Raw genomic sequence first — 55,994 nt, forward strand, 5'->3', positions numbered from 1 at the left:
CCGGAATGCCTATGCACATTGTTGCGTCTCCAGCCAGCTAAGCCACTGGTCCATGCCTTCGCCGCTGGTGGCGGAAAGCAGGATGATGTCAATATCCGGGTTCACCTCGCGGGCGCAGGCCAGACACTTTTCTACGTCAAAGTTGAGATACGGCAGCAGGTCGACCTTGTTAAGCAGCATCAGGCTGGCGGCGGCGAACATATGCGGATACTTCAGCGGCTTGTCTTCGCCTTCGGTTACCGACAGCACCGCCACTTTATGACGTTCGCCGAGGTCAAAGCTCGCCGGACACACCAGGTTACCGACGTTTTCGATAAACAGAATGCCGTGGTCCGCCAGCGGCAGGCGCGGCGCGGCGTCGGCGATCATCTGCGCGTCGAGATGGCAGCCTTTGCCGGTGTTGACCTGAATCGCCGGGGTGCCGGTGGCGCGGATGCGCGCGGCGTCGTTCACCGTTTGCTGATCGCCTTCAATCACCGCGCAGGCGGTTTTCTCTTTCAGCCGCAGCAGGGTTTCCGTCAGCAGGGTGGTTTTGCCGGAGCCGGGGCTGGAGACCAGATTCAGCACCAGCTGGTTTTTAGCGGCGAAGCGCGTGCGGTTGCGGGCGGCCAGACGGTTGTTTTTATCCAGCACGTCGATTTCCACTTCCAGCATCCGCCGCTGGCTCTGGCCCGGCGCATGGGTACCCGCCTCGCCGTGACCGTAGTGCAGGTCGCCAGCCTCCGAGCGGGTGGGGGAAAAGTTATCGGTTTTCACGCCGGTAATGTTCATCATCTGGCGCGGGGCGGGCGCGAAGGGTGCGCTGCGAAACGCCGAATGCGGGTTATGCTCGTCGCCTTCTATATAAAGGTTGCCTTCACCGCAGCCGCAGGTTGTACACATAATCTTATTACTCCACTTCTAGTCGCTGAATCTGTAAGCCGTCATCCGCCACGATTTGCAGCCGGTCGCTCTGACACTGCGGGCAGCGGCGCACGTGCTGGGAGATGAGATGCACGTACTGCTGGCAGGATTCACACCAGCATTCAGCCTGTTGTTCGGCGATATGCAGCTCGCAGCCCTCCGCCAGCGTGCCGCGGCACACCAGCTCAAAGCAGAAGGTCAGCGCGCTGGCCTCCACGCAGGAAAACGCCCCGACCTTCAGCCACACGCCGGTCACCCGACGCGCGCCGGCCTGCAGCGCCTGCTGTTCGATAATTTCCAGCGCCCGCTGGCTAAGAGTGATTTCGTGCATGGTGCCTCCGTATCGCGATGGCCCTTTAATGCAATAACGATGCCAGGTCATAGGTAATGTCACGAAAATGTCGATGACACGCTGCAGACGTCGTCATCGACATGTCTTTCCGCCCCCCGGAATTTTATAAAGATGTTTAAAATCAATTAATTAAATTTTGGCATGAAAAGTGCTTAACCGGTGCATCTCATACAACGGGGGATCCGGGATGACTATTTGGGAATTAAGTGAAAAGGCGGACTACATCGCCGATCGTCACCGTCAGCATCAGGAGCAGTGGCACACCTACTGCAACTCCTTGGTACAGGGGATAACCCTGTCGAAAGCGCGTCTGCATCACGCCATGAGCTGCGCGCCGGATAAAGAACTGTGCTTCGTACTGTTTGGCCATTTTCAGGTCTACGTTGCGCTGGCGGAGGGCTTTAACAGCCACACCATCGAGTACTACGTGGAAACCAAAAACGGCGACGACAGACGTCTGATTGCCCAGGCCACGCTGGGTTCAGACGGCACCATTGATGGCCGGATTAGCAACCGCGATCGCGAGCAGGTTCTGGAGCACTATCTGGCGACTATCGCCAGCGTTTACGACCGTCTCTACGAGGCTATCGAACAAGACCAGCCGGTGGATTTAAGCCACCTGACGCTGGCCCGTTAATCGTCAGGTGTCGACAAGTGTCGAAGCTGACACCTGCGCAACCTGTTTTCGTCAAAAATGACTTTCACCTGAGGATGACCCGGTGAACCGTTTTGTAATTGCTGACTCCACCGTCTGTATCGGCTGTCGCACCTGCGAAGCCGCCTGCGCTGAGACTCACCGCCAGCAGGGCCTGCAGGCCATGCCCCGGCTGCATTTAATGCGCAATGAAAAAGAATCTGCGCCGCAGATGTGCCACCACTGTGAAGATGCGCCCTGCGCCGCCGTCTGCCCGGTTAACGCCATTAATCGCGTCGATGGCGCGGTGCAGCTCAATGAGAGCCTGTGCGTAAGCTGCAAGCTGTGCGGCATCGCCTGTCCGTTCGGCGCCATTGAGTTTTCCGGCAGCCGTCCGCTGGATATGCCGGCTAACGCCAATACGCCCCTGGCCCCCGCCGCGCCGCCGGCGCCGGCCCGCGTCAGCTCGCTGCTCGACTGGGTGCCGGGCGTGCGCGCCATCGCCGTCAAATGCGACCTGTGCCACTTCGATGAGGAAGGCCCGGCGTGCGTACGCACCTGCCCGACCAAAGCGCTGCTGCTGGTGGATATCCGCGATATCGCCCAGGCCAGCAAGCGTAAGCGGCAGCTGACTTTTAATACCGATCTCGGCGATCTGTCGCTGTTCCAGGCGCAACAAGGGGACGTGAAATGAGTGTGATTTCCTTAGTGAATCAGGCGGTGGCCTGGTACGCCGCCAGCGCGGTGCTGGCGTTTCTGTTCGCCCTGCGCAAACCGCTGAGCGGGGCGATCGCCGGGATTGGCGGCGCGGTCGCCAGCGCGATGCTGGTGCTGGCGGGCGGAACGGCGCTGCTGATGCCGGAGCGCGTTAGCGGCGGCATGCTGCAGATGCTGCATTTGACCCTGCGCGTGGGCGGCGTCAACGCGCTGTGGCTGCTGGCGATCGGCCTGTCGGCGCTGCCGATTTCACTGTTCAATATCGCCTGGCATCGTCACCCGCAGGTGAAAGCCAACGGCCTGCTGGTGAATCTGCTGCTGGCCGCCGCCGTCTGCGCCGTGGTGGTGACAAACTTCGGCGCGCTGGTGGTGATGGCGGAGATTATGGCCCTTTGCGCCGCGTTTCTTACCGGCTGCGCGCAGTCCGGCAAGCTGTGGTTTGCGCTGGGTCGCCTCGGTACGCTGCTGATGGCGTGGAGCTGCTGGCTGGTCTGGTCGTCCTACGGCACCCTTGAGCTGGCGCAGATTACCCAGCTGGCGATGGCGGCGCCGCAGAACGCGCTGCTGTGGCTGCCGGGCCTGGTCGGCTTTGCGCTGCTGGCCGGAGTTATTCCGCTGCACGGCTGGGCGCCGCAGGCCCACGCCGGCGCCAGCGCGCCGGCCGCCGCGCTGTTTTCCACGGTGGTGATGAAGGTCGGTCTCTACGGCATCCTGACGGTCTCGCTGGCCGGCAGCGTACCGCCGCTGTGGTGGGGCGTGATGCTGCTGGTGTTGGGCATGATCACCGCCTTCGTCGGCGGGCTGTACGCCCTGATGGAGCACAATATTCAGCGCCTGCTGGCGTACCACACCCTGGAAAACATCGGCATTATCCTGCTCGGCCTCGGGGCGTTCGTCACCGGCGTGGCGACCCATAACCCGACCCTGATGGTGCTGGGCTTTATTGGCGGCATGTATCACCTGATCAACCATAGCCTGTTTAAAACCACCCTGTTCCTCGGCGCGGGGGCGGTGTGGTTCCGCACCGGCCATCGCGATATCGAAAAGCTCGGCGGGATCGGCAAGAAAATGCCGCTGATTTCGCTCGCGATGCTGGTGGGCCTGATGGCGATGGCCGCGCTGCCGCCGCTGAACGGCTTTGCCGGGGAGTGGGTTATCTATCAGTCCTTCTTTAAGCTGAGCACCGGCGACGCGTTTGTTGGCCGCCTGCTCGGGCCGCTGCTGGCGGTAGGCCTGGCGATTACCGGCGCGCTGGCGGTGATGTGTATGGCGAAAGTCTACGGCGTCACCTTCCTCGGCGCGCCGCGAAGTAAAGAGGCGGAAAACGCCACCTGCGCGCCGGGGCTGATGACCTTTAGCGTGGTGCTGGCCGCCGTCTGCTGCGTGATTGGCGGGGTTGCCGCGCCGTGGCTGCTGCCGCTGGTGAGCGGGGCGTTTCCGGTGCAGGCGGAGGTCTCCAGCGCGGTGTCCCAGCCGATGATCGCCATTCTGCTGATTGCCTGCCCGCTGCTGCCGCTGCTGCTGATGATCTTCTTCAAGGGCGATCGCCTGCCGGCGCGCTCCCGCTGGGCGGCCTGGGTCTGCGGCTACGACCATGAAAAATCCATGGTGGTGACCGCCCACGGTTTCGCCATGCCGGTGAAAGAAGCCTTTGCGCCGATTCTGAAACTGCGCCACTGGCTGAACCCGGTGCGCCTGGTGCCCGGCTGGCAGAACGCTTCCGCGCCTGCGCTATTTCGCGGCGTGGCGCTGGTGGAGCTGGCGGTACTGGTGGTGATTGTGATTTCCCGAGGAGCCTGAGAATGAGCGTATTAATTGCATTGTTGCAGGCGCTGGTGCTGTTCGCCGTCGCGCCGCTGTTGTCCGGGGTGACCCGCGTCGCCCGCGCGCGTCTGCATAATCGCCGCGGTCCGGGCGTGCTGCAGGAGTACCGGGACATTCTGAAACTGCTGGGCCGCCAGAGCGTTGGCCCGGATGCCTCCGGCTGGGTCTTCCGCCTGACGCCGTACGTGATGGTCGGCGTGATGCTGACCATCGCCACCGCGCTGCCGGTGGTGACCGTTGATTCGCCGATGGCGGGGCTGGGCGACCTGATTACCCTGATCTACCTGTTCGCTATCGCCCGCTTCTTCTTTGCTATTTCCGGCCTTGATACCGGCAGCCCGTTTACCGCTATCGGGGCGAGCCGCGAAGCGATGCTCGGCGTGCTGGTGGAGCCCATCCTGCTGCTCGGCCTGTGGGTCGCGGCGCAGGTCGCGGGGTCCACCCATATCAGCAGTATCACCGACACCATTTATCACTGGCCTGTCGCCCGCACTCTTCCGCTGATTCTGGCGCTGTGCGCCTGCGCCTTCGCCACCTTTATCGAAATGGGCAAGCTGCCGTTCGACCTGGCGGAAGCGGAGCAGGAGCTGCAGGAAGGCCCGCTCTCGGAATACAGCGGCAGCGGCTTCGGCGTGCTGAAGTGGGGCATCAGCCTCAAGCAACTGGTGGTCCTGCAGATGTTCGTCGGCGTATTTATCCCGTGGGGACAGATGACCAGCTTTAGCGTCGGCGGTCTGCTGCTGGCGCTGGTGGTTGCCGTCGTCAAGCTGGTGCTCGGCGTGCTGGTGATTGCGCTGTTCGAAAACAGCATGGCGCGTCTGCGCTTTTGCGCCACCTCCCGCGTCACCTGGGCCGGGTTTGGTTTTGCCTTTTTAGCCTTCGTCTCCTTGCTGGTGGCGTGATTTAAGAGAGTTTGAGCATGTCTGAAGAAAAAATCGGTCAACACTATCTCGCCGCGCTGCATCAGGCCTTTCCGGGCGTGGTGCTGGATGAAGCCTGGCAGACCAAAGACCAGTTGACGGTCACGGTGAAGGTCAACTATCTGCCGGAAGTGGTCGAGTTCCTGTACTACAAGCAGGGCGGCTGGCTGTCGGTGCTGTTCGGCAACGATGAACGCAAGCTGAACGGCCACTACGCCGTCTACTACGTGCTGTCGATGGAGCAGGGCACGAAGTGCTGGATCACCGTGCGCGTGGAAGTGGACGCCAATAAACCCGAGTATCCGTCGGTGACGCCGCGCGTGCCGGCGGCGGTATGGGGCGAGCGCGAAGTGCGCGACATGTACGGCCTGGTGCCGGTGGGGCTGCCGGACGAGCGCCGGCTGGTGCTGCCGGACGACTGGCCGGATGAACTCTATCCGCTGCGTAAAGACAGCATGGACTACCGCCAGCGTCCGGCGCCGACCACCGACGCCGAAACCTACGAGTTTATCAACGAGCTGGGCAGTAAGAAAAACAACGTGGTGCCGATTGGCCCGCTGCACGTCACCTCCGACGAACCGGGCCACTTCCGCCTGTTCGTTGACGGCGAGAATATTATCGACGCCGACTACCGCCTGTTCTACGTCCATCGCGGGATGGAAAAGCTGGCGGAAACCCGGATGGGCTACAACGAAGTCACCTTCCTGTCGGACCGGGTGTGCGGTATCTGCGGTTTCGCCCACAGCACCGCCTACACCACTTCGGTGGAGAACGCGATGGGGATCGTGGTGCCGGAGCGCGCGCAGATGATCCGCGCCATTCTGCTGGAGGTGGAGCGCCTGCACTCGCACCTGCTGAACCTCGGCCTCGCCTGCCACTTTACCGGCTTCGACTCCGGGTTTATGCAGTTCTTCCGCGTGCGCGAAACCTCGATGAAGATGGCGGAAATTCTTACCGGGGCGCGTAAAACCTACGGTCTGAACCTGATTGGCGGCATTCGTCGCGATCTGCTGAAAGAGGACATGATCCAGACCCGCCAGCTGGCGCAGCAGATGCGCCGCGACGTGCAGGAGCTGGTGGATATGCTGCTCAGCACGCCGAATATGGAGCAGCGTACCGTGGGCATCGGTCGTCTCGACCCGCAAATCGCCCGCGACTTCAGCAACGTTGGTCCGATGGTGCGCGCCAGCGGCCACGCCCGCGATACCCGCGCCGATCACCCGTTTGTCGGCTACGGCCTGCTGCCGATGGAAGTGCACAGCGAACAGGGCTGCGACGTCATCTCGCGCCTGAAGGTGCGCATCAACGAGGTCTACACCGCGCTGAACATGATCGACTTCGGCCTCGATAACCTGCCGGGCGGCCCGCTGATGGTCGAAGGGTTCACCTATATTCCGCACCGCTTCGCGCTGGGCTTCTCGGAAGCGCCGCGCGGAGATGATATCCACTGGAGCATGACCGGCGACAACCAGAAGCTGTACCGCTGGCGCTGCCGGGCGGCGACCTACGCCAACTGGCCGACCCTGCGCTATATGCTGCGCGGCAATACCGTCTCCGACGCGCCGCTGATTATCGGCAGCCTCGACCCGTGCTACTCCTGCACCGACCGCATGACCGTAGTCGACGTGCGCAAGAAGAAAAGCAAAGTGGTGCCGTACAAAGAGCTGGAGCGCTACAGCATCGAGCGTAAGAGCTCGCCGCTGAAATAAGGAATCGCCATGTTTACCTTTATTAAAAAAGTCATCAAAACCGGCACCGCGACGCACTCATACCCGCTGGAGCCGATGCCGGTGGATAAAAACTTCCGCGGCAAACCGGAGCATAACCCGCAGCAGTGCATCGGCTGCGCCGCCTGCGTTAACGCCTGTCCGTCGAACGCCCTGACGGTGGAGACCGATCTGGCCACCAACCAGCTGGCGTGGCAGTTCAACCTCGGACGCTGCATTTTCTGTGGACGCTGCGAAGAGGTTTGCCCGACGGCGGCGATTAGGCTCTCTCAGGAGTACGAGCTGGCGGTGTGGAAAAAAGAGGATTTCCTCCAGCAGTCGCGTTTTGCCATCTGCCACTGTCGGGTATGCGCACGGCCGTTCGCCGTACAGAAAGAGATCGACTACGCCATCGCGCTGCTCAAACACAACGGCGACAGCCGCGCCGAGCTGCATCGCGAAAGCTTTGAGACCTGCCCGGAGTGTAAACGCCAGAAGTGCCTGGTGCCGTCCGACCGTATTGAACTGACTCGCCATATGAGAGAGGCCAGCTGATGAGCAACTTATTAGGCCCGCGCGATGAAAACGGCATTCCGGTGCCGATGACGGTGGATGAGTCCATCGCCAGCATGAAGGCATCGCTGCTGAAGAAAATTAAGCGTTCCGCCTACGTCTACAGGGTGGACTGCGGCGGCTGCAACGGCTGCGAGATCGAGATTTTCGCTACCCTGTCGCCGCTGTTCGACGCCGAGCGTTTTGGGATCAAAGTGGTGCCGTCGCCGCGTCACGCCGATATTCTGCTGTTTACCGGGGCGGTAACCCGGGCGATGCGTTCTCCCGCGCTGCGCGCGTGGCAGTCCGCGCCGGACCCGAAAATCTGTATCTCCTACGGCGCCTGCGGCAACAGCGGCGGCATCTTCCACGACCTCTACTGCGTATGGGGCGGCACCGATAAAATCGTGCCGGTGGATGTCTATATTCCCGGCTGCCCGCCGACCCCCGCCGCGACGCTGTACGGCTTCGCGATGGCGCTGGGCCTGCTGGAACAGAAAATCCACGCTCGTCTGCCGGGCGAACAGGACGAACGGCCGACCGAGCTTCTGCACCCGGATATGGTACAGCCGCTGCGGGTGCGCATCGACCGCGAAGCGCGCCGGCTGGCGGGCTATCGCTACGGTCGCCAGATAGCCGACGACTATATGCGCCTGCTGGGGCAGGGCGATAGCCAGGTGGTGCGCTGGCTGGAGGCGGAAAAAGATCCGCGCCTGACCGAGATCGTCACCCATCTGAACCAGGTGGTCGAGGGAGCGCGTATCCGATGAGCGAGACGGTGGTGTTCAGTCAGCTGAGCCGTAAATTTATTGATGAGAACGATGCGACGCCCGACCAGGCGCAGCAGGTGGTCTATTACAGCCTGGCGATTGGCCACCACCTCGGCGTCATCGACTGCCTTGAGGCGGCGTTGAGCTGCCCGTGGCAGGCGTATCTGGCGTGGATTGCGACCCTCGAAGAGGGCAGCACCGCGCGGCGCAAAATGGAAGGCGTGCCGAAGTACGGCGAGATTGTTATCGACAGCAATCATGTGACGATGCTGGCCAACGCTTTTGATAAAGCGCAGGCCCGGCAGACCCCCGAGCAGCAGGCGTGGAGCAAAACGCTGCTCAGCATGCTGCATGATATTCACCAGGAAAGCGCCATCTATCTGATGGTGAGGAGACTCCGTGACTGACGTTTTACTCTGTGTCGGCAATAGTATGATGGGCGACGACGGCGCAGGTCCGCTGCTGGCGGAGATGTGCGCGGCTAACCCCGTCGGCGAATGGGTGGTGATTGACGGCGGCAGCGCGCCGGAGAACGATATCGTCGCCATTCGCGAGCTGCGCCCCGAGCGCCTGCTGATCGTCGATGCCACCGATATGGGCCTGAATCCCGGCGAGATCCGCATCGTCGATCCGGACGATATCGCCGAGATGTTTATGATGACCACCCACAATATGCCGCTCAACTATCTGATCGATCAGCTAAAAGAGGATATCGGCGAGGTGATTTTCTTAGGCATTCAGCCGGATATCGTCGGCTTTTATTACCCGATGACCCAGCCGATTAAGGACGCGGTCGAGGTGGTGTACGCGCGGCTTGATGGCTGGCAGGGGAATGGCGGTTTTGCGGCACTTGAAGCCGCAGAGGAGCCGGCGTTCCCCGGCTAAGCGCAGCGCGAGCCGGAAGTTCGGCCAGGGGGAGCAAGCGTACTTTTTTCCCGGGTCGCGGCGTAAACGCCTTACCCGGGCTACGACGACTTTTGTCACCCGTAGCGTTTGCCAGTCCCGGAGGCGATGCTGCGCATCTGTCCGGGCTACCGGTTCGCGGGCGTTGATGAACCTGTAGCCGGAAGTTCGGCCAGGGGGGAGCAAGCGTACTTTTTCCCGGGTCGCGGCGTAAACGCCTTACCCGGGCTACCGGTCTGCGGGCGTTGATGAACCTGTAGCCCGGCTAAGCGTAGCGCAAGCCGGGAAAATTTCCGTGTTGCAGGTGTTTGTTAGGCTGAGGAGCCCTCAGTCCGCGGGGCACACTACGCCAAATCTTCCCCATTGCTGGCAATCACCTTCTTATACCACCAGAACGACTTTTTGCGTTTTCGCGCCAGCGTGCCGCGTCCGGCATCGTCGCGGTCGACGTAGACAAAGCCGTAGCGCTTGCTCATCTCGCCGGTAGAGGCGGACACCAGATCGATACAGCCCCAGCTGGTGTAGCCCATCACCGGAATGCCGTCCTCGATGGCGTCACCCATCGCCTTAATATGCTCGCGCAGATAGCTGATGCGATAGTCGTCATTAATCTCGCCGTTAGCGTCAATCTCATCCCGCGCGCCGAGACCGTTTTCCACGAGGAACAGCGGTTTCTGGTAGCGGTCATACATCATATTCATGGTGATGCGCAGGCCGAGCGGGTCGATGCCCCAGCCCCATTCGCTGGCCTGAATATGCGGGTTCTTCAGCGATTTAACAATATTGGCGGCGCTGGTGTTGCCGGCGTTCATCTCCGCCGACGCGCAGCGCGAAGCGTAGTAGCTGAAGGAGACGAAATCGACGGTATGGCGCAGGGTCTCATCATCGCCCGCTTCTTTGGCGATGGTCACGCCTTTCTCGCGGAATACCCGCGCCGCCCACACCGGATACGCGCCGCGCGCCTGGACATCGATAAAGAACAGGTTCTCGCGATCTTTCTCCAGCGCCATCCACACGTCTTCCGGCTTACAGGAGTAGGGGTAGAAGTTGCCGCCCGCCAGCATACAGCCGACCTGATTTTGCGGATTCACCTCGTGGGCGATTTTGGTCGCTAAGGCGCTGGCGACCAGTTCGTGATGGGCGGCCTGGTATTTCACCTGCTCCTGATTTTCCCCCTCTTCAAACACCAGACCGGCGCCGGAGAACGGGCTATGCAGCATGATGTTGATTTCATTGAAGGTAAGCCAGTATTTCACCAAGCCATCAAAGGCTTCAAAGCAGGTGCGGGCGTAGCGGGTGAAGAACTCCACCATTTTTCGATTGCGCCAGGAGCCGTACTCGGTGACCAGGTGCATCGGCACGTCGAAATGGCACAGCGTCACCAGCGGCTCGATGCGGTGCTTTTTGCACTCCTCGAACAGCGAGCGATAAAAGGCGATCCCTTCCGGGTTCGGTTCCAGCTCATCGCCCTTAGGAAACAGACGGCTCCAGGCGATAGAGGTGCGGAAGACGCTAAAGCCCATCTCCGCCATCAGGGCGATATCTTCTTTATAACGATGATAAAAATCGATCGCCTCGTGGCTCGGGTAGAACTCATCGTCGCGCAGCGCGAAGCGTTTCTCCTGCCCCAGCTTGACCGCCAGGCGGTGCGCGCCGTGGGGAATCATATCGACGGTGGTCAGCCCTTTGCCGCCCTCCAGATATGCCCCTTCGGACTGGTTGGCGGCCAGTGCGCCGCCCCATAAAAATCCCTGTGGAAAAGTCGCCATGCGTTACCTCGTTAACAAAATGGTGTTCAGGCGTGAGAAGCCTGGGTGCCGGCCTGGCGCTGTCTGGCGTCGGCGGCGGCTTCTTCTTGCGGAATATCTTCAAAGCCAAGCATCAGCGTCAGGACAAACGACAGCACTACCGCCAGCGCCATGACGCCGAAGACCCAGACGATGGTCATCGGATTGGCCGGGTCGAAAAACTGGACGCTGGTAAACAGCCCCGGCGCCGCCATTGAGTGGCTGGCGAGCCCGGCAATACCGGCCACCGCGCCGCAGATAAAGCCGCTGATCAGGCTGGCGATCAGCGGTCGCTTCAGCCGCACCGCCACGCCGTACAGCGCCGGTTCGGAAATCCCCGCCAGAATCGCGGAAGCCGCGGCCGCCAGCGCCGTCTGGCGCAGCTCCGGGTTTTTGGTTTTCCACGCCACCGCCAGCGACGAACCGCCCAGCGACAGATTAGCGCCGATTTCCGACGGCATTACCATGCCCTCTTTGCCGGTTTCGGCGATGGTCTGAATGATAGTCGGGGTAAAGACCCGGTGCATCCCGGTCATCACCAGCAGCGGCCACAGGGCGCCCATAATCGCCACCGACAGCCAGCCGAGATAGCTGTGGATTGTATAGACCAGTGCGGAAATGGCGCTACCGATCCAGATGCCGAGCGGGCCAATCAGCAGAATCGACAGCGGAGCGGCGATCAGCACGATCAGCATCGGTTTAAGGAAGTTTTTTGTCACCGCCGGGGTGATACGGTCGACCCAGCGTTCGATATAGGAGAGGCACCAGGTCATCACCAGCGCCGGGATCACGGTATAGGTGTATTTCACCGCCGTCACCGGAATAAAGGCGAACTCCACGTGCTCGCCCTGGGCGGCTTTGGCCATCAGCTCGATAAAGCTCGGGTGTACCAGCACCCCGGCAATCGCAATCGCCAGCGACATATTGGTTTTGAACTTCACCGCCGCGGAGGCCGCGACCATCAGCGGCAGGAAGAAGAACGCGCCGTCGCCGATCACCGTCAGAATAGTCAGCGTTGGCGCGCCTTTGGGCAGCACGCCGGTCATCTCGAGGATCATTGCCAGCAGCTTAACCATCGATCCGCCGATAATCGCCGGGATCAGCGGCGACATGGTGCCGATCAGCGCGTCGAGGATCCCGGCGCCGATGCGTTTCAGAGTAATGGGTGGTTTCCCCTGCGGTTCGGCGGGGCGCAGATCCCCCGGCAGCAGCGCAACCACTTCACGATACGCCTGGGAGACGGTATTGCCCACGATCACCTGGCACTGGTTATCGCTACGCACGACGCCGAGCACGCCTTTCAGCCCTTTGAGGGTGGCGCTGTCGACCCGCTCGTTGTCTTTGACCACGAAACGCAGGCGGGTCATGCAGTGGGTGACGGCGGCAACGTTATCTGCGCCGCCAATTGCCGCGATAATTTGCTGCGCCAGAGCTGCATAATTTTTAGACATCGGATTTTATCCTGTTTATCAATGGGGTACTGGCTTGTCGCCGCGCCGGAAAGCGGAGCGGCATCATGCATACATAGGAAACCGGTTCCACAAAATCATGATTAGTTTCATTAATTCATACAAGAAATAAAAAAATAAGATCTCGATTTTGTGATTTTGATCGCTGTGTGCGCATCAGCGCGGGCGACGCGCAAATGCTGAAAAAGCGCAGCGCGTGCAGTACACTGCGGGCAACATTGGCAACAGGAATAACCACATGGCAACGATGCTGGAGGTAGCGAAGCGCGCGGGGGTGTCAAAGGCCACCGTTTCGCGGGTGCTGTCGGGGAACGGCTATGTCAGCCAGGAGACCAAAGATCGCGTCTTCCAGGCGGTGGCCGAAAGCGGCTACCGGCCGAATCTGCTGGCGCGCAACCTGGCGACGAAAAAGACCCAGACCCTCGGGCTGGTGGTGACCAACACCCTTTATCACGGCGTCTATTTCAGCGAACTGCTTTACCACGTGGCGCGGATGACCGAAGACAAAGGGCGGCAGCTGATCCTCGCCGACGGCAAGCACAGCGCGGAGGAGGAGCGCGAGGCGATTCAGTATCTGCTCGATCTGCGCTGCGATGCGATTATTATCTATCCGCGCTTTCTCAGCGTTGATGAGATGGATGAGATTATCGAAAATCATGAGCGGCCGATCATGGTGCTCAACCGCCGCCTGCGCCGCAACGCCAGCCACTGCGTCTGGTCCGATCAAAAGGCCTCGGCGATGATGGCGGTGGAAAAGCTTATCGCGCTGGGCCATCGGGAAATCGCGTTTATTACCGGTTCGCTGGATTCGCCAACGGGCGTAGAGCGTCTCTCGGGCTATAAAGACGCGCTGGCCCGCGGCGGCATTGCCCTGAATGACTCTCTGATCGTCGAAGGCCGCTGGACGCCGGAAACCGGCGCGGCGGGAGTCGAGACGCTGCGCCAGCGCCGCGTCGGCTACAGCGCGCTGGTGGCGAGCAACGACGATATGGCGGTTGGCGCGATGAAGCAGCTGCATCAGCTCGGCGTCAAGGTCCCGGAGCAGGTTTCGGTGGTGGGCTTTGACGATATCGCGCTGGCGCCGTTTATGGTGCCGGCGCTCTCCAGCGTCAAAGTCCCGGTGACGGAGATGATCAAAGAGAGCATTAACCGGCTGATCTTTATGCTCGACGGCGGCGATTTTAAATTTCAGCAAACCTTTTCCGGCGAGCTGATTGAACGCGACTCGATGGTTCCCGGCCCGCACGCCTGACGTCGTCAGCTGTCATCGTCACAACTGACGATGACAGTATCTCCCGTATTTATCTTCTTTAATATCAGTTAGATAAAAGTTGGAACGCATTATGCATACTCCGGCGCGTAACCTTCTTACAGCTGGAGAAATGGATGAACCGTTTCATTATCGCCGACGCGAGCAAATGCATCGGCTGCCGCACCTGTGAAGTGGCCTGCGTGGTCTCTCATCAGGAAAATCAGGACTGCGCCGCGCTGACGCCAAAAAGCTTTTTACCGCGTATTCACGTGATCAAAGGCGTTAACGTGTCGACGGCCACCGCCTGCCGTCAGTGCGAGGACGCCCCGTGCGCCAACGTCTGTCCGAACGGCGCGATCAGCCGCGATCGGGGCTTCGTCCACGTGATGCAGGAGCGCTGCATCGGCTGCAAAACCTGCGTGGTGGCCTGTCCCTACGGCGCCATGGAAGTGGTGGTGCGCCCGGTTATCCGCCACAGCGGCGCGGGGCTGAACGTGATGGCGGAAAAAGCCGAAGCCAACAAATGCGACCTTTGCCACCACCGTGAGGAAGGCCCGGCCTGTATGGATGCCTGTCCGACCCACGCGCTGATTTGCGTCGACCGCAACAAGCTCGAACAGATGAATATCGAAAAACGCCGCCGCACCGCGCTGGCCTGGTAAGCCGGTCGCGCAATGAACGGGGTGCAAATCCGCATTCGCGGTAAAGTGCAGGGGGTGGGATTCCGCCCCTTCGTCTGGCAGCTGGCGCAGCAGCTGGAGCTGCGCGGCGACGTGTGCAACGACGGCGACGGCGTGCTGGTGCGCCTTGTCGGCGATGATGCGCCATTTCTCGCCGCGTTAACCCGGCGCTGCCCGCCGCTGGCGCGTATCGACAGCGCGGCAGCGGCGCCTTTTGTCTGGGCCGCGCCGCCGCCGGGCTTTACCATCCGCCAAAGCGGGGCCGGAAGCATGCGCACGCAGGTTGTGCCCGATGCCGCTACCTGCCCGGCATGCCTGGCGGAGATGAACAACCCGCGGGAGCGCCGCTACCGCTATCCGTTTATCAACTGCACCCACTGCGGGCCGCGCTTTACCATTATTCGCGCTATGCCCTACGACCGCCCGCTGACCTCTATGTCGCCGTTTCCTCTTTGCCCCGCCTGCGCGACGGAATATGGCGATCCCGCCGATCGCCGCTTTCACGCGCAGCCGGTAGCCTGCGCCGAGTGCGGGCCGCAGCTGGAGTGGCGCGGCCCGCAGGAGCATTTATTTGGCGAGGCCGCCTTAGATGCGACGATTGCTCGCCTGCTGGCGGGCGATATTGTGGCGGTGAAGGGGCTGGGCGGTTTCCATCTGCTGTGCGACGCCGGAAACCGCGAGGCCGTGGCGAAGCTGCGGGCGCGTAAGCATCGCCCGGCGAAACCGCTGGCGGTGATGCTGGCGACAACGGCGGGGCTCGATGAACCGGCGCTGACGCTGCTGACCTCTCCCGCCGCGCCGATCGTGCTGCTGGAGAAAACGCAGGTGGCCGGCCTGTGCGACCAGATTGCGCCAGGGCTTGCGGAAGTAGGGGGGATGCTGCCGTCTAATCCACTGCAGCATTTACTTTCGCAGGCGCTGGCGCGCCCATTAGTGATGACCTCCGGCAACCTCAGCGGCCGCCCGCCGGCGTTAACCAACGCCGAGGCGCTGGCGGATTTAGCCGGAATTGCCGACGGATTTCTGCTGCATAATCGCGAGATTGTGCAGCGGATGGATGATTCCGTGGTGCGGCAAAGCGGCGAGATGCTGCGCCGTGCCCGTGGCTACGTGCCTGACGCGCTGGCGCTGCCGCCGGGTTTCCACGACGTACCGCCGCTGCTGGCTCTCGGCGCGGATATGAAAAATACGTTCTGCCTGCTGCGCGGCGATGAAGCGGTGCTCAGCCAGCATTTTGGCGATCTCGATGAGGAGGGCGTCGAGGCGCAGTGGCGGCAGGCGCTGCGTCTGATGCAGGAGATTTACGCTTTTACCCCGCAGCGGGTGGTTGCCGACGCCCATCCCGGCTACCGCGCTTCGCGGTGGGCGGCGTCGCTTATGCTGCCGGTGGACCGCGTGTTGCATCATCATGCCCACGCGGCCGCCTGCCTGGCCGAGCACCGCTGGCCGCGGGAGGGAGGCGACGTGATTGCCCTTATCCTCGACGGTATCGGGATGGGGGAAAACGGCGAGCTGTGGGGCGGCGAGTGCCTGCGGGTCAACTATCGCGAGTGCGAGCATCTCGGCGGTCTGCCGGCGGTGGCGCTGCCCGGCGGCGACCTCGCGGCGCGTCAGCCGTGGCGCAATCTGCTCGCCCACTGCCTGGCCTTCGTCCCCGAGTGGCAGAATTATGCCGACACCGCCGCGCTGCGCCAGCAAAGCTGGCCGCTGCTGGCGCGGGCAATCGAGCGCGGTATTAATGCGCCGCAGGCATCGTCGTGCGGCCGTCTGTTTGACGCCGTCGCCTGCGCGCTGGAGTGCGCGCCGCTAACCCTGAGCTATGAGGGGGAAGCGGCGTGCCGTCTGGAGGCGCTGGCGGCGACCTGCGAAGGAGTTGAGCATCCGGTGACCCTGCCGTGGCGCGATGGAAAACTGGATCTGGCGACGTTCTGGCAGCAGTGGCTGAGCTGGCAGGCGAGCCCGGCGCAAAAAGCGTGGGCCTTTCATGATGCGCTGGCCCGCGGGCTGGCGGCCATGATGCGCGATTGCGCGAACGCGCGGAATATTCACACGCTGGCCTTCGGCGGCGGGGTACTGCACAACCGCCTGCTGACGGCGCGATTGACCTTTTATCTGGCCGATTTTACTCTGCTCTTTCCGCAGCAGCTGCCCGCAGGCGATGGCGCGATTGCCTTCGGCCAGGCGGTTATCGCTGCGGCCCGCCTGCAGGCTTAAAGGACACCGATATGATAGTGACGATTTTGCGTCAGCAGCCGCGCGCAGCGGCGCTGGTGCTGGCATTGATTGCTGCCAATTTGCTGGCCTGGGGCTGGGCGTTTACGGCGTTCGGCGGCAGCGGCGCGCTGATGGCCGCCAGCCTGCTGGCCTGGGGTTATGGTCTGCGCCACGCGGTGGACGCCGACCATATCGCGGCGATCGACAACGTGACCCGCAAAATGATGCAGCAGGGGAAGCGGCCTTTTGCCGTTGGCGCGTGGTTCTCGCTGGGGCATTCGTCGATTGTGGTGCTGGCTTCGGCGGCGATTGCCGCGACCGCCACCGCGTTTGGCCAGCAGATGAGCTGGTTTCACGAGACCGGCAGCGTTATCGGCACCGCCGTGTCGGCGCTGTTCCTGCTGGTGATGGCCTTTATCAACCTGGTTATTTTGCGCAGCGTCTGGCGCAGCTTTCGGGCGTGGAAGCAGGGCGAAAAGGTGAGCGATGAGGTCATGACCGGCGGCGGCATGATGAGCTGGTTGTTCGGTAAAACCTTCCGCCTGATTAGCCGCAGCTGGCAGATGTATCTGGTGGGCTTTCTGTTTGGCCTCGGCTTTGATACGGCGACGGAAATCGGCGTGCTGGGGATCTCCGCCGCCAGCGCGTCGAGCGGGGTGTCAATTTGGTCGATTATGGTTTTTCCGGCGCTGTTCGCCAGCGGGATGGCGCTGGTGGATACGCTCGATAACGTGCTGATGGTCGGCGCCTACGGCTGGGCGTTCAGCAAGCCGCAGCGCAAGCTCTATTACAATATGACCATTACCGGCACCTCGGTGGTGGTGGCGCTGTTTATCGGCGGTCTGGAAGCGCTGGGGCTGTTGATGGATAAGTTCTCTCTGAGCGGCGGCCTCTGGCGCTGGGTTGGCGCATTGAACGACCATCTCGGCGACGCCGGTTTTGTGGTGGTCGGGCTGTTCGTGGCCTGCTGGGTGCTGTCGGTGCTCAACTACCGCTGGCGCGGGTACGATAACCTGGCGCGGTAGGTTGGGCATTTCCCCGGCTCGCGCTGCGCTTAGCCGGGCTACAGGTTAATGGCCGTCTGCTGGCGGTAGCCCGGACAGATGCGCAAGCATCGCCTCCGGGAAATTATGCCACTCTGCGCGCTGCTCCCGGGGGCGGCGCAAGGCGCCTGCCCGGGCTACTGCCGTCTGAGATCCGGTAGCCCGGGTAAGGCGTTTACGCCGCGACCCGGGAATAACCTCATTTCATCGAGGTTAACTCACCAGCTGCTTGAGCAGGGCAAAAGCATCTTTCATGCGATCCTCGCTGACCACAAAAGCGCGCAGCTGGTTCTCGGCGTCAACGCCTTTCGCGACCAGGCCGTCTTTGGCGGCAACGATATTCCACGTCAGATCCTCGCGCCGGGTATCGCCCGCCAGGTGCAGCGGTAAATCCGGCGTTTTGACCTTCACCAGCATCGGCGGCAGCTTCAGTTCTCCCTGCTGGGCCAGCAGATTTTTACTCAGGCACATGGCGCTTAGCAGAATCGGCTGCAGAAAAGGCAGGACCATGCCGTTGATTTCCGCGCAGTCGCCGAGGGCGTAAATCGCCGGATGGCTGGTTTGCAGCTGGCTGTTCACCACCACGCCGCGGTGAGTTTTCAACCCCGCATGCCGCGCCAGCGCCGTTTCCGGGCGTAAACCGGCGGCGGCCACCACCGCATCCACCGTCACCGTACGCTGGCGGTCCAGGGTGACGCGAATCCCGTCGGCGCTCTGCGTCAGGCTTTCCAGCTGGGACTTCAGCATTAGATGCACGCCCATGTCGGTCAGACGATGCTGCAGTCGGCTGCTGGCCTCGGGCGGCATCAGGGCCGACAGTACGCTGGCGGAGTTATCCACCACCGTCACCGCTTTGCCGGCGCGGCAGAAATCCATCGCCAGCTCGCAGCCAATCAGCCCGCCGCCGACGATCAGCACCCTTTTTGCATCGCGCAGATGGCTTTGCGCCGCACCGTATTCCCGCTGGCTGTTCAGGGTCAGCATCAGCTCGCGGCCCGGCACCGGTGGGATAAACGGCGTCGCGCCGGTGGCCAGCACCAGTTTGTCATAGCGCCACTCGCGGTCCTGGCTCTTCACCAGGTGCTGCTCGGCGTCGATATCGCTGACCCAGGTATGCGGAAACAGGCGCAGATTGTACTGCTCGGCAAACTCGCCCGCCGTTTGCAGGGTCAGGTCGTCGGCGTTCTGCCCGCGGCTGACCACATGGCTGAGATCCGGTTTGTTGTACTCATCCATGCTGTCGGCGGCGAGCAGGGTCAGCGGGATATTCGGGTCCTGCTTGCGAATATTTTTCACCAGCTGACGGGCCGCGAAGCCCGAGCCGATGATGACGATGCCATCACTCATTTTGCCTCCGATGCCAGAACGTCAAACACATCTTTACCCAGCGAACACTCAGGGCAGAGGAAGTTATCCGGGACTTCGCTCCACGGCGTACCCGGCTGGACGTCCTGGTTCGGTTCGCCCTGTTCGGGGTCGTAAATCCACTGGCAAACGCTGCACTGCATTTTCGGGCCGAGATCGGCTGCCGCTGGCGCTGCGCAGGGCGTTGCCTCAGGCGCGGCGTGTTTGGCCTGGCTCGCCGGCAGCGGGGAGAGGGCCCACTGGCGGGCGATTTCGCGGCCGTGCTCGCGGCACACTTCCAGCGCGTCGAGATCCGGGCGCCATTTGGCCTTCAGGCTCAGGGACATTTCAAAGCCCGCATCCTGTAAACGCGTGGACAGGCGGTCAACCGCGCCGCCGCTCCAGCCGTGGGAGCCGAAGGCGCTGGCGCGCTTGTTACGGAAACGCAGGCCGGTCATCTCCTCCACCAGCCCGGCGATTTTCGGCATCATCACGTTATTCATGGTTGAGGTGCCGACCAGCACGCCCTTCGAGCGGAACACGTTGGTCAGAATGTCGTTTTTATCGCTGCGGGCGACGTTGAAAATTTTCACCGCCACCCGCGGATCCACGTCGGTAATGCCCTGGGCTATCGCGTCGGCCATCATGCGGGTGTTGTTGGACATGGTGTCGTAGAAAATCGTGATGCGGTCTTCCTGATAATCCGCCGCCCACTCGAGATATTTTTCGACGATCTGCGTCGGGTTATCGCGCCAGACCACGCCGTGGGAGGTCGCAATCATATCCACCGGCAGGTTAAAGCCGAGGATTTCGGTAATTTTCGGCGTCACCAGGCGGCTGAACGGGGTCAGAATATTGGCATAGTAGCGCTGGCACTGCTCGTAAAGCTCAACCTGGTCAACTTCATCATTAAACAGATGTTCATCGCAGTAGTGCTGGCCGAAGGCGTCGTTGCTGAACAGCACCGCGTCGCCGGTCATATAGGTCATCATGCTATCCGGCCAGTGCAGCATCGGGGTTTCGACGAAAATCAGCTGCTTGCCGTTGCCGATATCCAGGCTGTCGCCGGTTTTCACCACCTTAAAATTCCACTCCGGGTGATGATGGTGTCCGGTGATGGAGTCGATGGCGTTGGCGGTACAGTAAATCGGGGTGTCCGGGATCTGGGTCATCAGCTCGGTCAGCGCGCCGGCATGGTCCTCCTCAGCATGGTTGATAATGATGTAATCAATATCGGCGAGGTCGATTTCACCGCGCAGGTTCTGCACGAATTCACGGCTGAATTTATGATCGACGGTATCGATCAGCACATTTTTTTCTTCCCGGATGAGATAGCTGTTGTAGCTGCTGCCGCGCAGCGTTTTGTATTCAGTCCCGTGGAAATCACGCACTTCCCAGTCGCGTTGGCCAACCCAATGAATGTTATTTTTAACCAGAATAGACATAGCAACCTCAATTAATTCAGCAGTGTTCAAATAAGATGTTTTGCTTATATCAAGTTGCGTGCCAACTTTTTAAATAATTGAATTTAAAGTGTTTTAAGTTTTTTATTAAATCTGTTGATGTCAAATTGACAATGGTTAAAATAGTCGATATGACTACGTTTGGTGTCAAAATGACTATGAGGCGACAATGAGTTTCTCCGTCGAGGCCCTGGCGAAAATCGCCATTGATTTACAAAGCGATCTCGGCCATGCCGACCGTTTTTCGCGTTTGATTACCACCCTGCGGCAGATACTCGGCTGCGATGCTTCGGCGCTGCTGCGCTACGAGGCGCACCAGTTTGTGCCGCTGGCGATTGATGGCCTGGCCCAGGACGTACTTGGCCGACGCTTTGCCCTTGAAGGCCACCCGCGGCTGGAGGCGATTGCCCGGGCGGGGGACGTGGTGCGCTTCCCGGCGGATAGCGATCTGCCGGACCCTTACGATGGCCTGATCCCCGGACAGGAGAGCCTGAAGGTGCACGCCTGCGTCGGCCTGCCGCTGTTTGCCGGGCAAACCCTGATCGGCGCGCTCACCCTCGACGGCATGGATGCGGACCGTTTTGACAGCTTCAGCGACGAGGAGCTGCGCCTGATTGCCGCCCTGGTGGCCGGGGCGCTTAATAACGCGCTGCTGATCGCCCGGCTGGAGAATCAAAACGTGCTGCCGGAGCAGGCTATCGTGTATCCGGCAGCCGAACGTCAGGAGATGATTGGCCTGTCGGCGCCGATGCTGCAGCTGAAAAAAGAGATCGATATCGTCGCGGCTTCTGACTTAAACGTGCTGATTAGCGGCGAGACCGGCACCGGCAAAGAGCTGGTGGCGAAAGCGGTGCATCAGGGGTCGCCGCGGGCGGCCAATCCGCTGGTCTATCTCAACTGCGCGGCCCTGCCGGAGAGCGTGGCGGAGAGCGAGCTGTTTGGCCACGTCAAAGGGGCGTTTACCGGGGCGATCAGCAACCGCAGCGGTAAATTTGAAATGGCGGACAACGGAACGCTGTTCCTCGATGAAATTGGCGAGCTTTCGCTGGCGCTCCAGGCCAAGCTGCTGCGGGTGCTGCAGTATGGCGATATTCAGCGCGTCGGCGACGATCGCAGCCTGCGGGTTGATGTGCGGGTGCTGGCGGCCACCAACCGCGACCTGCGTCAGGAGGTGGTGGAGGGGCGCTTTCGCGCCGACCTGTATCATCGCCTGAGCGTGTTTCCGCTGTCGGTTCCGGCGCTGCGCGAGCGGGAAAGTGATGTAGTGCTGCTGGCCGGCTATTTTTGCGAACAGTGCCGTTTGCGCATGGGGCTGGCGCAGGTGATTTTAAGCGAAGCGACGCGGGCCAGGCTGCTCGCCTGGTCATGGCCGGGCAACGTACGCGAACTGGAGCACGCGATTCATCGGGCGGTGGTGCTGGCGCGGGCGACGCAGGCGGGTAATGATATCGTGCTGGAGCCGCAGCATTTTCAGCTGGCCGGGGAAGCGCCGGCCTTGCCGACCGTCAGCCCGCAGCCGGCGGCGGAAGCGGTGAGCCTGCGCGAGGCGACGGAGGCGTTCCAGCGCGAAGCGATCGCCAGCGCGCTGGCGGCTAATGGCCGCAGCTGGGCCGCCGCCGCCCGCGCGCTGGGGCTCGACGTCGCCAACCTGCACCGGCTGGCGAAGCGTCTGGGGCTTAAAGGATCCCGGCCTGATAAAAGTTCTGCAGGTTAATCGCGCCGACCAGCTGGCCGCTTTCATCCACCACCGGAGCGGCGCTGATTTTATGCTTCATCAGGCGCTCTTTGGCTTCTATCGCGCGGCTTTCCGCTTGCAGAGTGACGCCGTTGCGGGTCATCGCCTGGCTGACGATATCCTGTAAGCTGCCGCCGCCCACCAGCCAGCGGCGCAGGTCGCCGTCGGTAAAGACGCCCTGCACGTGATTGCGCTCATCGCAGACCGCCACCAGCCCCAGGCCGGTGCGGCTGAGTTCGAGCATCGCGTCCATGACGCTGGTGTCGTTGGCGACGCGCGGCACGTCGCCGTCGCGGCGCATCAGATGGTGAACTTTGTTCAGCAGCCGCGCGCCCAGCGCGCCGGCCGGGTGCGAACGGGCGAAATCTTCTTCGTTAAAGCCGCGGGCCTGCATGACCGCCATGGCCAGCGCGTCGCCGAGCATCAGGGTATTGACGGTGCTGGAGGTGGGCGCGAGGTGCATCGGGCAGGCTTCACGCTCTACGGCAATATCAAGCACCGCTTTGGCCGCCAGCGCCAGCGGTGAAGTGGATTTACCGGTCATCGCCAGCAGCGGAATGGATTTTTCCTCCAGGCGCGGAACGATAAGATCCAGCTCTTTAGCGCTGCCGGAGTAAGAGATAAACAGCATCACGTCGCGGCTGTCGAGCATGCCGAGGTCGCCGTGCAGCGCTTCCGCCGGGTGAACAAAAAATGCCGGGGTGCCGGTGCTGGCGAAGGTGGCGGCCAGCTTTTTACCAATATGACCCGATTTACCGATACCGGAGACGACCAGTTTGCCCTCGCAGTGGATAATGGTTTCCGCCGCGCGGATGAAGTCGTCGCCCAGGCGTTCAGGCAGGCGGCTCGCCTCCTGAAGCTCCAGCATCAGGGTCTGGCGTCCGGCTTCTAACAGAAAGTTACTCATGATGTTCTCCAGTAATAATGACTTCGATGCCTTTGTCTTCCAGCGCCCGCTTAAATTCCGGGCTGATATCGGCATCGGTAATCAGTTTGTCTACGCTCTCCAGGCCGCAGACGATATTGGGACTTTTGCGGCCAAACTTCGACGAGTCGGCCATCAGGATAACTTCGCGGGCGGCATTGCACATCGCTTTGCTGACCGTATAAACCTCATTAAAGGTGGTGACGCCAGCGATTAAATCAATGCCGTCGGTGCCCATAAACAGTCGATCGAAGCTGAAGTGTTCGAAGGCGTTTTCCGCCAGCTGGCCGTGAAAGGAGGCCGATTTTTTGCGGAACGTGCCGCCCGGCATCAGGATGGTTTGTTCGTTATCCAGTTCGGAGAGGGCGTTGACGATATGCAGGCTGTTGGTCATCACGGTAATGTTATTGAAGCGGCTGAGCATCGGCACCATTTGCAGCACCGTACTGCCGGCGTCAAGAATGATCGAGTCGCCATCGTGAATGAAGCTGACCGCGGCTTCGGCAATCCGCTCTTTTTTATGGGTGTTGATCAGCGTTTTGTGGTCGATGGGCGGATCGGCCTCGTCTTTATTTAACACCACGCCGCCGTAAGTGCGGATAACGGTACCGGCATTCTCAAGGATCACCAGATCCTTACGGATGGTGGTGCCGGTGGTGTCGAAGTGTTGCGCCAGCTCTTCGACCGAGCATTTGCCCTGCGATTGCAGGTGCTCGAGAATGGCTGCCTGGCGCTGACGTGGTTTCATAGGCGTTGTATCCTGCGTTTAAAGTTTCGAAATGATAATTTCGCAAGATATTAACGTTCACAACGAAATTATCCATGTTTCGGATTAAGCGCTAATGATAGTGCATTCTGACAGAGCGGATCATTGGGAAAGATCACATCAGGCTGCAATTCCTTAAGATGCTTACCGGTGAGGGCGGGAATTTTTTGCGGCCTGGCGAAGACGGTGAGGCCTTTCATTAACAGCGTATCGCGAATGCGGTCGTTTTCGTCGACGGCGATGGCGACGACGGCCCGCGGCTTGAACCGCCCCGAGGAACGGCCCACGCCGACGCGGCCCTGCTGGCACAACCGATCGAATGCGCGATTGAACTGCCTGATCTGCCAGCCGCCAAAGGCGAGCTGGGTTATCCAGGCGATGGCGGCGATAGTGATAAGTGCGGTAACCATAAAAGTCTCCTTAAGGCGTGTGCGATATTTCCCCGGAGGGCGGCGAGTTGCGCCTTACCCGGGCTACGGATCGGTGCGGGGTGCCGGTTTTGTAGCCCGGATAAGCGCAGCGCAATCCGGGACCTCTGGTTTAAAACATCACCTGCCCGCCGGTGACGTTGATAGACTGCCCGGTGCAGTATGAAGCCTGCGGACTGGCGTAAAACATCAGCACGTTAAGTACGTCCTGGTAATCGCAGCCGCGCTTCAGCGGGACTTTGTCGATGTAATACTGCTCGACCTGCTCCTCCGGGATCCCCAGCTTGGTGGCGTACTGCGGCAGCAGAGACTGGAACATCGGCGACTTCAGCAGGTTGCCGAGCATCAGGGAGTGCACGGTAATCCCGTACTCCGCGAGGTCCAGCGCCAGCGACTGCGTCAGCCCCACGCCGCCAAACTTCGCCGCGCTATAGCCGGAGTTATGCTTGCTGCCCACTTTGCCGGATTTAGAGTTGATCTGGATGATGCGACCTTTAATGCCGTCGCGGATCATCAGGCGGGAAAACTCGCGGGCGCAGAGGAAGTAGCCCACCAGATTCACCTGCAGCGAACGGTCGAAATCCCCCAGCGCGAAGTCGCTGATAAACGCCGCTTTAGCGATCCCGGCGCTATAGACCAGCAGGTCGACGCGGGAAAATATTTCGTCTACCCCGCGGGCGAGGGCGACCACGCTGGCTTCGCTGGTGGCGTCCGCGCCGAAGCCCCACGCCGTGCCTTCGCCATGTTCTGCATTGATGGCCTGCGCGACGCGGGTCGCTTTATCGCTCTGAATATCGACCACCGCCACGCGATAGCCTTCTGCGGCAAGCCCGCGACACAGAAACTCCCCTAAGGTTTGTCCCCCACCGATGACAACAGCAACCTGATTCATAATTTTCTCCTTACAGCTTAAGCAACAAATTTCAGTACGCAGCCGGCGGCGATGCCTTCCGGCACCGGCCCCGCCACGTGTACGGTTCCGGGGAATTCCGCTTCGCGGTGGCCGTCAAAGCGCAGCGTGATATGGCCCAGCTCGCGCAGGTTCTGCTCGGCGACGTCGCCGACGGCGGTGACCGGGTAGCGCAGCTCGCCGAGCTGCAGCTCAGCGCCCGGCACCAGCGCGCCGGAGAGCTCGCCGTGGTTGTGAATAAAGCAGTACTCTTCGATATCGGCCGGGGCGCCTTCGCGGAAGGTGATCAGCATCTGCTCGTCCAGCGCCATCGCCGCGCTGGCGCCGATATGCGTAATGGTGGTCTGGTAAATCACGGTCATCTTCAGGCACCTCTTATTGGTAAATAAATCCGGAAACGAACCAGGCGATCAGCACCGTTGGCGCGCCGGTCAGGAAGCGGCTCACCAGTACCGACGGTACGCCGACGCGCACGGTGTCCTGGCGCGCTTCCGCCAGCGACAGGCCAACCGGGATAAAGTCGCAGGCGGCCTGGGCGTTAATGGCGAACAGCGCGGGCAGGGCGAGATGCGGCGGAATATTGCCAAGGCCAATCTGTACGCCAATCAGCACGCCGATAACCTGGGCGATGACCGCGCCGGGGCCGAGAAACGGCGACAGCAGCGGGAAAGAACAGATCAGCGCCAGGGTCACGAGGCCCAGCGGATGGCTGGCGAGCGGCGCCAGGCCGTGGGCAATCCAGTCGCCGATGCCGGAGGCCATGATGATGCCGATCAGCGCCGCGACGAAGGCCATAAACGGCAGAATGGTTTTCAGCACCGTATCGATGGTGTCGCGCCCGGCCTGGAACAGCACCGCCACGACCGAGCCCATCCCCATACCAACTTTGGCCAGCAGGCCGTCGCTCTGCTCGGTTATTTTCTTGCTGGTGTCATAGTCGCGGGCCGCCGGCTGGGCTGGCGAGGCCTGCGGGGCCGGGGAGAGCCCCTCTTCCAGCGCGAAAATGTTCTCTTCTTTGACGCCGGAAACGTAAATGTCTTCGACGATGTACTGCGCCAGCGGACCCGATTTGCCGGTCGCGTGGATATTAATGGTCGGGATGCGGCGCTTCGGGTAGATACCGCAGCGCAGGGTGCCGCCGCAGTCGATAATTGCCACGCCGATTTCCGCTTCCGGCGGTTCGCCCTCTTTGAAGCCATCGACCGCCTGCCAGCCGGTGAGGCGGGCAATTTTATCGACGATCGCCGGGCGGGTGCCCGCGGTGATATAGACAATCTTTTTACCGGCAACGGCGTCCAGTTCGAGCGGGCCGCCCCAGCCGCCGGCGCCTTTTTCAATGCGAATACGGGTCATGATGTTGCTCCTGACAGATGCACTTTCTGCTCAAGCTGGATGGCCATTTTTTTCTCAAAAATCGACGTGGTCAGGTCGGTCACCCAGCCGCGGAAGAAGTTCGTCACCAGACCCACCAGCAGATAGCTCACCGCCAGCGGCCCTAACGGCAGACCGAGGGTGGTTAGCCCGTTGGCAATCCCCAGATAGACGAAAAGTTCGCCGGGGTTGATGTGCGGAAACAGGCCGTTCATTGAGTGGCAGCTGTAGGAGGCCGCCGCGTAGTAGCTCGGTTTGTATTTCTCGGGCATAAAGCGCCCAAGGCTCAGGGTCATCGGGTTACAGAAAACGAAGGTGCCGATGCAGGGCAGCAGCAGGTAGCGGGAGATCGGATTACCGGCGCAGCGCTGCGCCAGCTTTTCGATCCGCTGCTGACCAATAAAGTTGATCAGCGCGTTCATGATCACCAGCAGACTGATCAGCAAAGGCAGGATCCCGGTGACCATACCGGTGAACACCTCGCCTCCCTTCTGAAACAGGCCGATAAACCATTCGGCGCCGTGGGTAACGACTTCAATCATTGTTCTCTCCTTCAGCGTGTTATTTTTCTTGCTAACTGGAAGCTCATTTTAATCATTTTAAAAGGTTTTAAATTGTTATATTGATCGCAAAATGAAAGATAAATATTTTATTTTGAAAGATTGTGGCTGAAGTGAACGAAGGATCCGACGGGGCGAGAGGAAAAAGGGCGATAAAAAAGAATTTACATTGCCGCCGCTTCCTTGTGAGCGGGCGCATGCTTTACCATAATTACCCCTTGCCGATTTGTTAAATGGATGTCCCATGTTGAAGCGTCGTTCCCTGGCTTTACTCCCCCTGTGCGTTCTCCTCGCTGCCTGCAGCAGCAAACCTCAAACTCCTGCGGAAAAGGAAATGGCGGGCGGCACGGGCGGTTTTTTACTCGAGCCGCAGCATAACGTGATGGAGATGAGCGGCGATTTCGCCAATAACCCGGCGGCGGAACAGTTCATTGATAAAATGGTGAGCAAGCACGACTTCGACCGACAGCAGCTGCATCAAATCCTCTCCCAGGCCAAACGCCTGGACTATGTGCTGCGTCTGATGGACCGTCAGGCGCCCACCGGGCTGCCGCCGTCAGGGCCAAACGGCGCCTGGCTGCGCTTCAAAAAACAGTTTATTACCCCGGATAACGTGCAGAACGGCGTGGCGTTCTGGAACCAGTATCAGGATGCGCTCAACCGCGCGTACCAGGTTTACGGCGTGCCGCCGGAAATTATCGTCGGGATTATTGGCGTCGAGACCCGCTGGGGCCGGGTGATGGGGAAAACCCGCATCCTTGATGCGCTGGCGACGCTGTCGTTTAACTATCCGCGCCGCGCAGAATACTTCTCCAGCGAGCTGGAAACGTTCCTGCTGATGGCGCGCAGCGAACAGGATGACCCGCTCGATCTGAAAGGCTCCTTCGCCGGCGCGATGGGTTACGGTCAGTTTATGCCCTCTTCTTACAGGCAGTACGCGGTGGACTTTAACGGCGACGGGCATATCAACCTGTGGGATCCGGTCGATGCGATCGGCAGCGTAGCGAACTACTTCAAGCAGCACGGCTGGGTGAGCGGCGATCTGGTCGCGGTACAGGCGCTGGGCCAGGCGCCTGGGCTGAACAATGGGTTCAAAACCAAATACAGCGTCTCGCAGCTGGCGGCGGCGGGACTTACCCCGACTCAGCCGCTGGGTAACCATCAGCAGGCGAGCCTGCTGCGTCTGGATATCGGCACAGGCTACCAGTACTGGTACGGTCTGCCGAACTTCTACACCATTACCCGCTATAACCACAGCACCCATTACGCGATGGCCGTCTGGCAGCTCGGTCTGGCGGTTTCTCAGGCCCGGATGCAGTAATCCCGTCTTCTGTGCTTCTCTCCGTCCGGAGAGGAGTCTGTAACATTTTGCAGCATTTCCTTTTGTTGACGCCAATTTACATTCCGCGCTTCTTTTAATATTGTTATGTTATAACGTTTTATTGAGGCGTAAACATTGACTTCCTTATTGATGACTTCAGGCATCGCCCGGCTGGCGATGGCCGGCGTGCTGCTGGCCGCCCTGTGGCTGGCAACCTGGTGGGCGGTATCGCTGCCATGATAGAGCTCGATCATCTGGTGGCTGGCTATGAAGGGCTGGCGATCGCGCCGTCCCTTAGCGGCACGATTGCAACGGGGAGTATGACGGCTATCGTCGGCCTGAACGGCTGCGGGAAATCGACGCTGTTAAAGACGCTGGCCGGATTTATCCCGCCGGTCAGCGGCCGCCTGCACTGGCGCGACGGACGGCCGGTTATCGGCTGGCTGGCGCAGCGGCATGCGCTGGAGTCGCAGTTTCCGCTCACGGTGCAGGATGTCGTCAGCCAGGGGGCCTGGCCGCAGGTATCGTTGCTGCGCGGGCTCGGGGGGAGGTGCGCCAGCGTATCGTCGCGGCCATAGCGCGGGTGGGGCTGCTAGCGATGGCGAAAACGCCGATTGAGGCGCTCTCCGGCGGCCAGTTTCAGCGCATGCTCTTCGCGAGGGTGATGGTGCAGCGCGCGCCGCTGGTGATGCTCGACGAACCGTTTACCGGCATCGACGAAGCCACCTGCCGTGAGCTGATGGCGCTGATCCTGGAAATGCATCAGCAGGGGCAGACGATTCTGGCGGTGCTGCACGATAACCAGCGGGTCGCCGACTATTTCCCGGAAACGATGCTGCTGACGCCGCAGCGCGCCCGCTGGGGCAGTACGCCTGATGTGCTGCCTGCCTTTCACTCCGCGAGGCTGGCATGATCTGGCACACCTTCATTCAGCCCTTTATCGAGTTTGGCTTTATGCGCCGCGCGCTGGTGGTGTGCCTGGCACTCTCGCTGAGCACGACCATGCTCGGCGTCTTCCTACTTTTACGCCGCATGAGCCTGATGGGCGATGCGCTCTCGCATGCGATTTTGCCCGGCGTGGCGGTGGGCTACCTGCTTACCGGGATGTCGCTGCTGGCGATGACCGTCGGGGGTTTTATTGCCGGCATTGCGGTGGCGCTGGTGGCGGGGTGGGTCAGCCGACGCACGCTTTTAAAAGAGGATGCCAGCTTTGCCGGATTTTATCTCGGCTCCCTGGCGCTGGGCGTCACGCTGGTCTCGCTGCGCGGCTCTAACGTCGACCTGCTGCATCTGCTGTTCGGCTCAATTCTGGCGGTAGACCGCGATTCGGCGCTGTTTGTGACCGGCGTTGCCAGCCTGACGCTGATTTGCATCGCCCTGTTTTATCGCGGCCTGGTCAGCGAAGCCTTCGACAGCGTCTGGCTTCAGGTGAACGCGCGAAGAGTGCCTGCGCTGCTGCACGGCCTGTTCCTCGCCCTGCTGGTGCTCAATCTGGTGGCCGGGTTTCAGGTGCTCGGCACGCTGATGGCGGTGGGAGTCATGATGCTGCCCGCGGTCGCGGCGCGCTGCTGGGCGCGGACGCTGCCGGGCATTCTGCTGCTGGCGGCGCTGATGGGCGGTTTTTGCGCGTGGATGGGGCTGAGCCTGTCGTGGGCGGCGAATTTGCCTGCCGGACCCGCCATTGTGCTGACCGCCAGCGGCCTCTTTTTTGTATCGGTGTTTTTTGGCTCGCGCAGCCGGCTGGTTGTCGGCTGGCGTAAATTAATGGGGTAAGGACAATGATGAAACGTACCGGGATATGGCTGGCGCTGGCGCTGGGTCTGGCATCGCACGGGGTGATGGCGAAAACGCTAAACGTGGTGAGCAGTTTTTCCGTGTTGGGCGATATGGTGCAGCAGATTGGCGGCGAACATGTGCATGTGGATACGCTAGTGGGGCCGGACGGCGATCCGCATACCTTCGAACCCTCGCCGAAAGACAGCGCGCTGCTGAACAACGCCGATGTGGTGGTGGTCAACGGCCTGGGGCTGGAGGGCTGGCTGGACCGGCTGATTAAAGCATCCGGGTTCAAAGGCGAGCTGGTGGTGGCTTCCCGCGGAGTCAAAACCCACACGCTTGAAGAAGATGGCGCAACGGTAACCGATCCGCATGCGTGGAACAGCGCCGCGAACGGTGCGCTGTACGCGCAGAATATCCTCAACGGCCTGGTGAAAGCCGACCCGGAAGATAAGTTGGCGCTGGAGGCTTCCGGCAAACGCTATATCAGCCAGCTTAACGAGATCGATCGCTGGGCTAAAAGCCAGTTCACCGCCATTCCACAGGCAAAGCGTAAGGTTCTGACCAGCCATGATGCTTTCGGCTATTTTGGCCGCGCCTATGGCGTGACCTTCCTCGCGCCACAGGGGCTATCTTCGGAAAGTGAGGCCAGCGCGGCGCAGGTGGCGGCATTAATTCGACAAATTAAAGCCGACGAGGTGCATACCTGGTTTATGGAAAATCAGCTGGATCCAAGACTGGTTAAACAGATTGCCAGCGCGACGGGCGCGCAGCCGGGAGGAGAGCTCTACCCTGAAGCCCTCTCTCAACCGGGCGGCGTGGCGGACAGCTACGTGAAAATGCTGCGTCACAACGTGGAGCTGATCGCGGCGAGTATGAAATAAATAAAAACCGGCCCGCGATGGGCCGGTTATCCGCCGCTATGGTTCTGCGAGTATCTGCTTGATTTTTTTGTTCAATGTGAATCCACTGGCAATACAGCCCACGCCCAGCAGGATCTGTACGCCTTCGAACAGCGGGTTGAATGAGCGGGTGAAAATATGCAGTAGCGCGGTTAGCAGCGAAACTGTGCCGCATACAAACAGGCACAGGCGCACCTGGCGAATTTTTTTCACGTTCTGCTCTGAGGTAAGCGTTGCTTTGGCCATTCCTGGTAACCTCTCATTTAACTCTTCCTTATATGTGCGGTGAATTGTGACACCGGCGCCCCCGGGCGGCTATCCGAAAATGCAGCGTTGGCTATAGCCGATGTTTTTCGCCAGCCGACTCGTAAATTCGTTACCTCGTCCCCATATCTTCGTTGAAAGTGCTATCTTTGATGGCCTCTTTGTACAGCTTACGTGGGGCGACGAATGACAGATTCGGAATTAATGCAGCTGAGCGAGCAGGTGGGGATGGCGCTGAAAGCGCGCGGTGCGACGGTGACCACGGCGGAGTCCTGCACCGGCGGCTGGGTCGCCAAAACCCTTACCGATATCGCCGGCAGTTCGGCATGGTTTGAGCGCGGTTTCGTCACTTACAGCAATGAAGCGAAATCGCAGATGATTGGCGTCAGCGAAGCGACGCTGCTTAGCCATGGCGCGGTGAGTGAACCGGTGGTGGTGGAGATGGCCATCGGCGCGCTGCGTGCGGCTCGCGCGGACTATGCCATTTCGGTCAGCGGCATCGCCGGGCCGGACGGCGGCAGCGCGGAAAAGCCGGTGGGAACCGTCTGGTTTGGCGTGGCCAGCGCCAGCGGACAGGGCGTAACCCGGCGCGAATGCTTTGCCGGAGACCGCGAGTCGGTACGCCGCCAGGCCACGGCCTACGCGCTAAATCTCCTCTGGCAACAATTTCTACAAAATACTTGATACTGTATGACTATACAGTATAATTGCTTCAACAGAACAGAATTCACTACCCGGTTACACCCGGCATGAGAGGAGTAATAATGGCTATCGACGAAAACAAACAGAAAGCGTTGGCGGCAGCACTGGGCCAGATCGAAAAACAATTCGGTAAAGGCTCCATCATGCGCCTGGGTGAAGACCGTTCCATGGATGTGGAAACTATCTCCACCGGCTCGCTTTCCCTTGATATCGCCCTGGGCGCAGGCGGCCTGCCGATGGGCCGTATCGTCGAGATCTACGGGCCTGAATCTTCCGGTAAAACCACGCTGACGCTGCAGGTTATCGCCGCCGCGCAGCGCGAAGGCAAAACCTGTGCGTTTATCGATGCGGAACACGCGCTGGACCCGGTTTACGCACGCAAGCTGGGCGTCGATATCGACAACCTGCTGTGCTCCCAGCCGGATACCGGCGAACAGGCTCTGGAAATCTGTGACGCGCTGGCGCGTTCCGGTGCGGTAGACGTTATCGTCGTTGACTCCGTTGCGGCGCTGACGCCGAAAGCGGAAATCGAAGGCGAAATCGGCGACTCTCACATGGGCCTCGCGGCGCGTATGATGAGCCAGGCGATGCGTAAACTGGCGGGCAACCTGAAGCAGTCCAACACCCTGCTCATCTTCATCAACCAGATTCGTATGAAAATTGGCGTGATGTTCGGTAACCCGGAAACCACCACCGGCGGTAACGCGCTGAAGTTCTACGCCTCCGTGCGTCTGGATATCCGTCGTATCGGTGCGGTGAAAGAGGGCGACAACGTTGTCGGCAGCGAAACCCGCGTTAAAGTGGTGAAAAACAAAATCGCCGCGCCGTTTAAACAGGCTGAATTCCAGATCCTCTACGGCGAAGGGATTAACTTCTTCGGTGAGCTGGTCGATCTCGGCGTGAAAGAGAAGCTGATTGAGAAAGCCGGCGCATGGTACAGCTATAACGGCGATAAAATCGGCCAGGGTAAAGCGAACGCCATCTCCTGGCTGAAAGAGAACCCGGCTGCGGCAAAAGAGATCGAGAAGAAAGTTCGTGAACTGCTGCTGAGCAATCAGGACTCCACGCCGGACTTCGCGGTTGATGGCAACAGCGAAGCGGAAACCGAACAAGATTTCTGATATCGTCTGAACAGACTAACAAGGGGCCGCTTATGCGGCCCTTTTGCTTTTTTTGATTAGCGAGGCTGACCGTGACTGAAACTTCATCCCGCCGCTCTGACTACGCCAGGCTGCTGGATCGCGCGATTCGCATTCTGGCAATGCGCGACCACAGCGAACAGGAGCTAAGGCGAAAACTGGCTGCACCGGTCATGAGCAAAAACGGCCCTGAAGCGTTAGATGTGACGCCGGAAGAGGTCGATAAAGTCGTTGAATGGTGCATTGAGAACCGCTATCTGGACGACGAACGCTTTGTCCGTCAGTTCATTGCCAGCCGCAGCCGCAAGGGGTATGGCCCGGCGCGCGTCCGCCAGGAGCTAAAGCAGAAGGGGATCTCCCGCGAGACGACAGAGGCAGCCATGCGCGAGTGCGAAATCGACTGGGCGCGGCTTGCCAAAGAGCAGGCGCAGCGAAAATATGGCGAACCCCTGCCCAGCGTATTTGCAGAAAAAGTCAAAATTCAGCGCTTTTTGCTCTACCGCGGCTATCTGATGGAGGATATTCAGGAAATCTGGCGAAATTTTGCAGATTGACCCATCCGGGATTTTACTTCCCCGTGAAGAAAACTTATCTTATTCCCACTTTATTTTCGTGAGTAGCCTGCCGGTCGATACTGGGTAGTGGCTGCCAGCGACATTTCGTTAGCTTGATTTCAGGATAATTATGAGCAAGAGCACCGCTGAGATCCGTCAGGCGTTTCTCGACTTTTTCCATAGTAAAGGACATCAGGTAGTTGCGAGCAGCTCCCTGGTGCCGCATAACGACCCGACCCTGCTGTTTACCAACGCCGGGATGAACCAGTTCAAGGATGTTTTCCTTGGTCTCGACAAACGTAATTATTCGCGCGCGACCACCGCGCAGCGTTGCGTTCGTGCGGGTGGTAAGCACAACGATCTGGAAAACGTCGGTTACACCGCGCGTCACCACACCTTCTTTGAAATGCTGGGTAACTTCAGCTTCGGCGATTATTTCAAGCAGGATGCCATCAAATACGCATGGGAACTGCTGACCGGTGAAAACTGGTTCGCCCTGCCGAAAGAAAAACTGTGGGTGACCGTCTACGAAACCGACGATGAAGCGTTCGATATCTGGGCGAATGAAGTTGGCGTACCGCGCGAGCGTATTATCCGCATCGGCGACAACAAAGGCGCGCCGTTTGCTTCCGATAACTTCTGGCAGATGGGTGACACCGGGCCGTGCGGTCCATGCACCGAAATCTTCTTCGACCATGGCGACCATATCTGGGGCGGCCCTCCGGGAACGCCGGAAGAAGACGGCGATCGCTATATTGAGATCTGGAATATCGTCTTTATGCAGTTCAACCGTCAGGCTGACGGGACAATGGAGCCGCTGCCGAAGCCGTCCGTGGATACCGGTATGGGCCTCGAGCGTATTGCCGCCGTGCTGCAGCACGTCAACTCCAACTACGATATCGACCTGTTCCGCGATCTGATTAAGAGCGTGGCGAAGGTTACCGGCGCGACCGATCTCTCGAACAAGTCGCTGCGCGTTATCGCTGACCACATTCGTTCCTGCGCGTTCCTGATTGCCGATGGCGTTATCCCGTCGAATGAAAACCGCGGCTACGTGCTGCGCCGCATCATTCGTCGCGCAATTCGCCATGGCAACATGCTGGGCGCGAAGGAGACCTTCTTCTGGAAACTGGTTGCCCCGCTGATTGACGTGATGGGTTCCGCCGGCGAAGAGCTGAAACAGCAGCAGGCTCAGGTTGAGCAGGTGCTGAAGACCGAAGAAGAGCAGTTTGCCCGTACGCTGGAGCGCGGACTGGCGCTGCTGGATGAAGAGCTGGCTAAACTGCAGGGCGACACGCTGGACGGCGAAACCGCTTTCCGCCTGTACGACACCTACGGCTTCCCGGTTGACCTGACCGCGGACGTTTGCCGCGAACGCAACATCAAGGTTGACGAAGCCGGCTTTGAAGCCGCGATGGAAGAGCAGCGCCGTCGCGCGCGCGAATCCAGCGGCTTTGGCGCGGACTACAATGCGATGATCCGCGTCGACGGCGCCTCTGAGTTTAAAGGCTATGACAGCCTGGAACTGAATGGCAAAGTCACCGCGCTGTTTATCGATGGTAAAGCGGTTGACGCGGTGAACGCCGGTCAGGAAGCGGTTGTTATCCTCGACCAGACGCCGTTCTACGCCGAATCCGGCGGCCAGGTGGGTGACAAAGGCGAACTGAAGGGCGCCGGTTTCTCCTTCCAGGTCAGCGACGCGCAGAAGTACGGCCAGGCAATTGGCCATATTGGTAAACTGACCAGCGGTTCGCTCAAAGTCGGCGACGCCGTGCAGGCCGATGTCGATCAGGCTCGCCGCCAGCGTATCCGCCTGAACCACTCCGCGACGCACCTGATGCACGCGGCGCTGCGCCAGGTTCTCGGTACGCACGTTGCGCAGAAAGGCTCTCTGGTCAACGACAAAGCATTGCGCTTCGACTTCTCGCATTTTGAAGCGATGAAGCCGGAGGAGATCCGTGCGGTAGAAGATCTGGTGAACGCGCAAATTCGTCGCAACCTGCCGATCGAAACCAATATCATGGATATTGACGCTGCGCGTGAATCCGGCGCGATGGCGCTGTTTGGCGAGAAGTATGACGATCGCGTTCGCGTGCTGAGCATGGGCGATTTTTCCACCGAGCTGTGCGGCGGTACGCACGCCTCGCGCACCGGTGATATCGGCCTGTTCCGCATTACCTCTGAATCCGGTACCGCCGCTGGCGTGCGCCGTATCGAAGCGGTGACCGGCGAAGGCGCGATGGCGATGCTGCACGCGCAGAGCGATCTGCTGGGCGATATTGCACAGCTGCTGAAAGGGGATACCCACAGCCTTGGTGACAAAGTCCGCGCCGCGTTAGAACGCAGCCGTCAGCTGGAAAAAGAGCTGCAGCAGCTGAAAGAGCAGGCTGCCGTGCAGGAGAGCGCAAATCTCTCCAGCAAAGCGGAAGAGATTAACGGCGTTAAGCTGCTGGTCAGCGAGCTGGCCGGCGTTGAGCCGAAAATGCTGCGTACTATGGTTGACGATCTGAAAAATCAGCTGGGTTCAACGATTGTCGTGTTGGCCACGGTCGCAGAAGGTAAGGTTTCTCTGATTGCAGGTGTGTCTAAGGATGTGACAGACCGCGTGAAAGCCGGGGAACTGATTGGTATGGTCGCCCAGCAGGTGGGCGGTAAAGGGGGCGGTCGTCCGGATATGGCGCAAGCCGGCGGTACCGATGCGTCTGCTCTCCCTGCTGCGTTAGCCAGTGTGAAAGGCTGGGTAAGCGCAAAACTGTAATAACTATAATTGCATAGATGCTGTGATTCTCGGATTACAGCATCTTGCGCGAGAAGCACTGATAACGATAAAGTCGGGTTGAAGTTGTGTATATCGGCTAAACTTAGGTTTAACAGAATGTGATGCCGTGACTGCTTACACCGTAGGGTGTTTGTCATCGCTTACTTTTTGGCGTTATATGATGGATAATGCCGGGATACGAGAGACCCGACTCTTTTAATCTTTCAAGGAGCAAAGAATGCTGATTCTGACTCGTCGAGTTGGTGAGACCCTCATGATTGGAGATGAGGTCACTGTGACAGTTTTAGGGGTGAAGGGTAACCAGGTACGTATTGGCGTTAATGCCCCTAAAGAAGTCTCCGTGCATCGTGAAGAGATCTACCAGCGTATCCAGGCTGAAAAATCCCAGCAGTCCAGTTACTAAGGTTTTCGCGCCTCGCTATTTTGTGAGGCGCCTCCTTCCACCCGCCGTTTTTGCCAATTTTCCTCTCCGATAGCCTCTCATTTTTGTCTCTTTCTCCGCATCCGCGACAGTTATCTTTTGCGTTAGCCGCGGCGTAATCAGCAATTTCTTGTTGATAAAATACTCTTTTTGCCGTTTTCACAGGCTAATTGCGCGGGAAGTGTGCAAACGAAAAAAAGGTCTCGAAAAAAGGTTTGACTTATAAGTACCAGAAAGTAATATGTGCGCCATCGCAGCGACGAAGAGCAGAAACAAGTTCTTCGAAGCACTCGTAAGAGGCGTGTGGTGAGGTGGCCGAGAGGCTGAAGGCGCTCCCCTGCTAAGGGAGTATGCGGTCAAAAGCTGCATCCGGGGTTCGAATCCCCGCCTCACCGCCATTTTGCATCCGTAGCTCAGCTGGATAGAGTACTCGGCTACGAACCGAGCGGTCGGAGGTTCGAATCCTCCCGGATGCACCATATTCTCCACACCTTCAGCAACGAAGGTGTGAATGAGGTGGCGGTATTAGCCGCAAGCACCAGGGAGGATAACGTTGCTTTAGCAACGGCCCGAAGGGCGAGCCGCAAGGCGAGTCATCCTCCCGGATGCACCATCTTACTTGATACAGCTTTAGCAGCAGTATCAAAATCTGCAGTAAAGTAAGTTTCCCGATGCATCCGTAGCTCAGCTGGATAGAGTACTCGGCTACGAACCGAGCGGTCGGAGGTTCGAATCCTCCCGGATGCACCATCTTCTCCGAGATAGCAGCTACGCTGTTGTTTCACGGTCTGCGAGATAATCGCCAGCACCGGGGAGGATAACGTTGCTTCAGCAACGGCCCGAAGGGCGAACCGAGTGAGTCATCCTCCCGGATGCACCATCTCTTACTTGATACGGCTTTAGCAGCAGTATCAATATCGGCAGTAAAGCAAGTTTCCCGATGCATCCGTAGCTCAGCTGGATAGAGTACTCGGCTACGAACCGAGCGGTCGGAGGTTCGAATCCTCCCGGATGCACCATCTTCTCCAGGATAGCAGTCACGCTGTTGTTTCACGGTCTGCGAAATAATCGCCAGCGCCGGGGAGGATAACGTTGCTTCAGCAACGGCCCGAAGGGCGAACCGAGTGAGTCATCCTCCCGGATGCACCATCTCTTACTTGATACGGCTTTAGCAGCGGTATCAATATCGGCAGTAAAGCAAGTTTCCCGATGCATCCGTAGCTCAGCTGGATAGAGTACTCGGCTACGAACCGAGCGGTCGGAGGTTCGAATCCTCCCGGATGCACCATCTTCTCCGAGATAGCAGCTACGCTGTTGTTCCATGGTCTGCGAGATAATCGCCAGCGCCAGGGAGGATAACGTTGCTTCAGCAACGGCCCGAAGGGCGAACCCAGTGAGTCATCCTCCCGGATGCACCATCTTCTCCGAGATAGCAGCCACGCTGTTGTTTCACGGCCAGCCACTCTCCTTGCCTCAAAACCCCTTAAGCGCAATCATTCACCTTATTCTTCAGCACTTTTTTCATTGGCAACTCCCTCTTTCCACTATAATTTATTCCTGTATATCGATCTGATTTTGGGTGAGATAAGTGCAAGGAGAGAAATCCATGAAATGGTTCAAAGCAATATCTGCGTTTTGCGCGACGCTTCTGGTCGCCGTATCGCTGGCGGGCTGCGCAGGTTCGTCCACAAAGGAAAGTACTGGTGGGTACATTGACGATACCGTCGTGACCACCAAAGTCAAAACCGCGCTCTTCAATGATAAAGAGATTAAGTCTTCGGAAATTAGCGTCCAGACCTTTAAAGGTCGTGTACAGCTGAGCGGCTTTGTCTCATCCGCCGAAAGCGCTAAACGTGCGGTAGAAGTGACGCGAAAAGTGCAGGGCGTTCGCGTGGTGGAGAACGATTTAAGAATCAAATAAACGCATCAGATTGCATCTGTATCGACAAGGGCGCCTTCGAGCGCCCTTGTCGCATCTGCCGCTGGCAGCGACAAACCTGACCTTTTGCGTTACAGTAAGACCTCCTTAACCGGTTGGTGAGAAGACGATGTACGAACGTTATGCAGGACTGATTTTTGATATGGATGGCACGATCCTCGATACCGAGCCGACGCATCGTAAGGCATGGAACGAGGTTCTCGGACGTTACGGTATGCGTTTTGATATGCAGGCTATGGTCGCGCTTAACGGCTCTCCAACCTGGCGGATTGCTCAGGCCATTATCGAATTAAACCAGGCTGATTTAGATCCTCACCTTCTGGCGCGGGAAAAGACGGACGCGGTGAAAGCGATGCTGCTTGATAGCGTCCGTCCTCTGCCGCTGATTGAAGTGGTTAAAGAGTGGCACGGTCGTCGTCCGATGTCAGTCGGTACCGGCAGCGAGAGCGCCGTTGCTGAAGCGCTGCTGGCCCATCTGGGCCTGCGTCACTACTTCTCGGCGGTGGTTGCCGCCGATCATGTCGCCAACCATAAACCCGCTCCTGATACTTTCTTACTCTGCGCTGAGCGCATGGGCGTTGCGGCGGAAAAATGCGTGGTCTTTGAAGATGCGGACTTCGGTCTGCAGGCGGCGAAGCGCGCCGGAATGGATGCCGTGGACGTGCGATTGTTGTGAGCGACGCGCTGTCGCTGATATCGCTGTTTGCCAGCAGCTTTTTAAGCGCCACGCTGCTTCCCGGTAACTCGGAAGTGGTGTTGATCGCCATGCTCCTGGCGGGGGTGAGTCAGCCGTGGTTACTGGTTTTAATAGCAATAATCGGTAATAGCCTTGGAGGGGTAACTAACGTTATTCTGGGGCGCCTGTTTCCGCTGCGCAAAACATCGCGCTGGCAGGAGAAGGCGACCGGCTGGCTGAGGCGTTACGGCGCGGTCACGCTATTATTAAGCTGGGCGCCTGTTATAGGCGATTTGCTGTGTTTACTGGCGGGATGGATGCGCATTTCCTGGGGACCAGTGCTCTTTTTTTTATGCCTTGGCAAAGCATTACGCTATATCGTCATTGCGGCGATAACGCTTCAGGGCATGACGTGGTGGCACTAATTGGACTGACGGTTCAACCATTACAATTATGCTAATTCAAACGATTTCGACAGGCGGGAGGTCAAATTGATCCCGGACGTATCACAGGCGCTGGCCTGGCTGGAAAAAAATCCGCAGGCGCTGCAGGGTATTCAACGTGGTCTTGAACGCGAAACGCTGCGCGTCAACGCTGACGGCACGCTGGCCACTACCGGTCATCCGCAGGCACTGGGTTCAGCGCTGACTCATAAATGGATTACCACCGATTTTGCCGAAGCTTTGCTGGAATTTATTACGCCGGTTGATGGCGATATCCAGCATATGCTCACCCTCATGCGCGATGTTCATCGCTATACCGCACGCCATATTGGCGACGAGCGGATGTGGCCGCTGAGCATGCCTTGCTATATCGCGCCCGGCCAGGATATTGAACTGGCGCAGTACGGGACCTCTAATATTGGCCGCCTGAAAACGCTGTATCGCGAAGGCCTGAAAAATCGCTACGGCGCGCTGATGCAAACCATCTCCGGCGTGCACTATAACTTCTCGCTGCCGATGGCTTTCTGGCAGGCTAAGTGCGGCGTTGAGGATGCTGAAAGCGGTAAAGAGGCGATTTCCGCGGGCTATTTCCGCTCCATTCGCAACTATTACCGTTTTGGTTGGGTGATTCCATACCTGTTCGGCGCCTCTCCGGCGATCTGCTCATCGTTCCTGCAGGGCAAACCGACGGCGCTGCCGTTTGAGAAAGCCGGCAACGGCATGTACTACCTGCCGTATGCGACCTCGTTGCGTCTGAGCGATCTGGGCTATACCAATAAATCGCAAAGCAATCTCGGAATTACGTTTAACGATCTCTACGAGTATGTGGCAGGATTGAAGCGGGCGATTAAAACGCCTTCCGAAGAGTATGAAAATATCGGGCTGGAGAAAGACGGTAAGCGTCTGCAAATCAACAGCAACGTGCTGCAGATCGAAAACGAGCTGTACGCGCCGATTCGCCCGAAACGCGTGACCCGCAGCGGCGAAACGCCTTCCGACGCGCTGCTGCGCGGCGGTATTGAGTACATTGAAGTTCGCTCCCTGGATATCAACCCGTTCTCACCGATTGGCGTTGATGAGCAGCAGGTGCGTTTCCTCGATCTGTTTATGGTCTGGTGCGTGCTGGCCGATGCGCCGGAGATGAGCAGCGACGAGCTGCTGTGCACGCGCACCAACTGGAATCGGGTGATTCTGGAAGGCCGTAAACCGGGCCTGACGCTGGGTATTGGCTGCGAAACCGCTCAGTTCCCGCTGGCTCAGGTCGGCAAAGATCTGTTCCGCGATTTACGCCGCGTGGCGCAAACGCTGGATAGCATCCACGGATGCCAGGCCTATCAGCAGGTCTGCGATGAGCTGGTCGCCTGCTTCGATAATCCGGAATTAACCTTCTCGGCGCGCATTCTGCGTTCTATGCTTGAAGAGGGGATTGGCGGTACCGGCAGAGAGCTGGCCGATCGGTATCGGACGATGCTGCGCGAAGAGCCGCTGGAAATTTTAAGCGAAGCGGATTTTGTCGCCGAGCGTGAAGCATCGGTACAGCGTCAGAAGAAGGTGGAGGCGGCGGATAGCGAGCCGTTTGAAGCGCTACTGGCGAGGCACGCGTAGTTTTACGAGCCGTAAAAAAGAAAACGGCCACATCACTGTGGCCAAACTTTCATCTCTGATTCAGGGATGATGATGATAATAAATGCGCGTCTTTCATATACTCAGACTCGCGGCCTCAAAAAGAGTTCATTTTATTTTAAAAAAAATCACTATCGGAGGTGAAGAATGCCGTTGTTAGATAGTTTCACAGTCGACCATACCCGAATGGAAGCGCCTGCGGTGCGTGTCGCGAAGAAAATGAACACGCCTCACGGCGATGAAATCACCGTTTTCGATCTGCGATTCTGCGTGCCAAACCAGGAAGTGATGCCGGAAAGAGGCATTCACACCCTTGAGCACCTGTTTGCCGGCTTCATGCGCGATCACCTGAACGGCAATGGTGTGGAAATTATCGACATCTCTCCGATGGGCTGCCGCACCGGGTTCTATATGAGCCTGATCGGTACGCCGGACGAGCAGCGCGTCGCGGATGCCTGGAAAGCGGCGATGGCCGACGTGCTGAAGGTGAAAGATCAGAATCAGATCCCGGAGCTGAACGTTTATCAGTGCGGAACCTACACCATGCACTCGCTGGAGGAAGCTCAGGAAATCGCTCGCCATATTATTGAGCGCGATGTCCGCGTCAACAGCAACGATGAGCTGGCGCTGCCGAAAGAAAAACTGCAAGAACTGCACATCTAGTGCTTCTGCCACGGCCCGGCGAACCGCGTCGGGCCGCTACTCCCTGACGCCGCGATGTCGACGACTTTAACCTTCAATTTTCAACACCGTTCGCTGGTGCCTTTTGCCCATGATTACGCCCATGGCGATAGCGAACCCTGGCATCAGCACGATTGCGCCCAGCTGCTGCATATCCTCAGCGGCGTGGTGCGGGTGGAAACCGCGCAGGGTTATTGGGTTGTGCCGCCGGGGCGTGGCGTCTGGCTGCCCGCAGGTACGCCGCATACCCTACGGGTGACAGGCGTCGCGGCCGCGCGAACCCTGTTTATCGATCCCCTTGCCCGGGCCGATCTCCCCTCATCCTGCCAGATAGTCCAGGTGACTCCGCTGCTGCGTGAACTGATCGTCGCGTCGCTGACGCTGGCGGAATCCTGTGCGCCGGGCAGCCGCGATGAACGCATTTACGAACTGATCCTCGATGAAATTCGCGGCATGGCGGTGCTGCCGTTTGGCCTACCGGAGCCGCAAAGCGAAGCGCTGCGCCGTTTATGCCAGAAGGTAAGAGAAGCGCCCGGCGAACCCTGGAGCAGCGCCGAGGCGGCGAAGGAGAGCAGCATGAGCGAGCGCACGCTGAATCGTCATTTTCAGCAGCAGACCTCGCTCACCTGGAGCGAGTGGGTGCGCCGGGCGAAGCTGATGGAAGCGCTGGTTCGCCTGGCACAGGGGCATTCGGTACTGCGGGTGGCGCTGGATCTCGGCTACGGTAGCCATAGCGCTTTTAGCGCCATGTTTCGCCGGGTGATAGGCGTGGCCCCCAGCGACTACTTCCGCTCGCCGGCGTAATGGCCTGCGCTCATCGCATTGCACAACGCCTGCAGCGAGGCGCGCGCCACGTCGCTATCAATTCCTACCCCCCAGCGGCTGTCGCCATTCGGGAAGACGCAGCGAATATAGGCCACTGAACGGCTGTCGCTACGTTCGCCGAGGGTATGCTCATGATAATCTTTAATCACGATGTGTTGCTTTAACAGGCCGCTCAGCCCGCTGGCGGCGGCGGACAGCAGGCCGTTGCCGCGGCTCTGCAGTCGTCGCGTTTCACCGGCGATGCGCAGGGTCGCCTGCAGAGAAAGCTGGCCGTCCTGCTGGCTATCGCTTTGGTAATCCAGCAGCGCAAGCGGCGGCTGGGGCAGAAGTCCGTAGCGGGCGCGAAACAGCTGCCACAGCGCGTTCTGGGTCATCTCTTTACCATGCGTATCGGTTTCGTGCTGAACGTGCAGGCTAAAATCCTGCTGCAGCGCGCGCGGCAGCTTCAGGCCATGATTCTGCTCAATCAGCCACGCGCTGCCGCTTTTGCCGGACTGGCTGTTGACGCGGATCACCGCTTCGTAGCTACAGCCGATATCCTGCGGGTCGATGGGCAGATAGGGCATTTCCCAGCGATCGCCGGGCCGGCGGGCATCGAACCCTTTTTTGATCGCATCCTGATGCGAGCCGGAAAAGGCGGTATAGGCGAGGCTTCCCGCCCAAGGGTGGCGCGGATGAACCGGGATCTGGTTGCAGCTTTCGACAATTTCGACCACCCGGTTCATTTCGGAGAAGCTGAGCCGGGGATCGACGCCCTGGCTGTAGAGATTCATCGCCAGCGTCACCAGACAGACGTTACCGGTGCGTTCGCCGTTGCCGAACAGGCAGCCTTCGACGCGGTCGGCGCCGGCCATCACCGCCAGCTCCGCGCTGGCGACGCCGGTTCCCCGGTCGTTATGCGGATGGACGCTGATGCACACATCGGCGCGGCGCGAGAAGTGACGACAAAAATACTCAATTTGATCGGCATAAACGTTAGGCGTGCTCACTTCTACCGTCGCGGGCAGATTGATAATCATCGGCCGTTCGGCGCAGGGCTGCCAGATTTCCGCCACCGCTTCGCAAATCTCCAGCGCGAATTCCGGCTCGGTGAAGCAGAAGGTTTCCGGGGAATACTCGTATTGCCAGCGGGTCTGCGGCTGCTGTTCACTCTGCTGGCGGATAAGCCGGGTGGCGCGGGTCGCCAGCTCGACCACCTGCGCTTTGTTCATTCCAAAAACCAGCTCGCGGAACAGCGGAGCGGTGGCGTTATAGAGGTGAACGGTGGCGCGGTGGGCATCGCGCAGCGATTCGAAGGTCCTGAGGATTAAATCTTCCCGCGCCTGGGTCAGCACCTGAATCGTCACATCCTGCGGGATACGCCGTTCTTCAATCAGTTGACGCACAAAGTTGAAATCGGTTTGCGAAGCCGAGGGAAACGCCACCTCGATCTCTTTAAATCCGCACTCCAGCAGCAAGTCCCAGAACTGCAGCTTGCGCGCGCTGTCCATCGGCTCGGCCAGCGCCTGGTTGCCGTCGCGCAGGTCGGTGGAGAGCCAGCGGGGGGCGCGGGCTATTTTTTGCTCCGGCCAGCGGCGGTCGGGCAGGGCAATCGGCGGATAGGGACGGTATTTTTCACCGGGTTGAGTCAGCATGATTTTCTCCTTCTTAGCGGATCTTCATCGTGCACGACAGAGCGAAAAGGCATCTCCAGCGAACTGGACATCAACTAGCGTAAACCGGACAACCTGCGTTTTGGGCAATAAAAAAGGGATCCGCAGATCCCTTCAGGTCAAACCTTAGTGCGCGCCGCCGCCGCCGCCCCCGGCGCTAAACGGCGGCCTGGCAAACCATACCAGCCCGAGCAGTAGGATAAATATCGCCGCCGAGAACCAGAAAATTTCGTTGGCGGAGATAATCAGCCCCTGGTTGGTTATCTGCTGCGCTATCCAGCCGGACGCCTGCTGTTGCGTCATCCCTAATCCCTGCAGCTGATCGTACATCTGCTGGGCGTTGGGATTATACGGCGTCACCGATTCGGTAAGCTGAGCATGGTGCAGCGCCTCGCGGTTCGTCCACATGGTGGTGGTAATCGAGGTGCCGATGGAGCCCGCCAGGGTACGCGTGAAGTTCGACAGGCTCGATGCCGCCGCCAGACGTTCCGGCGGCAGGCCGGACAGCGTGATGGTCGTCAGCGGCATAAAGAAGCAGGCCACCGCGAAGCCCTGGATAAACTGCGGCCACGCCGAGGCGCCGAAGTCCATACCCGGTTCGAAGGTCCACGCGCGCCAGTAGAAACAGACCGCGTACATAATAAAGCTGAAGGTGACCAGCCGACGCATATCCAGCTTATGCGCGAAGCGGCCGATAATCGGCGACAGGATAACCGGGATCACCCCGACCGGCGCCGAGGCCAGACCGGCCCAGGTGGCGGTATAGCCGTATACCTCCTGCAGTAGCTGCGGCAACAGCACGATAGCGCCGAAGTAGAGCATATAGGCGAGGCTGATACACAGGCAGCCGATGGTGAAGTTTCGCGACTTAAAGAGCGACAGGTCGACTATCGGGTTGTCGTCGGTTAGCTCCCAGACGATCAGGAAGCTTATCGCCACCACCGCGACAATGGTCAGGATGATGATCTCGTTTGAGGCGAACCAGTCCAGCTCTTTACCCCGGTCGAGCATCACCTGCAGGCTACCGATACCAATAATCAGCAGCGCCAGGCCAACGCCGTCAATCCGCCGCTGCTCGGTGCGGGTTTCGCGGTTGCGCAGGGTCTGTAGCGTCATGACCACCACGGCGATGCCAATCGGCACGTTGATAAAGAAGATCCAGCCCCAGTGGTAGTTGTCGCTGATATAGCCGCCGAGGATGGGGCCGCAAATCGGCGCGACGATCACCGTCATTGACCACAGCGCCAGGGCGATAGAGCGCTTGGCGGGCGGGTAGTTGCTGAGCAGCAGACTTTGCGACAGCGGGATTAGCGGACCGGCGACGATCCCCTGAATCACGCGGAAGAAAATCAGCATCGTCAGGCTGTTTGACATGCCGCAGGCCCAGGAGGCGATGGCGAACGCCACCGTCGACCAGAGGAACAGCTTCACTTCACCTACGCGCTTTGCCAGCCAGCCGGTAATCGGAATGGAGATAGCGTTCGCCACCCCAAACGAGGTGATAACCCAGGTCCCCTGGCTCAACGATGAGCCAAGGTTACCGGCGATGGTGGGGATGGCCACGTTGGCGATGGTGGAGTCCAGCACCTGCATAAAGGTCGCGAGCGACAGCGCAATGGTCATAATGACCAGCTGCGCGCCTTCCAGCGGTTTTTGCTGTTGCATTACGCTCACCCCGAATTATCCGGCGTTGGCCTGGATGATGTCGTTTATCAGCTTATTGACCGGCTCAAGGCCGATTTCGCGGGCATTACTTTCGTAAACCGGAGAGCTGCGCACCTGGCTTGCCAGCATCTCGCCGCCGCGGTCGGTGGTGTTCACCTCAACCAGGGTCGAAAGGCCGATGCGCAGCGGGTGCTCTGCCAGCTGTTTTTCATCCAGCTCGATACGTACCGGCAGGCGCTGAACCACTTTGATCCAGTTGCCGGTGGCGTTCTGCGCGGGCAGCAGCGAGAAGGCGCTACCGGTGCCCATATCGAGGCCGACCACTTTACCGGTATATTTCACATCGTCACCATAAATATCGCTGATCACGGTGGCCGGCTGACCGATACGCATGTGCGCCAGCTGGGTTTCTTTAAAGTTGGCGTCAATCCACAGGTTGGTCGCCGGCACGACGGCCATCAGCGGGGTGGTGGTGCTGATTTGCGCGCCGGGCTGTACGGAGCGACGCGAAACGTAGCCGCTAATCGGGCTGACGATTTTCGTCCGCTGCAGAGCCAGCCAGGCGTTACGCACTTCGGTGGCCGCTTGTAGTACCGCAGGCTGCTGTTCCAGCTTCGTGCCCAGAACGATCGCCTGATTGGCGTTGTATTGCTGAATCGCCACGTCCAGTTCGGCCTGCGCGCTGGCAACCGTGTCGCGCGCGTGCTGCAGCTCTTCGCGGCCAATCAGGTTGGCGGCCCCCAGCGGAATACGACGGTTAAGGTCGGTCTGCGCCTGGGAAAGCGCGGTTTTTTTCACGTCGATGCTGGCCTGCAGCTGCTTGCTGTTGATCATCTGCTGGCGCGTTTGACGTACGCTGGCGGCCAGCTGGGTTTGCGCTTTTTCAAACGCCTGCTGGGCATCGGTCTGGTCGAGGGTGACCAGCGGATCGCCTTTTTGCACGTAGTCGGTGTTGTCGGCCCAGACTTTCGTCACGCTGCCGGACACCTGCGCCATAATTTGTACCTGATTCCCTGCCACGTACGCGTCGTCGGTCTCTTCGAAGTGACGCAGTACCAAAAACCAATAAATCCCGTATGCCACGGCAACAATAATAAAGAGCAAGGTCAGCAGCAGGAGGGCGCCTTTACGTTTCCCTTTTTTGCTGCCCGGTTGCTGCGGGGTTTGGCTCTCCGCATTTGCGCTCATGTTATTCTCCACGATCTTATTATTTCACATCGGCTGAGCCGACCTGTTTATCAGAAAGGCCAGCAGAAGATCTGCTGGCCTGTCCGTTTTCCTTGTCAATCCAGAAAAATTGTTGAGCGGTTGGTTCCGCGCTTAGCGCAGAGACTCCGCAAGCACGCCATCCTCTTCCATTTGGTCAAGGCGACCAAGCAGCTTACGGGTGATGTGCTCGAGCTGATCTTTTTCGCTGGTGCTTAAAGAAGACCAGAGTTGATGCAGGCAGTTGTGCTGCGGGGGTAACACTTCGCGCAGGAACTGATGCCCCTTTTCGGTAAGCTGTAAATGCAGGCAGCGACGATCGTTATCGCTTTCGCGGCGCTCAATCCAGCCGCGTTTTTCCAGCTCGTCGGCAATGCGCGTGGCGTTGGTACGCGAAGAGCCCAGCGCGCAGCTCAGCTCGGAAGGCTGAATGCTGTGGTTTTCCTGAGACTCGAGCGTGATCAGCGCCATAAACAATGTCTCGTTAATCCCTTGCGCTTTCAGCATCTTGTTGCGGTTTTCCAGCAGCTTTCCCTGCATATGCATGCAAAGACGGGTGAGCAGAATCTCCTGAAAAGGAAAGTCTTCGTGACGGCTGGCGCGGAACTTGAGCATTTGCTCAATGGGAGTAAACGAACTATCCATTTTGGTTATGACCTCATTAATTACAGTCGATATAATAACTATTGTGACAAATAAATCAAATGAATTATTGACAGAAATTGATACTTTAAGCTTATAGCCATGTGCCGATTTTCCAGACAACACCGTAGGTTAGGGCGCTTAATAGTGTAGGCAAAATAATGCTGCGCGTTTTCCAGAAAGCCAGGCCCAGCACGGCGAAGCCAGCCAGCGTGGGCAGCAGGCGGCGGGCATCGTGGAGAATTTCCGGTACGCTGGAGACCACCAGCAGCGCGCAAATAGAGGCGATGCCGATGGTGTCCAGCAGCACGCTGACCGGCCCGCGACGCGTCGGACGCGCGTTCCCGGCGCGCAGGCGCAGCGGCAGATAGCGGAACAGATAATTTACGCAGCCGACCACGACGCCGATAATTAAAACATCACTGTTCATCGGGCATCCCCTCAATGCTGGCCTGCACCAGCGCGGTCGGACAGCCGCAGACGATCCCGGCAAGGATGGCGGCGGGAATGGAAAACAGGATGATCCCCCCCAGCGCCCCTGCCAGCGCGGCGGTTACGCTAAGCGACTGCTTGCGCTGGAAAGAAGCCAGCAAAAAGCTCATAAACAGCGCGGGAAGCATAAAGCCCAGAGCCGCTTCCACCGCCGGAAAGTCGGTCAGCAGGCCGCTGCCCGAATAAGCGCCGATCAGCGTACCGAAGACCCATGACGCCCAGGACATCAAAGCGATACCGATCATCCAGTTTTCGCTCCAGCGTCGATTGTCGCGTACCAGTTTAGCGGTGGCGGCGGCAAAGACCTCATCGGTCAGGCCGAATGCCCATACCGCGGTTTTTTTCTTGCTCAGCGCGCGCTGGATGCGGCTGCGCAGGGAAGGGCCGTAGAGAACGTGGCGAACGTCCATCGCCATGACGGTGAGCGCGGCGACCCACAGCGAGCTTCCCGCCGCCAGCATCGCGGTGATCACGAACTGGCTGGCGCCCGCGTAAATAATGCAGGAGAAGAACAGGCTTTCCAGCGGAGTGAAGCCGAGCTTAGTAGCGTTGAGGCCGAAGGCGAAGGCCACGGGAATATAGCTGATGACGATCGGCAGGCTGTCTTTCAGGCCTTCAGCCAGCGTGGCCGCGTCAGCGGGAGGAGAGTGCGTCAATGCGTCAGGATTTTCCATAGGAATTGCTTATTAATAACTCACGTGAAAATCACATGATTAAACAGGTGGATTTACCTTAGCAGAGAGCGGTGCGGCTTAACAGTAACGAAAACGTTGATGGCTAAAGTTATGCAGTTTATTTGCATATCAATCCATCATTTAGAACAGGAGATGTCGTGTTGTGCAGGATGCAGTCTTCCCCGGGGCGGCGCAAAGCGCCTTGCCCGGGCTACGGCTTTTGTAGCCCGGGCAGATGCGTAACATCGCCTCCGGGAATTGGCTATAAAGTGGGAGACTATTTCTGCGCGGCCAGCGCTTCGTTCACCCAGCCGTCAAACTGCTGCTGGTGGGCTTTGATCCAGCCGTCGACGTGGCTCTGGATATCTGCTTCTGAACCATGTCCCTCGTGCATCATGGCATTCTCGGCGTTGATGTCGGCAATCGGCAGCTTCATGATGCTAAACAGCTTCGCCGCCGCCGGGTTTTTCTCGGCCCAGGCTTTATTGGCGACGATATGCATGGTGCTGACCGGGAAGCCGTAGTTGGCGCCATTAGAGAGCTTCGTGTCGATATTCTTTTGCACACCCGGCAGGGAGGAGAATGGCACCTGCAGCCAGACGACGTCTTTACCCGGCTTCAGCACATCGCTGACCCAGTAAGGGGTCCAGGTGTAGTAGATGACCGGCTTGCCCTCTTTATAACGGGCAATTGTGTCGGCCATCATGGCGGCATAGTTACCCTGATTGTGGGTGACGGTATTATTCAGGCCATAGGCATCAAGCTGATGGTTGATCACCGCTTCACAGCCCCAGCCCGGGGTGCAGCCGGTCAGGTCGGCTTTACCGTCGCCGTTGGTGTCAAACAGTTTGGCGATTTTCGGGTCTTTTAACTGATCGATAGATTTAATGTGGTACTGCTCGGCCGTTTTCTTATCAATCAGATAGCCCTGCGCCGCACCGTTCACAAACACGCCTTCGCGGTAGAACTTTTTATCCCCGCCGGCGGCAGCGTACATATCGTCGTGCAGGGGCTGCCAGTTGACGGCGGTAAAAGTGGCGTCGCCGGAGGCGAGCGAAGTATAGCCAACGTTGTAATCCACTTCGCTCGGCTTATCGACGGTATAACCGAGTTTCTCCAGCGCGCGGCTGACCAGCAGGGTCTGGAAGGTCTCTTCCGAAATGGTGCTCTGAATCGGCTTAACGGTAATGCCTTTGCCAGGCAGATCCGCCGCGAAGGCGGTGGTGGAAATGAGGGCGGTTAACGCTGTGGCAAGGATCGCTGTATGTCGCATCGTTGTTCCTTTTACTTATCAGAAGGGAAGTCTATCCCCCGGCTAACGGGGGGATGGGCTCTTATTTACAGAAAGGGCGAGTTATCAGCCCCAGTGGGCCGGTTGCATACCAGCGGCGGTTGCCGCGGCTGCGTGAGTCCCGTCCTACGGCCTGAGTCAGACGGTCAAGAATAATGGCGAGGATAACAATCCCGACGCCGCCAACGGTGGCCAGGCCCATATCAAGGCGACCGATGCCGCGCAGTACCATCTGGCCGAGACCGCCAACGGCAATCATTGAGGCGATGACCACCATCGACAGGGCCAGCATCAGCGTCTGGTTGACCCCAGCCATAATCGTCGGCATGGCCAGCGGTAGCTGAACCTTAAACAACAGCTGACGCGGGCTGGCGCCGAAGGAGCGCGACGCTTCAATCAGATCCGCCGGCACCTGGTTAATCCCCAGAATGGTCAGACGAACAATCGGCGGCAGGGCGAAGATAATGGTGACCACCACGCCCGGAACGTTGCCGATACCGAACAGCATCACAATGGGCACCAGGTAGACAAACGCCGGCGTGGTCTGCATCGCGTCGAGCAGCGGACGGATAATTTTCGCCGCTCGCGGGCTCCGCGCCAGCCATATGCCAAGCGGCAGGCCGATCAGCATACAAAACAGCAGCGCGGTCAGCACCAGCGCCAGGGTCACCATCGCCTGCGACCAGGCGCCGATAGCGCCAATAGCGATCAGCGAAATCAGCGTCGCCGCGCCCATGCCGACGCTGGAAATCTGCCAGGCAATCAGCGAGAAAATAATAATCGCCACCGGCGCCGGCATACCCAGCAGCAGCTGCTGGAAGGCGCTCAGGATGTAATCCACCGGTACGCGTATTCCCTGGAATACCGGACGAAAATGCATCACGACCCAGTCGATACCGTGCGTGACCCAGCTGTCGAGCGGGATTAGCGTTTTATGGAACGGGTCCATAATATTGAAGTGTTCCGGCTGCGGCGCGGGCGCGCTGCTCAGCCAGTCGGCACCGCCGCCATCGGTCGGCGCCGGCGTAGAGGTGCCCCAGGCATCGGCGGATTGCGCTGCGCTATCCGCCGCCGGTGCGGTGTCCCACGGGTTAGATTGATCAGCCATTGTTTGCCCCCTCGCGATCTAAAGCCTGCAGCAGCATCCGTTTGGAAATGATGCCGATGTACTGGTGCCCCTCGTCGACAACCGGCACCGCGCACGGTGCATGGCCGACGTGAGAGAGCAGCTCGCTGAGCGGCGTTTGCGCATCCACCGCCTGCGGTGAGTCGATTAACGCCGCATCAATTCCCTGACCTTCGCTTAGCGCGGCTTTCAGGGAATCAATGGAGACAATGCCAACAAACTTATTCCCGCGTTCAATGACATAGCCATATTCGCGGTCTTCATCCTGCAGCAATTTCAGCGCGGAACGCGGGCCAAAGCCGGGCGTTTTGCGAATCAGCCCCACCGGGCTACGGCGGGCAATATCTTTGGCGCTGAACACCTGGCTAATATCGACGCCGCGGAAGAAGGTTCGGACATAATCATTGGCCGGATTATTGAGTATTTCATCCGGCGTACCGACCTGAACCACTTCACCATTTTGCATAATGGCAATCCGATCGCCAATACGCATGGCTTCATCAAGATCGTGGGAAATAAAGACCACGGTACGCTGATGTCTGGCCTGTAATTTAGTGAGCTCATCCTGCATCTCGGTACGAATTAACGGGTCGAGTGCGGAGAAGGCTTCATCCATTAACAGAATATCGGGATTAATCGCCAGCGCGCGGGCGAGACCAACGCGCTGGCGCATGCCGCCGGAGAGTTCGTCCGGGTAGGCATGAGCGTAGTTTTCCAGGCCGACCTGGCGCAGCGCCTCCAGCGCTTTCTCCTGGCGTTCCTGAGTCGGCACGCCGGCCAGCTCCATGCCGAAAGCGGCGTTGTCGAGCACGGTCATATGCGGCATAAGCGCAAAGGATTGAAAAACCATCGCAATTTTTTTTCTGCGCACCTCGCGGAGCTCGGCGTCAGAGATTTTAGCGATATCGACGCCGTCGATCAGGACCTGGCCGCGGGTGGGTTCAATCAGGCGATTGAGAAGGCGAACCATGGTAGATTTCCCCGATCCGGAGAGCCCCATGATGACGAATATCTCGCCTTCTTCAATGGTCAGACTGGCGTTCTTTACGCCAAGCGATAACCCCGTCTTTTCCAGTATTTGTTCTTTCGATAGTCCTTTATCGATATATTTGAAAGCCCGCTGCGGGTGCTCGCCAAATATCTTATAGAGATTCTTGATTTCTAATTTAATTGCCATGCAATAGAGTGTTTCCTGTTATTTATTAATATCGATACGGTACCCGGTGATGATAATTGCTTTTTTACACCCTAACATACTGAGAATCTGTGACAACCCTTTATGTGGCGTTGCCAGGGAAATGCGCAAGGGAGAATTCCGGTGCATCCCCCGTGATATAAGGGCTGAGCGCGAATGACTTATGGTCGATATTTTTTAGTTATGTTGCGTTAATTCAGGCGAAAATCGAGGGCATGCTGTTGAATATGACACGGTGATGACCGAAAGATATTGAGTGAGGCGAAAACAAATAATGTGAAATAAATCACCAGGAAATATGCTGATATATTCCTGGTGAAAGTAAGGCTAAAAGTCCCAATCGCCGTCGACGGTTTCTTCCGCTTTTCCCATCACATACGATGAACCCGAACCGGAAAAGAAGTCGTGGTTTTCGTCGGCATTCGGCGAAAGCGCGGCGAGGATCGCCGGATTGACGGCGGCCATTTCCGCCGGGAACAGCGCCTCGTAGCCGAGGTTCATCAGCGCCTTATTGGCGTTGTAGCAGAGAAAGGCGTTGACCTCCTCAATCCAGCCGCTATCGGCGTACAGTTCGCGGGTGTAGGCCAGTTCGTTATCATACAGATCCATCAACAGGTCGAGGGCGAAGTTTTTCATCTCCTCGCGCTTCTCGGCGCTGACTATTTCCAGCCCTTTCTGGAATTTGTAGCCAATGTAATAACCGTGTACCGCTTCATCGCGGATGATCAGGCGAATCAGATCGGCGGTGTTGGTCATCTTCCCCCGGCTGGAGAAGTACATCGGCAGCCAGAAGCCGGAGTAGAAGAGGAAGGATTCGAGAAAGACGCTGGCGATTTTTTTCTTCAGCGGTTCATCTGCCTGATAGTACTCCAGCATCAGCTGCGCTTTGCGCTGCAGCGGCGCGTTTTGTTCGCTCCAGGCATAGGCGGCATCGACGTCTTTGGTCTGGCAGAGCGTCGAGAAAATGGAGCTGTAGGAGCGGGCGTGCACCGCCTCCATAAAGCTGACGTTCGACAGCACCGCTTCCTCATGCGGGGTGAGGGCGTCGGCCATCAGCGCCGGGGCGCCAACGGTATTCTGGATGGTATCGAGCAGCGTCAGGCCGGTGAAGACGCGAATCGTTAGCTGCTGTTCCGCCGGCGTGAGCGTTTGCCAGGCGGGGATATCGTTAGACAGCGGCACCTTCTCCGGCAGCCAGAAGTTGCTGGTCAGCCGATTCCAGACCTCCAGATCCTTATCATCTTCAATTTTGTTCCAGTTGATGGCGCTGATGCGCGATAAATGGGTCATCCTGTTCTCCTTACAGCGCGCAGGACACGCAGCCTTCGATTTCGGTACCTTCCAGCGCCAGCTGGCGCAGACGGATGTAATAGAGCGTTTTGATGCCTTTCTTCCACGCGTAGATTTGCGCTTTATTGATATCGCGCGTGGTGGCGGTATCGGGGAAGAACAGGGTCAGCGACAGCCCCTGATCGACATGGCGCGTCGCCTCGGCGTAGGTGTCGATGATCTTCTGCGGGCCGATTTCGTAAGCGTCCTGATACAGCGCCAGGTTGTCGTTGGTCATAAACGGCGCCGGATAGTAAACGCGTCCGGTTTTCCCCTCCTTGCGGATCTCTATCTTCGACACGATCGGATGGATGCTGGAGGTCGCGTGGTTGATGTACGAAATAGAGCCCGTCGGCGGCACCGCCTGCAGGTTGCGGTTATAAATGCCGTAGCGCATCACGTCATCGCGCAGCTGCCGCCACATATCGCGGTCGGGCAGGACAATACCGGCACGGGCAAACAGCGCGCGGACTTTCGCCGTTTTCGGCTGCCAGTCGCCTTCCAGGTAGGGGCGGAAATAATCACCGCTGGCGTACCGCGACTGCTCGAATCCGGCAAAACGCGTGCCTTTTTCCCGCGCTATCAGCATCGAGGTACGCAGCGCGTGCCAGGTGATGGTATAGAAATAGAAATTGGTGAAATCCAGCCCCGCTTCGCTGCCGTAGGCAATACCTTCGCGCGCCAGATAGCCGTGCAGATTCATCTGCCCAAGGCCGATGGCGTGCGAGGCGGCATTGCCCGCCGCGACCGACGGTACCGAACGGATATCGCTCATTTCGGACACCGCGGTCAGACCGCGCACCGCGACCTCAACCGTGCGGGCGAAATCAGGAGAGTCCATGGTATGGGCGATATTCAGCGAGCCGAGGTTACAGGAGATATCCTGGCCGATGCTGGCGTAATCCAGGTTTTCGTCAAAGGTAGAAGGCGCGTTAACCTGCAGGATCTCCGAGCACAGGTTGCTCATATTGATGCGCCCGGCAATCGGGTTCGCGCGATTAACCGTGTCTTCAAACATGATGTACGGATAGCCGGATTCAAACTGAATTTCCGCCAGCCGCTGGAACAGATCGCGGGCGCGGATCCAGCGCTTGCTGACCCGCGCGTCGGCCACCAGTTGTGCATACATTTCGCTTACCGCGATATCGCCGAACGGTTTACCGTACAGGCGCTCGACGTCGTAGGGCGAGAACAGCGCCATCTGCGCATCTTCTTTCGCTAGCTGAAAGGTGATATCCGGAATCACCACCCCGAGCGAGAGCGTTTTAATGCGGATTTTTTCATCGGCGTTCTCGCGTTTGGTATCAAGGAAACGCAGGATATCGGGATGATGGGCGTGCAGATAGACCGCGCCGGCCCCCTGGCGCGCGCCGAGCTGGTTGGCGTAGGAGAAGGCGTCTTCCAGCATTTTCATCACCGGCACCACGCCGGAGGACTGATTCTCGATGC

Annotated in this window: 53 protein-coding genes, 5 tRNA genes and 1 pseudogene (1 of these 59 running past the window's edge); 34 read left to right on the top strand and 25 right to left on the bottom strand. The window is 59.1% G+C overall.

The window, feature by feature from the left end; translation table 11 throughout:
- Nucleotides 1-9: 9 nt before the first annotated feature.
- Both hypB and hypA read right to left on the bottom strand, forming a co-directional pair.
- Nucleotides 10-882: a hydrogenase nickel incorporation protein HypB gene (hypB, locus tag CDA56_RS13455; protein WP_104011371.1), complete on the bottom strand. Its 873-nt coding sequence runs from the start codon at nt 880-882 to the stop codon at nt 10-12.
- Nucleotides 883-889: 7 nt separating this feature from the next.
- Nucleotides 890-1,234 (bottom strand): hydrogenase maturation nickel metallochaperone HypA, encoded by a 345-nt coding sequence (hypA, locus tag CDA56_RS13460; RefSeq protein ID WP_004114752.1) that lies wholly within the window; start codon nt 1,232-1,234, stop codon nt 890-892.
- A 208-nt stretch (nt 1,235-1,442) separates the two neighbouring features.
- Here hypA and hycA point away from each other — a divergent pair, with 208 nt between their 5' ends.
- From hycA to hycI, 9 genes are all read left to right on the top strand, one after another.
- Nucleotides 1,443-1,892 (top strand): formate hydrogenlyase regulator HycA, encoded by a 450-nt coding sequence (gene hycA, locus CDA56_RS13465; protein ID WP_004134329.1) that lies wholly within the window; start codon nt 1,443-1,445, stop codon nt 1,890-1,892.
- A gap of 82 nt (nt 1,893-1,974) precedes the next feature.
- A complete protein-coding gene (locus CDA56_RS13470; protein WP_049068949.1) occupies nt 1,975-2,583 on the top strand; it encodes a 4Fe-4S dicluster domain-containing protein in 609 nt (202 codons plus the stop codon).
- Nucleotides 2,580-4,406, top strand: a complete 1,827-nt coding sequence (hycC, locus tag CDA56_RS13475; RefSeq protein WP_104011372.1) for a formate hydrogenlyase subunit 3 — start codon at nt 2,580-2,582, stop codon at nt 4,404-4,406. Before CDA56_RS13470 ends, hycC begins: the two co-directional genes overlap by 4 nt.
- Nucleotides 4,407-4,408: 2 nt before the next feature.
- Complete coding sequence (locus tag CDA56_RS13480) at nt 4,409-5,332, top strand: respiratory chain complex I subunit 1 family protein (RefSeq protein WP_004104852.1); 924 nt, start codon at nt 4,409-4,411, stop codon at nt 5,330-5,332.
- A gap of 17 nt (nt 5,333-5,349) precedes the next feature.
- On the top strand, nt 5,350-7,059 hold the full coding sequence (hycE, locus tag CDA56_RS13485) for a formate hydrogenlyase subunit HycE (RefSeq protein ID WP_104011373.1): 1,710 nt from the start codon (nt 5,350-5,352) through the stop codon (nt 7,057-7,059).
- A 9-nt stretch (nt 7,060-7,068) separates the two neighbouring features.
- Complete coding sequence (locus CDA56_RS13490; protein WP_025107277.1) at nt 7,069-7,611, top strand: formate hydrogenlyase complex iron-sulfur subunit; 543 nt, start codon at nt 7,069-7,071, stop codon at nt 7,609-7,611.
- Nucleotides 7,611-8,378: an NADH-quinone oxidoreductase subunit B family protein gene (locus CDA56_RS13495; RefSeq protein WP_032750980.1), complete on the top strand. Its 768-nt coding sequence runs from the start codon at nt 7,611-7,613 to the stop codon at nt 8,376-8,378. Before CDA56_RS13490 ends, CDA56_RS13495 begins: the two co-directional genes overlap by 1 nt.
- Nucleotides 8,375-8,785, top strand: a complete 411-nt coding sequence (locus tag CDA56_RS13500; protein WP_014226530.1) for a formate hydrogenlyase maturation HycH family protein — start codon at nt 8,375-8,377, stop codon at nt 8,783-8,785. The genes CDA56_RS13495 and CDA56_RS13500 overlap by 4 nt, the downstream gene beginning before the upstream one ends.
- Nucleotides 8,778-9,263, top strand: coding sequence for a hydrogenase maturation peptidase HycI (gene hycI / locus CDA56_RS13505; protein ID WP_032694626.1), 486 nt, complete (start codon nt 8,778-8,780; stop codon nt 9,261-9,263). Before CDA56_RS13500 ends, hycI begins: the two co-directional genes overlap by 8 nt.
- Before the next feature lie 362 nt (nt 9,264-9,625).
- Here hycI and CDA56_RS13510 read toward each other — a convergent pair whose 3' ends face one another.
- Entirely contained in the window at nt 9,626-11,050 is a 1,425-nt protein-coding gene (locus CDA56_RS13510) for a 6-phospho-beta-glucosidase (protein WP_104011374.1), read from the bottom strand.
- Between the two features lie 26 nt (nt 11,051-11,076).
- Nucleotides 11,077-12,519, bottom strand: a complete 1,443-nt coding sequence (gene ascF / locus CDA56_RS13515) for a PTS cellobiose/arbutin/salicin transporter subunit IIBC (protein ID WP_047723028.1) — start codon at nt 12,517-12,519, stop codon at nt 11,077-11,079.
- Nucleotides 12,520-12,775: 256 nt separating this feature from the next.
- Between ascF and CDA56_RS13525 the strand changes: the two genes are divergently transcribed.
- From CDA56_RS13525 to CDA56_RS13540, 4 genes are all read left to right on the top strand, one after another.
- Complete coding sequence (locus tag CDA56_RS13525) at nt 12,776-13,789, top strand: LacI family DNA-binding transcriptional regulator (RefSeq protein ID WP_025107280.1); 1,014 nt, start codon at nt 12,776-12,778, stop codon at nt 13,787-13,789.
- A gap of 134 nt (nt 13,790-13,923) precedes the next feature.
- A complete protein-coding gene (gene hydN, locus CDA56_RS13530; protein ID WP_014226525.1) occupies nt 13,924-14,451 on the top strand; it encodes an electron transport protein HydN in 528 nt (175 codons plus the stop codon).
- A 12-nt stretch (nt 14,452-14,463) separates the two neighbouring features.
- A complete protein-coding gene (gene hypF / locus CDA56_RS13535) occupies nt 14,464-16,683 on the top strand; it encodes a carbamoyltransferase HypF (protein WP_103813820.1) in 2,220 nt (739 codons plus the stop codon).
- Between the two features lie 11 nt (nt 16,684-16,694).
- A complete protein-coding gene (locus CDA56_RS13540; protein ID WP_025107282.1) occupies nt 16,695-17,708 on the top strand; it encodes a HoxN/HupN/NixA family nickel/cobalt transporter in 1,014 nt (337 codons plus the stop codon).
- Nucleotides 17,709-17,939: 231 nt separating this feature from the next.
- On the opposite strand, the gene norW is transcribed toward CDA56_RS13540, so the two are convergent.
- The gene (gene norW / locus CDA56_RS13545; RefSeq protein WP_103813818.1) at nt 17,940-19,073 is read right to left on the bottom strand and encodes an NADH:flavorubredoxin reductase NorW; all 1,134 of its coding nucleotides are present in this window, start codon (nt 19,071-19,073) and stop codon (nt 17,940-17,942) included.
- The gene (gene norV / locus CDA56_RS13550; RefSeq protein WP_014839305.1) at nt 19,070-20,515 is read right to left on the bottom strand and encodes an anaerobic nitric oxide reductase flavorubredoxin; all 1,446 of its coding nucleotides are present in this window, start codon (nt 20,513-20,515) and stop codon (nt 19,070-19,072) included. The genes norW and norV overlap by 4 nt, the downstream gene beginning before the upstream one ends.
- Before the next feature lie 187 nt (nt 20,516-20,702).
- Here norV and norR point away from each other — a divergent pair, with 187 nt between their 5' ends.
- Nucleotides 20,703-22,247 carry a nitric oxide reductase transcriptional regulator NorR gene (gene norR / locus CDA56_RS13560; protein WP_014226520.1) on the top strand — a complete coding sequence of 515 codons (1,545 nt, stop codon included), beginning with the start codon at nt 20,703-20,705 and terminating at the stop codon, nt 22,245-22,247.
- On the opposite strand, the gene gutQ is transcribed toward norR, so the two are convergent.
- The 7 genes from gutQ to srlA form a co-directional block, all read right to left on the bottom strand.
- Complete coding sequence (gene gutQ, locus CDA56_RS13565; RefSeq protein ID WP_014226519.1) at nt 22,210-23,175, bottom strand: arabinose-5-phosphate isomerase GutQ; 966 nt, start codon at nt 23,173-23,175, stop codon at nt 22,210-22,212. The genes norR and gutQ overlap by 38 nt on opposite strands.
- Entirely contained in the window at nt 23,168-23,941 is a 774-nt protein-coding gene (srlR, locus tag CDA56_RS13570; RefSeq protein ID WP_004104826.1) for a glucitol operon DNA-binding transcriptional repressor SrlR, read from the bottom strand. Before srlR ends, gutQ begins: the two co-directional genes overlap by 8 nt.
- Nucleotides 23,942-24,009: 68 nt before the next feature.
- Nucleotides 24,010-24,369 carry a transcriptional regulator GutM gene (gene gutM, locus CDA56_RS13575; RefSeq protein WP_014839303.1) on the bottom strand — a complete coding sequence of 120 codons (360 nt, stop codon included), beginning with the start codon at nt 24,367-24,369 and terminating at the stop codon, nt 24,010-24,012.
- Between the two features lie 130 nt (nt 24,370-24,499).
- Nucleotides 24,500-25,279 carry a sorbitol-6-phosphate dehydrogenase gene (gene srlD, locus CDA56_RS13580; protein ID WP_014226518.1) on the bottom strand — a complete coding sequence of 260 codons (780 nt, stop codon included), beginning with the start codon at nt 25,277-25,279 and terminating at the stop codon, nt 24,500-24,502.
- Nucleotides 25,280-25,296: 17 nt separating this feature from the next.
- Nucleotides 25,297-25,659 carry a PTS glucitol/sorbitol transporter subunit IIA gene (gene srlB / locus CDA56_RS13585; protein WP_004132227.1) on the bottom strand — a complete coding sequence of 121 codons (363 nt, stop codon included), beginning with the start codon at nt 25,657-25,659 and terminating at the stop codon, nt 25,297-25,299.
- 13 nt (nt 25,660-25,672) lie between these two features.
- Nucleotides 25,673-26,650, bottom strand: coding sequence for a PTS glucitol/sorbitol transporter subunit IIB (gene srlE, locus CDA56_RS13590; RefSeq protein ID WP_057173198.1), 978 nt, complete (start codon nt 26,648-26,650; stop codon nt 25,673-25,675).
- The gene (gene srlA, locus CDA56_RS13595) at nt 26,647-27,210 is read right to left on the bottom strand and encodes a PTS glucitol/sorbitol transporter subunit IIC (RefSeq protein ID WP_004104818.1); all 564 of its coding nucleotides are present in this window, start codon (nt 27,208-27,210) and stop codon (nt 26,647-26,649) included. The genes srlE and srlA overlap by 4 nt, the downstream gene beginning before the upstream one ends.
- Nucleotides 27,211-27,472: 262 nt before the next feature.
- Here srlA and mltB point away from each other — a divergent pair, with 262 nt between their 5' ends.
- The 4 genes and pseudogenes from mltB to CDA56_RS13615 all read left to right on the top strand — a co-directional run bounded on the left by mltB (nt 27,473) and on the right by CDA56_RS13615 (nt 31,209).
- On the top strand, nt 27,473-28,549 hold the full coding sequence (gene mltB, locus CDA56_RS13600) for a lytic murein transglycosylase B (RefSeq protein WP_103813816.1): 1,077 nt from the start codon (nt 27,473-27,475) through the stop codon (nt 28,547-28,549).
- 203 nt (nt 28,550-28,752) lie between these two features.
- Nucleotides 28,753-29,462: pseudogene (locus tag CDA56_RS13605) on the top strand (metal ABC transporter ATP-binding protein).
- Nucleotides 29,459-30,322: a metal ABC transporter permease gene (locus CDA56_RS13610; RefSeq protein ID WP_103813814.1), complete on the top strand. Its 864-nt coding sequence runs from the start codon at nt 29,459-29,461 to the stop codon at nt 30,320-30,322. The pseudogene CDA56_RS13605 and the gene CDA56_RS13610 overlap by 4 nt, the downstream one beginning before the upstream one ends.
- An 8-nt stretch (nt 30,323-30,330) precedes the next feature.
- Nucleotides 30,331-31,209 carry a metal ABC transporter substrate-binding protein gene (locus tag CDA56_RS13615; protein ID WP_014226514.1) on the top strand — a complete coding sequence of 293 codons (879 nt, stop codon included), beginning with the start codon at nt 30,331-30,333 and terminating at the stop codon, nt 31,207-31,209.
- Between the two features lie 36 nt (nt 31,210-31,245).
- Here CDA56_RS13615 and CDA56_RS13620 read toward each other — a convergent pair whose 3' ends face one another.
- On the bottom strand, nt 31,246-31,473 hold the full coding sequence (locus CDA56_RS13620; RefSeq protein WP_025107287.1) for a hypothetical protein: 228 nt from the start codon (nt 31,471-31,473) through the stop codon (nt 31,246-31,248).
- A 204-nt stretch (nt 31,474-31,677) separates the two neighbouring features.
- Here CDA56_RS13620 and pncC point away from each other — a divergent pair, with 204 nt between their 5' ends.
- From pncC to CDA56_RS13700, 16 genes are all read left to right on the top strand, one after another.
- Nucleotides 31,678-32,175 (top strand): nicotinamide-nucleotide amidase, encoded by a 498-nt coding sequence (gene pncC, locus CDA56_RS13625; RefSeq protein ID WP_014226512.1) that lies wholly within the window; start codon nt 31,678-31,680, stop codon nt 32,173-32,175.
- Nucleotides 32,176-32,255: 80 nt separating this feature from the next.
- Entirely contained in the window at nt 32,256-33,314 is a 1,059-nt protein-coding gene (recA, locus tag CDA56_RS13630) for a recombinase RecA (protein ID WP_004104808.1), read from the top strand.
- Nucleotides 33,315-33,385: 71 nt separating this feature from the next.
- On the top strand, nt 33,386-33,886 hold the full coding sequence (recX, locus tag CDA56_RS13635; RefSeq protein WP_009651620.1) for a recombination regulator RecX: 501 nt from the start codon (nt 33,386-33,388) through the stop codon (nt 33,884-33,886).
- Nucleotides 33,887-34,016: 130 nt separating this feature from the next.
- Complete coding sequence (gene alaS / locus CDA56_RS13640) at nt 34,017-36,644, top strand: alanine--tRNA ligase (protein ID WP_032720437.1); 2,628 nt, start codon at nt 34,017-34,019, stop codon at nt 36,642-36,644.
- A 238-nt stretch (nt 36,645-36,882) separates the two neighbouring features.
- Nucleotides 36,883-37,068, top strand: coding sequence for a carbon storage regulator CsrA (csrA, locus tag CDA56_RS13645; RefSeq protein ID WP_000906486.1), 186 nt, complete (start codon nt 36,883-36,885; stop codon nt 37,066-37,068).
- A 323-nt stretch (nt 37,069-37,391) separates the two neighbouring features.
- Nucleotides 37,392-37,484, top strand: a tRNA-Ser gene (locus tag CDA56_RS13650).
- Nucleotides 37,485-37,488: 4 nt separating this feature from the next.
- Nucleotides 37,489-37,565 (top strand) — tRNA-Arg (locus tag CDA56_RS13655).
- A gap of 194 nt (nt 37,566-37,759) precedes the next feature.
- Nucleotides 37,760-37,836: transfer RNA gene (locus tag CDA56_RS13660), tRNA-Arg, on the top strand.
- Between the two features lie 192 nt (nt 37,837-38,028).
- Nucleotides 38,029-38,105 (top strand) — tRNA-Arg (locus CDA56_RS13665).
- A 192-nt stretch (nt 38,106-38,297) separates the two neighbouring features.
- A tRNA-Arg gene (locus tag CDA56_RS13670) sits at nt 38,298-38,374 on the top strand.
- A gap of 318 nt (nt 38,375-38,692) precedes the next feature.
- On the top strand, nt 38,693-39,007 hold the full coding sequence (locus CDA56_RS13675; protein ID WP_004853477.1) for a BON domain-containing protein: 315 nt from the start codon (nt 38,693-38,695) through the stop codon (nt 39,005-39,007).
- A gap of 127 nt (nt 39,008-39,134) precedes the next feature.
- Entirely contained in the window at nt 39,135-39,701 is a 567-nt protein-coding gene (gene yqaB, locus CDA56_RS13680) for a fructose-1-phosphate/6-phosphogluconate phosphatase (RefSeq protein WP_014226508.1), read from the top strand.
- Nucleotides 39,698-40,126 (top strand): YqaA family protein, encoded by a 429-nt coding sequence (locus CDA56_RS13685; protein ID WP_025107289.1) that lies wholly within the window; start codon nt 39,698-39,700, stop codon nt 40,124-40,126. The genes yqaB and CDA56_RS13685 overlap by 4 nt, the downstream gene beginning before the upstream one ends.
- 66 nt (nt 40,127-40,192) lie before the next feature.
- A complete protein-coding gene (gene gshA / locus CDA56_RS13690; protein WP_025107290.1) occupies nt 40,193-41,749 on the top strand; it encodes a glutamate--cysteine ligase in 1,557 nt (518 codons plus the stop codon).
- Between the two features lie 165 nt (nt 41,750-41,914).
- Nucleotides 41,915-42,430 carry an S-ribosylhomocysteine lyase gene (gene luxS, locus CDA56_RS13695; protein ID WP_004104795.1) on the top strand — a complete coding sequence of 172 codons (516 nt, stop codon included), beginning with the start codon at nt 41,915-41,917 and terminating at the stop codon, nt 42,428-42,430.
- A gap of 54 nt (nt 42,431-42,484) precedes the next feature.
- The gene (locus tag CDA56_RS13700) at nt 42,485-43,252 is read left to right on the top strand and encodes an AraC family transcriptional regulator (RefSeq protein WP_049103504.1); all 768 of its coding nucleotides are present in this window, start codon (nt 42,485-42,487) and stop codon (nt 43,250-43,252) included.
- Here CDA56_RS13700 and leuA read toward each other — a convergent pair.
- The 11 genes from leuA to nrdE form a co-directional block, all read right to left on the bottom strand.
- Complete coding sequence (leuA, locus tag CDA56_RS13705; RefSeq protein ID WP_103813812.1) at nt 43,231-44,907, bottom strand: 2-isopropylmalate synthase; 1,677 nt, start codon at nt 44,905-44,907, stop codon at nt 43,231-43,233. The two genes, CDA56_RS13700 and leuA, sit on opposite strands and share 22 nt — an antisense overlap.
- Nucleotides 44,908-45,051: 144 nt before the next feature.
- The gene (gene emrB / locus CDA56_RS13710; protein ID WP_004123984.1) at nt 45,052-46,590 is read right to left on the bottom strand and encodes a multidrug efflux MFS transporter permease subunit EmrB; all 1,539 of its coding nucleotides are present in this window, start codon (nt 46,588-46,590) and stop codon (nt 45,052-45,054) included.
- 15 nt (nt 46,591-46,605) lie between these two features.
- Nucleotides 46,606-47,778 (bottom strand): multidrug efflux MFS transporter periplasmic adaptor subunit EmrA, encoded by a 1,173-nt coding sequence (gene emrA, locus CDA56_RS13715; RefSeq protein ID WP_049068984.1) that lies wholly within the window; start codon nt 47,776-47,778, stop codon nt 46,606-46,608.
- 132 nt (nt 47,779-47,910) lie between these two features.
- Nucleotides 47,911-48,441 (bottom strand): transcriptional repressor MprA, encoded by a 531-nt coding sequence (mprA, locus tag CDA56_RS13720; protein ID WP_004104785.1) that lies wholly within the window; start codon nt 48,439-48,441, stop codon nt 47,911-47,913.
- Nucleotides 48,442-48,532: 91 nt separating this feature from the next.
- Complete coding sequence (gene ygaH / locus CDA56_RS13725) at nt 48,533-48,868, bottom strand: L-valine transporter subunit YgaH (RefSeq protein WP_009652550.1); 336 nt, start codon at nt 48,866-48,868, stop codon at nt 48,533-48,535.
- Nucleotides 48,858-49,604: an AzlC family ABC transporter permease gene (locus CDA56_RS13730; protein WP_103813810.1), complete on the bottom strand. Its 747-nt coding sequence runs from the start codon at nt 49,602-49,604 to the stop codon at nt 48,858-48,860. Before CDA56_RS13730 ends, ygaH begins: the two co-directional genes overlap by 11 nt.
- 277 nt (nt 49,605-49,881) lie before the next feature.
- Nucleotides 49,882-50,877 (bottom strand): glycine betaine/L-proline ABC transporter substrate-binding protein ProX, encoded by a 996-nt coding sequence (gene proX, locus CDA56_RS13735; protein ID WP_004853458.1) that lies wholly within the window; start codon nt 50,875-50,877, stop codon nt 49,882-49,884.
- A 61-nt stretch (nt 50,878-50,938) separates the two neighbouring features.
- Nucleotides 50,939-52,003, bottom strand: coding sequence for a glycine betaine/L-proline ABC transporter permease ProW (gene proW / locus CDA56_RS13740; protein WP_004853456.1), 1,065 nt, complete (start codon nt 52,001-52,003; stop codon nt 50,939-50,941).
- Nucleotides 51,996-53,198 carry a glycine betaine/L-proline ABC transporter ATP-binding protein ProV gene (gene proV / locus CDA56_RS13745; protein ID WP_014226499.1) on the bottom strand — a complete coding sequence of 401 codons (1,203 nt, stop codon included), beginning with the start codon at nt 53,196-53,198 and terminating at the stop codon, nt 51,996-51,998. The genes proW and proV overlap by 8 nt, the downstream gene beginning before the upstream one ends.
- 345 nt (nt 53,199-53,543) lie before the next feature.
- Nucleotides 53,544-54,506 carry a class 1b ribonucleoside-diphosphate reductase subunit beta gene (gene nrdF / locus CDA56_RS13750; protein ID WP_014226498.1) on the bottom strand — a complete coding sequence of 321 codons (963 nt, stop codon included), beginning with the start codon at nt 54,504-54,506 and terminating at the stop codon, nt 53,544-53,546.
- A gap of 10 nt (nt 54,507-54,516) precedes the next feature.
- Nucleotides 54,517-55,994 carry the 3' portion of a class 1b ribonucleoside-diphosphate reductase subunit alpha gene (gene nrdE, locus CDA56_RS13755; protein ID WP_103813808.1) on the bottom strand. Its footprint extends 667 nt past the window's final position, so the window shows 1,478 of its 2,145 coding nt (coding positions 668-2,145); its start codon lies beyond the right edge, outside the window; the stop codon is at nt 54,517-54,519.

Origin of the sequence: Klebsiella michiganensis (assembly GCF_002925905.1) — a bacterium.
Classification (GTDB): domain Bacteria; phylum Pseudomonadota; class Gammaproteobacteria; order Enterobacterales; family Enterobacteriaceae; genus Klebsiella; species Klebsiella michiganensis.

What these genes read in the sequence shown, in the direction of transcription:
- recA (WP_004104808.1), top strand. Translation starts at nt 32,256, where the DNA reads ATGGCTATCGACGAAAACAAACAGAAAGCGTTGGCGGCAGCACTGGGC.
- CDA56_RS13675 (WP_004853477.1), top strand. Translation starts at nt 38,693, where the DNA reads ATGAAATGGTTCAAAGCAATATCTGCGTTTTGCGCGACGCTTCTGGTC.
- emrA (WP_049068984.1), bottom strand. Translation starts at nt 47,778, where the DNA reads ATGAGCGCAAATGCGGAGAGCCAAACCCCGCAGCAACCGGGCAGCAAA.
- srlE (WP_057173198.1), bottom strand. Translation starts at nt 26,650, where the DNA reads ATGACCCGTATTCGCATTGAAAAAGGCGCCGGCGGCTGGGGCGGCCCG.
- hypA (WP_004114752.1), bottom strand. Translation starts at nt 1,234, where the DNA reads ATGCACGAAATCACTCTTAGCCAGCGGGCGCTGGAAATTATCGAACAG.
- CDA56_RS13610 (WP_103813814.1), top strand. Translation starts at nt 29,459, where the DNA reads ATGATCTGGCACACCTTCATTCAGCCCTTTATCGAGTTTGGCTTTATG.
- hycA (WP_004134329.1), top strand. Translation starts at nt 1,443, where the DNA reads ATGACTATTTGGGAATTAAGTGAAAAGGCGGACTACATCGCCGATCGT.
- alaS (WP_032720437.1), top strand. Translation starts at nt 34,017, where the DNA reads ATGAGCAAGAGCACCGCTGAGATCCGTCAGGCGTTTCTCGACTTTTTC.
- nrdF (WP_014226498.1), bottom strand. Translation starts at nt 54,506, where the DNA reads ATGACCCATTTATCGCGCATCAGCGCCATCAACTGGAACAAAATTGAA.
- norV (WP_014839305.1), bottom strand. Translation starts at nt 20,515, where the DNA reads ATGTCTATTCTGGTTAAAAATAACATTCATTGGGTTGGCCAACGCGAC.
- gutM (WP_014839303.1), bottom strand. Translation starts at nt 24,369, where the DNA reads ATGGTTACCGCACTTATCACTATCGCCGCCATCGCCTGGATAACCCAG.
- CDA56_RS13510 (WP_104011374.1), bottom strand. Translation starts at nt 11,050, where the DNA reads ATGGCGACTTTTCCACAGGGATTTTTATGGGGCGGCGCACTGGCCGCC.
- hydN (WP_014226525.1), top strand. Translation starts at nt 13,924, where the DNA reads ATGAACCGTTTCATTATCGCCGACGCGAGCAAATGCATCGGCTGCCGC.
- hycE (WP_104011373.1), top strand. Translation starts at nt 5,350, where the DNA reads ATGTCTGAAGAAAAAATCGGTCAACACTATCTCGCCGCGCTGCATCAG.
- proV (WP_014226499.1), bottom strand. Translation starts at nt 53,198, where the DNA reads ATGGCAATTAAATTAGAAATCAAGAATCTCTATAAGATATTTGGCGAG.
- CDA56_RS13480 (WP_004104852.1), top strand. Translation starts at nt 4,409, where the DNA reads ATGAGCGTATTAATTGCATTGTTGCAGGCGCTGGTGCTGTTCGCCGTC.
- csrA (WP_000906486.1), top strand. Translation starts at nt 36,883, where the DNA reads ATGCTGATTCTGACTCGTCGAGTTGGTGAGACCCTCATGATTGGAGAT.
- proX (WP_004853458.1), bottom strand. Translation starts at nt 50,877, where the DNA reads ATGCGACATACAGCGATCCTTGCCACAGCGTTAACCGCCCTCATTTCC.
- CDA56_RS13500 (WP_014226530.1), top strand. Translation starts at nt 8,375, where the DNA reads ATGAGCGAGACGGTGGTGTTCAGTCAGCTGAGCCGTAAATTTATTGAT.
- srlR (WP_004104826.1), bottom strand. Translation starts at nt 23,941, where the DNA reads ATGAAACCACGTCAGCGCCAGGCAGCCATTCTCGAGCACCTGCAATCG.
- CDA56_RS13495 (WP_032750980.1), top strand. Translation starts at nt 7,611, where the DNA reads ATGAGCAACTTATTAGGCCCGCGCGATGAAAACGGCATTCCGGTGCCG.
- ygaH (WP_009652550.1), bottom strand. Translation starts at nt 48,868, where the DNA reads ATGAACAGTGATGTTTTAATTATCGGCGTCGTGGTCGGCTGCGTAAAT.
- luxS (WP_004104795.1), top strand. Translation starts at nt 41,915, where the DNA reads ATGCCGTTGTTAGATAGTTTCACAGTCGACCATACCCGAATGGAAGCG.
- emrB (WP_004123984.1), bottom strand. Translation starts at nt 46,590, where the DNA reads ATGCAACAGCAAAAACCGCTGGAAGGCGCGCAGCTGGTCATTATGACC.
- CDA56_RS13615 (WP_014226514.1), top strand. Translation starts at nt 30,331, where the DNA reads ATGAAACGTACCGGGATATGGCTGGCGCTGGCGCTGGGTCTGGCATCG.
- CDA56_RS13540 (WP_025107282.1), top strand. Translation starts at nt 16,695, where the DNA reads ATGATAGTGACGATTTTGCGTCAGCAGCCGCGCGCAGCGGCGCTGGTG.
- norW (WP_103813818.1), bottom strand. Translation starts at nt 19,073, where the DNA reads ATGAGTGATGGCATCGTCATCATCGGCTCGGGCTTCGCGGCCCGTCAG.
- pncC (WP_014226512.1), top strand. Translation starts at nt 31,678, where the DNA reads ATGACAGATTCGGAATTAATGCAGCTGAGCGAGCAGGTGGGGATGGCG.
- mltB (WP_103813816.1), top strand. Translation starts at nt 27,473, where the DNA reads ATGTTGAAGCGTCGTTCCCTGGCTTTACTCCCCCTGTGCGTTCTCCTC.
- norR (WP_014226520.1), top strand. Translation starts at nt 20,703, where the DNA reads ATGAGTTTCTCCGTCGAGGCCCTGGCGAAAATCGCCATTGATTTACAA.
- CDA56_RS13620 (WP_025107287.1), bottom strand. Translation starts at nt 31,473, where the DNA reads ATGGCCAAAGCAACGCTTACCTCAGAGCAGAACGTGAAAAAAATTCGC.
- srlA (WP_004104818.1), bottom strand. Translation starts at nt 27,210, where the DNA reads ATGATTGAAGTCGTTACCCACGGCGCCGAATGGTTTATCGGCCTGTTT.
- gutQ (WP_014226519.1), bottom strand. Translation starts at nt 23,175, where the DNA reads ATGAGTAACTTTCTGTTAGAAGCCGGACGCCAGACCCTGATGCTGGAG.
- CDA56_RS13490 (WP_025107277.1), top strand. Translation starts at nt 7,069, where the DNA reads ATGTTTACCTTTATTAAAAAAGTCATCAAAACCGGCACCGCGACGCAC.
- srlD (WP_014226518.1), bottom strand. Translation starts at nt 25,279, where the DNA reads ATGAATCAGGTTGCTGTTGTCATCGGTGGGGGACAAACCTTAGGGGAG.
- proW (WP_004853456.1), bottom strand. Translation starts at nt 52,003, where the DNA reads ATGGCTGATCAATCTAACCCGTGGGACACCGCACCGGCGGCGGATAGC.
- hycC (WP_104011372.1), top strand. Translation starts at nt 2,580, where the DNA reads ATGAGTGTGATTTCCTTAGTGAATCAGGCGGTGGCCTGGTACGCCGCC.
- mprA (WP_004104785.1), bottom strand. Translation starts at nt 48,441, where the DNA reads ATGGATAGTTCGTTTACTCCCATTGAGCAAATGCTCAAGTTCCGCGCC.
- ascF (WP_047723028.1), bottom strand. Translation starts at nt 12,519, where the DNA reads ATGTCTAAAAATTATGCAGCTCTGGCGCAGCAAATTATCGCGGCAATT.
- CDA56_RS13700 (WP_049103504.1), top strand. Translation starts at nt 42,485, where the DNA reads ATGTCGACGACTTTAACCTTCAATTTTCAACACCGTTCGCTGGTGCCT.
- hypB (WP_104011371.1), bottom strand. Translation starts at nt 882, where the DNA reads ATGTGTACAACCTGCGGCTGCGGTGAAGGCAACCTTTATATAGAAGGC.
- CDA56_RS13525 (WP_025107280.1), top strand. Translation starts at nt 12,776, where the DNA reads ATGGCAACGATGCTGGAGGTAGCGAAGCGCGCGGGGGTGTCAAAGGCC.
- srlB (WP_004132227.1), bottom strand. Translation starts at nt 25,659, where the DNA reads ATGACCGTGATTTACCAGACCACCATTACGCATATCGGCGCCAGCGCG.
- leuA (WP_103813812.1), bottom strand. Translation starts at nt 44,907, where the DNA reads ATGCTGACTCAACCCGGTGAAAAATACCGTCCCTATCCGCCGATTGCC.
- yqaB (WP_014226508.1), top strand. Translation starts at nt 39,135, where the DNA reads ATGTACGAACGTTATGCAGGACTGATTTTTGATATGGATGGCACGATC.
- CDA56_RS13730 (WP_103813810.1), bottom strand. Translation starts at nt 49,604, where the DNA reads ATGGAAAATCCTGACGCATTGACGCACTCTCCTCCCGCTGACGCGGCC.
- hypF (WP_103813820.1), top strand. Translation starts at nt 14,464, where the DNA reads ATGAACGGGGTGCAAATCCGCATTCGCGGTAAAGTGCAGGGGGTGGGA.